Source organism: Planctopirus hydrillae (assembly GCF_001707835.1).
In the GTDB taxonomy this organism is placed as follows: Bacteria; Planctomycetota; Planctomycetia; order Planctomycetales; family Planctomycetaceae; genus Planctopirus; species Planctopirus hydrillae.
Genome location: NZ_LYDR01000123.1, coordinates 1 through 57,671, shown reverse-complemented (window position 1 = coordinate 57,671; position 57,671 = coordinate 1). Strand labels below are relative to the sequence as shown.

Here is a 57,671-nt window from a genome sequence, read left to right as displayed (position 1 = left end):
TCAATTCGTCGGGAAGTTCCAGTCTTGGCAGAGCCGGCATATCGTGAAGACGATCGACGAGATCGTGCTCTTCACCAGCGGGAACCTCCAGAGGCTGGCCAGACTTCAAGAGCTTCACCCAGGCGTAAGCACCAAAATCATTGAACAGCGAAATGCGATGATCGAGGATCACCAGCCCACCGGGTGTGAGCATCTGTGCGGTTTCCAGCCCGCGAGATTCTTCCCCGCGGCGCAAAAAACCTCGCAGCTTCCAGACATCCTGCCCCTGATCAAATTCCAGAGCCAGGCATAACTCCCAAGGTTCTCCACCATCCCAGACCAATGGCTCAGTCATCCGCTCTTCAGGATCTGTAAACCGAATTCGTCCTGTGGCACAAATCTGCGGCAAGAGGAGTTCTGTCAGATCGTGAGGAACACGGTAGCGCCATGCGGCAGCCTGCATTTCACCGATCATCCCGGTGGTGCTGGAACGATCAGGAGTGCCGCCGACCAGGTGCGCGAGGATCCTGCGGTCTTCTTCGTCTTCAATCTCTTCGAGACGACCTGGGCGGAGCTTGAGTGGTTTCAGTTTTCCCCACTGACCACTCGCCCGTCGTTGCCGCTGGGAAGTTTGCAGAATGAGACATTCGGCTTCCTCACTGGCGGCGGGGTCAACTTCGTAAACGACTTCGCGCTCTTTGCCCGGGGCAGAAACCGCATAGCTGCCGGCGCCATCCTGCATGGCGGTTCTTAATTCTTTGAGGCGCGTTTCCCATTCACGGGCCGGAGCTGAAACTGGTGTCGGGCGTTCAGCGACAGCCGTGGATTTGGAAAGCGAGAGTTTTCTCGAAGGTGTGGCCTCGAGTTCGTCATCCAGCCAGTCTTCATCCGGCAGATCAAGTGGCTCGTCTTCGGTAATGAATGCCGGGATGAAACCGGGTTTGACTCCTGAGGAGATCACTCCCTGCTTCTCGGCAAGAAGAATCGTGGCCCAGACGTGCTTGCAAGACGCCTGCCCGGTGGGATTGGGCTTACCAGCCATGCAGGTACAACTCATTTTGAGTTGACCTTCGTCCCGCATCAGTTGCGTCACGAATTCGACGCCATCTCGCACAGCACCAAAGATCTGATCTTCAGTGATGCGGTTGATGGCAACACGTTCCGCTTGAATGTAGGCCGCTCCGCGAAAACGGATATCTCCTCGAAACTTGCTTTCCAGCAAATCCGACAATGTCATAGAGGCTTCCCTGACTCCACTGGATCAATCGGATGGTGACAGTCGCCCGACTGGCAGGCCACAGACCGACTAACCCCAGCCGAATCGTCTCTGCAATTAAGTGAAAAATGGGTTCATACGCTCGCAAAAGTTTTCCACAAGTCTGGCCCCTGACCAAAACCAGCGAAAAAGTTTGCGCAGCGATCCACGGTAATCAAAAGCAGCGCAATTGACTACTGAAGATCCATGAGTCGCTGGTCTTCAGGGAAAAATGGTCTGTACGACCTGCAGATTCAAGAACACCTCAATCCGGAAAGAAGCTTGGCTCCAACAATCCTCACGCCTCGATTCGCCAAAATCACTTTCAGGGATTACACTCTGCACAATCATGCCAGTGGCTCGCGACATCACTGGCATATCAACCCAGAACGACACAAGACCATTTCTGAAGTGGATGGCATGGCTGCTGAATCACTTTCCACATTGTCTGCCGATGAAGTGCGCCAGTGGTTTCATACGCAAGTGCCGCTGGAAGACTTTCGTGATCAGAAAGTCTTGCTGATTGTCCCGGATGCCACTCGAACAGCTCCCCTGCCCCTGCTTTTTGGAGCATTATTTGATCGACTCCGGCCGGTGGTGCAGAATCTGGATGTGCTGATTGCCCTGGGAACTCATCCCCCGATGTCAGAGCAGCAGATCTGCAAGCTGCTGGGCATCGCACCCGAAGAACGTGAAAAGCTTTTTTTCCAAACTCGATTTTTTAACCATGAGTGGGATAACCCCGACCGATTAACCACCCTCGGCGTGCTGACATCACAGCAGACGGCTGAAATCACAGATGGCCGGCTCAGCCTCGATGTCCCCGTGCAAATCAATTCACGAATTGATGATTACGACGTACTGCTGGTCCTGGGCCCGGTATTTCCCCACGAAGTTGTGGGTTTTTCGGGTGGAAACAAATACTTTTTCCCGGGAATTGGTGGCCCGGACATTCTCAACTTTTTTCACTGGCTGGGGGCACTGATCACCAATGTGGGAATCATTGGTGTAAAAGATACTCCGGTTCGACGAGTGGTCGATCTATCGGCCAGTATGATCCGCCAGAAGAGGCGAGCGATTAAATTCGTGGTCGCTGCCGATGCCAGCCTCTATGGACTGTTTTATGGCACACCGGAATCTGCCTGGAGTGAGGCTTGTGCCATTTCCGGGAAAGCTCACATTAAACGATTTGATCAGCCTTTCCACACGGTCCTTTCGTGCGCTCCCCCGATGTACGACGAACTCTGGGTCGCGGGCAAATGCATGTATAAAATGGAGCCCGTCGTGGCAGATGGTGGAGAACTGATCATCTATGCCCCACACATGCATGAAGTCTCAGTGACACATGGCAAGCTGATTGAAGAAGTTGGCTACCATGTTCGCGATTATTTTGTGAAGCAGTGGGATCGATTCAAGCATTACCCGTGGGGCATCCTGGCTCACTCGACCCATGTGCGTGGGACGGGAACATTTTCTGATGGTATTGAAAAGCCACGCGTGAAAGTCACACTGGCATCAGGAATTCCGGAAGAGATCTGTCATCGGATCAATCTGGGATACCGAGATCCGGCAACCATTGACATCGAATCGTTTGCTAACCGCGAAGACGAAGGTGTGCTCCTCGTCCGCAAATCGGGCGAGCACCTGTACCGCCTCAATGAGGTCTGAGTGTTCCTCAGCGATCCAGTTTTTTCATCATCTGTTTATTGAAACTGCTTTTATGGCCTACACCAACGCAGATCTGGCTTCACGACTTGATTTCGCCCTCGCGGTTTACGAAGAAGCTCGCCAGCTGATTATGAGCTTCTACCAGCATTCTTCTTTAGAAGTGGAAGAGAAGACCGACTTTTCTCCCGTAACAGAAGCGGATCGCGGTGCCGAAAAACTGATCCGCGAACGACTCGATGTCGCCTTCCCTGAGGATGGTGTGCTGGGCGAAGAGTTCCCCGAAAAGCCAGGCCAATCGGCCTTTCGATGGATCCTCGATCCAGTCGATGGAACCAAATCTTTTGTGCATGGGGTGCCGCTCTTCGGCACTTTGATTGGTCTCGAAGTGATTGAAGGCGAACATCGCCATTGCGTCATGGGCGTCTGCGGCTTTCCCGCATTGAATGAAGTCGTCTATGCCTCGGAAGGTAACGGCACATACTGGAAAATTGGCGATCAGCCACCGCGACGGGTTCATGTTTCTCAAGTCAGCACGATCGAAGAGTGCACGTTCCTGACGACAAACATGCAGCGGTGGCAGAAGATCGGTAAGTGGGAGGCCTACACCGAGATTCTTGAACGTTGCAAACTTTCCCGCGGGTGGGGAGATTGCTACGGCCATGTACTCGTCGCCACTGGTCGAGCCGACCTAATGGTTGATCCGGCTCTGAATCCGTGGGATGCCGCCGCTCTCGTGCCGATTCTGCAGGAGGCTGGTGGTCACTTCGTGGACTGGAAAGGTGTACCCACAATCTATGGCAAGAACGGGATTTCCGTCACTGGCAAACTGAAAGACGAAGTTCTGCGGATTCTCAACAAGTCCTAAGCAATTCCGGCAACTCACCACGGTGCTGCCGAGCCGGTCTGACACGCCTCTCATTCAGCTCACCTGGCTGGTGTGCCCCACACAGTCGTCTTGCCCAGAACAACAGGTTCGGCATGACCATTGCCGTCACCAGCTTGCCAGCGGATGACTCGGGAACTGAACCAGATCTCTGTTCGAGTGACGCGATCCCCTTTACGAATACCACGCCGAATCCATCTTTTGAGATCATCAGATATTGATGTATGACCGGGCAAAAGTGAAAGTCGGCCCTCTGTCAGAAAATAAATCTCTGCTGCACAGAAAATGTAATCAGCTCACAGGTTGTATTCAGTCCTCATCGCTGTATATTCGCTGAATCCGACGAGAAGTCGTTCACGAAAGCTGTGCAAGGCCACGCGCTGCGGTTATTGCCAGCAAAAGCTATGAGACTGACAATGCCAACCTGCTTTGCCACTTCAGACTCTGAATCGTGCATTCCCCTCACCAGGGACAAGACGCCAACCCGCTTGACGAAAAGAACAATCTCTCTTCGTCAGTTTTTGCGTCTCTCGAAGGTCGTGGGGATCTTTCTGGTTGCCGCGACGAGCCTGATGTCACTGGGGTGCCAGTCGCGTGTCGCATCGACAGATGAAATCGTGATCGGCCATTTTGGCTCGATTACAGGGTCCGAAGCGACTTTCGGCATTTCCACCGATCGCGGAATTCAACTGGCGATTGAAGAGGTGAATGCCGCCGGTGGGGTGAACGGTAAGAAAGTTCGCCTCATTACTTATGATGACAAAGGCGATCCCCGCGAAGCCGGTTCCGCAGTGACCAGACTCGTAACCAGAGATCAGGTCACGGCAGTTCTGGGTGAAGTGGCTTCGGGACTTTCGCTGGCCGCTGCCCCGATCTGCCAGGAGAACGGCGTCCCCATGATCTCCCCTTCTTCGACGAATCCAAAAGTCACACAAGTGGGAGACATGATTTATCGGGTCTGCTTTATTGATCCTTTCCAGGGATCGGTCTGTGCCAAGTTCGCCAGGGAAAACGACAAGATCAAAGCCACAAAAGCTGCCATTCTTTGCGATCAGACAGCGCCCTACTCGGTCGGTTTGCAGGAAGAGTTCGAAAAAGCCTTTACTGCCGGTGGAGGGACAATTGTTTCCAAGCAGGCATATCAGGCGGGTGATCAGGATTTTTCAGCACAACTGACATCCATTCGAGCCAGTGAACCTGAAGTGATTTTTATCCCAGGTTACTACACCGATGTCGGGAATATCGCCCTGCAGGCCAGAAAGCTGGGACTCAAAGTCCCGATGCTGGGTGGAGATGGCTGGGATTCCGCCAAGCTGGGGCAGATTGCCGGGGATGCATTAAATGGTTGTTACTATTCCAACCATTATTCGCATGAAGACCCCAGTCCCCGCGTGCAGAACTTCATTAAGCTTTATCAGGGGAAGTATCAGGAGACACCAGATGGTCTGGCGGCCCTGGGTTATGATGCGGCCCGCATTCTTTTCACTGCGATGAAAACTGCTCCCTCTTTGAGTGGCAAGGATATTGCCGCTGAGTTGGCCAAGACGACTGGCTTCGAGGGTGTGACGGGTGTGATTTCGATGGATGCCAATCGTAACCCGGTGAAGCCGGCCGTCATCCTCGAAATGAAGGATGGAACTCCCCGTTATGTCGCCACAATTGCTCCCGGCGAGTAACTCAAAAGCGACAGCCCACCCTGTGAATTCCGCTCTGTGAGACTTCAGTTCTATCAATGCCAGGGCTCACACAATAACCTGAGTTCACAAAATGCCCTGGGTTCACAGATTCTTGAAATGGCTGAGTGGTGAAAGCATGGGGATGCTCACCATGAGAGATGATCAATACTCTCGAATTCTTCTGACTTCCTCGTAACAGAGTTCCATGGCAGACTTTCTACAGACATTAATGACAGCCCTCGCGATTGGCAGCTTGTATGCCCTGATCGCACTGGGCTACACCATGGTTTATGGTGTGCTTAAATTCATCAATTTTGCACACAGCGATATTGTGGTACTGGGTGCCTGGCTGAGCTATTCGTTTGCCATCCGGGCACTCCCTCTGGTGGGGTTGGATGCACATAATCCTGCGACACCTCCGCCCATCTGGATGACCGCTGGAATTTTTGTGGCAGTTCTACTGCTCTGCAGCCTGGCTGGTTTTCTCATTGAACGACTGGCCTATCGACCCTTACGCCGAGCCCCCCGGTTGAATGTGCTGATCACAGCCATCGGCGTCTCTCTCCTGCTGCAGAACGTCGGGCAGCTCGACTTTGTGTTTGGGGCCAGCCCTCAGAAGATGCCCGCTTTGCTGCCCAACTGGGAACTTCCAATCCAATTTGGACAAGGTGAATCGATTCGATATGTGGTCTTGCCACTGATTGACTGCATCATCTTCGCCGTCTCTGGCCTTTTGATGCTGGCTTTGGAACTCCTGATCTTTCGGACCAAGTTTGGCACGGCACTGCGAGCCGTCTCGTTCAATACCGATTTTGCCGCGCTGATGGGGATTCCTGTCGATCGTGCCATCTCGCTGACTTTCATGCTGGGATCAGCTCTCGCTGGAGCGGCTGGATTTCTGTATGTGCTGAAGTTCCCCAGTATGAACCAGCCGGCTCATAGCGTCTGGGTACTGCTCGGGCTGAAGGCGTTTGTGGCGGCAGTGGTCGGCGGGATTGGGAATATTCGAGGAGCGGTCCTCGGTGGCTTTATCATTGCCTTCGTCGAACAGTTCGGGGCGTATTACATCTCGTCAAACTATCGCGATGTCTATGTCTTCTCGTTGTTGATTTTGATTCTGCTCATCAAGCCCACGGGGCTCCTGGGATCACCCGTGCGGGAAAAAGTTTAACATGTCTGCATCCGATGTCTTAATCGAACCCACTTCGCATGGTGTGAATATCCTCAAGAGTGCCGCTCCCATTCTTGTCGGGATCGCCCTTGCGGTTGGGATTCAGTTTTTGCTTCCCTCGACAGTCGGCCCCTACTATTCCCGGCTCGTGATCGATGCAGGGATTGCTATGATTCTGGCAGTCTCACTGAATATCGTAAACGGCATGACCGGACAGTTTTCGATTGGTCATGCAGGCTTCATGACGATCGGAGCTTACACGGCAGGATCCATCACCTTCTACAGTTCACTCCTGATCTGGGGGACAGCCGCCAAGCATGGTTCTTTTTTGGGAAGTGGCGAATGGATGTTCGTCATTGCCTGCCTGTGCGGCGGAATCACAGCTTCGATTGCCGGGTTCGTGGTGGGGCTTCCTTCGCTGCGACTTCGGGGAGATTACCTCGCAATTGTGACGCTCGGTTTCGGTGAGATTCTGCGTGTTTTGCTGCAACAGACAGGCAAAGTGGTGGATAATGCAGAAATCGTTCGTAATGCCCCACTGACGACCTTTGCCACAGTTCCTGTGGGTGGCGCGATCGGGTTTGATGGTATTCCCAAATACACCACACTCTTCTGGGTCTATGCATTTCTGGCAATCACAGTGATCTTTGCCTATCGCCTCAAGCGGTCAAGCTTTGGCCGTGCCATGCTTTCTGTCCGTGAAGATGAAATTGCGGCACAAGCCATGGGAATCAATACGTCGAGACAGAAGTTACTGGCGTTTATTACGGCTGCTTTTTTTGCAGGTGTCGGCGGCGGGCTACTGGCTCATGAAAGTGGCGTGATCATTTCGCCCAAGGATGCCGGTTTTCAGCGATCCTTTGATTATGTGATCATGACGGTGCTGGGTGGGCGAGGATCGATCACGGGTGTGATGCTCGCGGCGATTCTCCTTTCCGGGTTACCCGAAGTTCTGCGAGACTTCGAGCGATACCGGATCATCATCTATGCCGCCCTGCTGATTTTCATGATGCTGAGCCGCCCGCAGGGATTGTTTGGAATTCACGAGATCTGGGATTTCTTTCCCCGCTCGTGGAAAACTCTGCCGTGGAAGAAAAGTCCACGGGAGGAGGCCCAATGAACCAGGTTCTCGAACATCGATCCGCCGGTGCTGCTCAACAGACTTTGCTCGAAGTCAAAGATCTGGGGATTTCTTTTGGTGGTCTGAAGGCTGTTCAAAATTTCAATCTGACGTTACCCAGCGCAGGGCTCTATGGCCTCATTGGCCCTAACGGTGCTGGCAAGACAACTGTGTTCAATCTGCTCACAGGGATCTATCAACCCCAGACAGGCTCATTATCGCTGAACGGGAAAAATCTGCTCGGTTGCAAACCCCATGAGGTCACTGCCGCCGGGATTGCACGAACTTTCCAGAATATTCGCCTGTTCCCGAACCTGAGCATTCTCGACAACGTGCGGCTGGCCGGCCAGATTCGTATTCGCCCCAAGCTGGTCTCAACATTTTTGCGAACGAACGGCTATCGAGAGCAGGAAGCGGCTTTGAAAGCACAGGCCATGGATCTGCTGGAGATCTTCGATCTTCAGGATCGTGCGGAAGATCTGGCACAGAACCTCAGTTATGGACATCAGCGTCGGCTGGAAATCATTCGCGCATTAGCCACAAAACCCTCAGTACTCTTACTGGATGAACCTGCAGCCGGGCTGAATCCTCAGGAAAAGCTGGCCCTGGCGCAGTCCATCCGGCAGATTCGCGATCGATTTGAAGTGGCGATTTTATTGATCGAACACGACATGCAACTCGTGATGGATATCTGCGAGAGAATTGTAGTGCTCGATCATGGTGTCACGATCTGCGAAGGCACACCACAGACAGTGCAAAACGATGAAAAGGTGATTGCGGCCTACCTGGGGGCTATTGCTGACGACGCTTAAGCTCGCTCCTGCCGGGAACTCGAATTCGATCTATCGCGGAAATGACCTTATGGCTTTGCTGGACATCGAAAATCTGTCGGTCTCGTATGGTTCGATACGGGCACTTCGCGGAATTTCACTCAAAGTCGAGCCCGGCGAGATCGTCACGTTGATTGGCGGGAATGGCGCCGGCAAATCCACCACATTGCGGACAATCTCCGGGCTTTTATCTCCACAGGAAGGCCAGATCCTGTTTGAAGGAAAACCCATTGCCTCCAAGTCGCCTCATGCGATTGCCGCGAATCGATTGATTCATGTGCCGGAGGGTCGCGGGATCTTTGCCAACTTGACAGTCGAAGAAAATCTGCGGCTGGGTGCGTATTGCCGAAAAGATACGCATGAGATTCGCCAGGATTACGAGCATGCCCTCGAATTGTTCCCACGCGTCAAAGAGCGCTTGTGGCAACTGGCGGGAACATTATCTGGTGGCGAACAGCAGATGGTGGCCATTGCCAGAGCCCTCCTCGCTCGGCCCAAACTGCTCATGCTCGATGAACCATCACTGGGCCTGGCACCGCAGATCGTACAACTGATTTTCCAGGTGATTCGTAAAATCAATGCGGGAGGGACGACCATCCTGCTGGTCGAGCAGAACGCCAACCTGGCACTGCAGGTGGCTCATCGAGCCTATGTGCTCGAGGTAGGAAAAATTGAAATGTCCGGGCCTGCCGCAGAGCTGGCAAACAGCGACGACATTCGCAAAGCCTACCTGGGCGGCCATTAGTTTGTCTTCTCCCGGCGAATTCGAGCGAAGTACAAGACTGAGCGACTTCGTTTTCATGCCCATCTGTGGGAATAATTGTTAGGCTTGCCATGAAGAAGATTCCCTCAGGAGTTTAACCATGACTGCCAGTTCGGTTGTTTCTGATTCGTTTGTCGAAGGAAAAGCATTTCCTCGAATCGAACTGGCCATTGTGCAGATGGATGTGTCGATTGCCGAACCGGCTCACAACTGCGAGCGAATGCTCGGTTATCTCCGGGAAGCAGCGAGCCACGGAGCCAGACTGATTGTTTTTCCCGAGTGTGCGCTTTCGGGGTACTGCACGAGTTCGCTGGAAGAGACGCGAAAACTGGCGGAACCGATCGTCAATCCCTGGTATCAGAAGCTCCAGGCGGCTTGTGCAGAACTTCGCGTCTATGCAATCTACGGTCAACTCGAAATCGAATCGCAGACTGCCGGGATCGATGAACTCCCTGTCTACAACACCGCTGTCGCTATCGGGCCACATGGAGTCATTCACACGTATCGCAAGACTCATCTCCCTTTTATTGGTGCAGATCGTTTCACCTCGTATGGTGCCGGACCACTAAGCGTTTTTGAGATCGAAGGAGTGCGGATCGGACTATTGATCTGCTACGACGGCGGATTCCCGGAACCATCCCGCGTCCTGGCCATCGAGGGAGCTGATCTGATTCTTTTGCCAACCAACTGGCCGACAACGGCTCAGGTTTTTGCCGCCCACGCCTGCCAGATGCGTTCCATGGAGAGCACCGTCTTCTTTGCCTCGAGCAGTCGCGTAGGAATCGAGCGGGATGTCCGCTTCATTGGACAAAGTCGCATTTGTTCTCCTTTGGGGCATGAAATGACAGCGGCCGACGATCAATCGGAAGTCATTCTGTACGCCACCATCGATACGAAGCTCTCTCGAACCAAACATCTCATTCGGACTGCGGGCGAAAGCGAAGTGAATCGAGTGGCAGACCGTCGCCCGGAGCTTTATGCCGCTTTGGCTATACCGCACAATCTGCCCCGAGCCGGCGGTCGGCCAGCCCCGGTAAACAAGATCGATTGAGCAAAGCAGGCGAATTACTATTCACCATCGGAAGTCAATTCGAGATCTCTACTCGTATCCCGCAACGAGCTTACGTACACTGTTCAGGACGAGTTCTGTCTCGGGCGTTGAATAGTGGACAGCACTTTTTAGAAAATATGGTCGAAGTGAGAATCCGTGGTCGGCTGAGAATGACTGACTGAAAGTGACTGCCCCGAGAAGATGGTGCAATCCGTAGGAACTTCTTGCACCCTACAGTCGAACAAGAGATGCTGGGTCAGAATTGTAAGTATGCGATATGAAACCCTCATCGGAAGTGGTCATTTTGTGAATTGTGCTTTGGTGATTGAACGCCATCGTGATGTTGTCATAGATCGTGGCCTCTGGCTCGTGAAGAATGGGATCTTCGCTGGAAGGACAGCCGCCTGATGACATTTCTGCATCCATTGATTCTGGCGGGGTTGGCGCTGGTCGTGTTACCAGTCGTAATTCATCTGCTGATGAGGCAGAAGCCCAAGCGAACCCCCTTCCCGGCTTTAAGACTGCTCCAGCAATCTCAGGCCAAGGTTTCACGGCGATTGAATCTGCAGCATTGGCTGTTGATGCTGCTGCGCATGCTCGTCATCGGTGCCATCGTCATCGCCATTGCCCGCCCGACTTTACCGGCAGCCAATTATCAATTGACCAGCGGTGAATGGCTCCGGCTACTGGCGATTGTGCTGGTTGGCGGTGGAATCTACACGGCCTTTGAAATCTTTCTGTACCGCCAACGCCAGCAACTTCCGAAGACCGATCGTTTCTCGAACAACTTCACCTCAGGAGGGCCGGCTGCTGCCATTCAACAGCAGACCTCGAAACTTCGGTCGCTGCTGATTCCACTGGTCTCTATCGCTGCAGGTTTCGCGCTGGTGCTGTTTCTCATCTGGCCTTATCAAACACGAATCATGGCCGACTGGTCGAAGCCATCGTCTCGGGCGAATCTCGAACTTCCGGTGGCTGCGGTCTTCATCTTCGACACATCACCCAGCATGCAATACAGAAATCAGGGCAAAACCCGGCTGGAAGTTGCACAAAGCATGGCAACAAGCCAATGGGGCAAACTTCCAGCCGGAAGTCGTCTGGCGCTGATCGATGGGATGCAACCTGCCAAACCTACTTTTCTTGCGGATCGAAATACGGCTCACCAGCGAATTCAGCAATTCACCACCCGTTACGAAGAACGTCCACTCGAAGACTCCATTCGACTGGCACTTTCGTTGCAGGAGAATGATCGTACAAAACTGCTCGAAGCTGAAGGTGGAGCAACCGATCGATTTGTGCGTGAAGTCTATCTGTTCACAGACCTTGCCAGACATCAATGGCATGGGGCAGCCGACGCGGGATTACTGAGCGAACTGGAAAAGCTCAAGGATGTCAGCATCTACATTATTGATGTAGGCGAATTGAAGCCTTCAAACAACCGGATCTACGGCCTCAAGCTCAGCCAGGAAACGATTGCAGAAAATGGCGAGGTCGTCATTGAAGCCACCGTTGAATCGGATCTGGCCCTGGCACCCAAACCTTTAGAAAGTTCTGCCCCACGGGCTCAGAACACGGCAGAACCTGGAAATGCAGCACCCATCACCACGAATGATGACGTTTCGATCGAACTGGTGCTGGGTGACCCCCGTGTGGGCAATACCAAACGGGTCGGTTTGGAAACGGTGCCCAGAGGTGGACGACATACAGTACAGTTCACTGCCAGTAACTTACCCTCCGGCCCTTCGAGCGGTTATTTACGGCTGATTGGTGACGATCCCCTGGCATTCGATAACAGCCTTCCCATCGCACTGACAACTGCAAAACCGCCTAAAGTGCTCGTGGTCTCAGCGAATCGGGCGGATAGCCGACTCCTCATGGAAGCGTTGGCTCCCGCTGAACTGACTCGTGTAGGAAAAGCGACGACAGTCCCCACCTGGATACCGGCATCCAGCCTGGCTGCTACAGACCTGAAGTCTTATGACGTCGTATTTCTGATGAACCTGCCAAGACCAACAGCAGAAGACTGGAAGTTGCTTCGCGGGTTCGTCGAAGGAGGCGGCGGCCTGGTACTGACCAATGGCCACCCATCCAAGGGAGTGGTGAATTCACCAACTTCAATCGATCCGCTGACCTACGAGAATCCTGATGCTCTGGCCATTCTTCCAGCCAGACTCAAGGCTTCACTCTCCTTCCGACCAGGCCAGGTGTGGGAGTTTCCCAATCGATCTCATGGCTTCATGGCTCCATTGGTTGAATTCGGGGCACTCGAAGAGTGGGAGTCACAGGTCGTGAACCGATACTGGACAGTCAACCCGGTCGACGATGCCATTGTGCTGGCACGCTTTCTTGACGAACGAAAATCCCCTGCACTTTTAGAACGACGTGTGGGAAAAGGGATCGTTCAGCAGTGGATGACATCCTGGAGCCTTCCCGACTGGAACGACCTGCCCAGAAGCTGGGCGTTTGTGGCTCTCGCAGATGCTTCTGTCGATTACCTGTCACAGCGACAGGCACGCCGATTCAACTTTGTGCTGGGTGATCCCATTCAACTGATCTTTCCCTCAGATCAGGTGTTACCGCCCCAGTGGCTGGTGCGCACTCCGGATGAACGTCAGCAAGCCCTCGATGCCGAATCTTCGACCCGGCTGAGCATTCCCGCGACCATTGCCAATCAACCGGGAATTTATCTCGTTCAGCCCAAAGCCGACCCGGCAGCGATGATTCCTCTCGGGGTTCGTGTTCGCGATGCTGAATCCAATCTTGAGCGTATGAGCCAAGAGAATATTGAACAGGTTTTTGGAACAGATCGTGTTCTGGTGCATCGCGAGCTGGAGACCTTAGAGCGAGCTGTCCTTTCGGGCAGGATCGGACAGGAAGTTTACGCTCTTGTTCTCTTGCTGCTTGTGATCGGATTTGTGACAGAACATCTTCTGGCCAACTGGTTCTATGCTCCACAGGCCGCGGCACTCACCAGAAACACGATCCCCACTGCTCCCCGTCCGGAAGGAGCAGTTCATGCCAACTGACTTTTGCGCAATTTCGTTCGCTTCAAATCGGCATGCCAATGCCCTGATGCCCCTGTGTGCCTTTGACGGGGGGCATCCATGACGATTGAAGAGATGAAATTTCAGGAGATCACCTTCCAGCCAGTGGGTGGATATTTCTTTGCGATCACTTTATCGCTGGCGTTACTGTGGATGGTCTGGAAGGCTTATCCGCATCATTTCTTTCAGCAACTCCCCTCTCGAATTCGCACGACAAGAGGATTGCGACTTTTAGCGGCCCTGGTGTTGATTGCAGGCCTGTTTCGTCCCGAACTGGTCTGGGAATCGTCTGCCGCTCCCGATGAGCAGGTGCTGATTCTGCGTGATGTCAGCCGCAGTATGACTACACAGGATCTGCCTGCCGCACGCAGCCGACTCGAAGGGGCGTTGTCAGACTCGCAGGCCATTCAGAAGGCATTTGAAAAGACAAAATCAAAACCGTCTCAGGTTCGAATCTTCGATTTCTCGGACAAGCTGAGTCCTCCAACGACTGAAAATCCTGTGGCAGATGGTCAGCAGACACTCTTTGGCGAGGCCCTTCAGGGTGCCCTTCGAGAATCGCGGAATCGTTCGACCTCGGCTGTCTTTCTCCTTTCCGATGGTGCCCAGCGCAGCTTGTCTCCCAAACCTCTCGACCCCTTATCGATTGCACAGGCATTTGGTGAAGAAGGGATTCCGATTTACGGAATTGCTTATGGAGCGAGCAGTATTACTGGCCAGGGATTGGACTGGACACTGGCTGATCTGCGAGTGGACCCGATCGTCTTTGAAAAGAATCGCGTTCCGGTCACCGTCCGTGTGCGGGCCATTGGAGCGCGTGGGCGCACCACGACTGTTCGTCTATTGCTCGAGAATCGAAGTGATGTCCCACTGGGAAAATCCGGGCCGTTAGAACCTGTGCTGGCCACAGGTGGCGTTGTTCCTCAAGCAACCATCACGCCTACGGAAGATGATCAGATCATTCCTGTTGAATTGTCCTTTCTGCCCAATCAGGCAGGAGAATTCAAACTCGCGGCTGAAGTTCAAACCTCCGAAGGAGAACTGCTGACTCGAAACAATCGCCTCGAAACGATCATCACTATCAAAGCAGGCGGCCTGCGGGTGGCTGTGATTGATCGTTTACGCTGGGAACCGAAGTTTCTCAAAATGGCGAGCGGTGCGTCGCAATTACAGATGGACTTTGCCGAAATTCGTCAAAGTCGCGGTCAATCGCCCGTCGTGCTCGATGCCTCGTGGTTCGAACCTGACCGCTACAATGTCTATATCCTTGGCGATGTCACCATTGATGAACTGGGGGAATCGAACATCAAGGCTCTCGCGGAACGAGTTCAGGCGGGGGCCGGCCTCATGACCATTGGCGGCAACCGAAATTACTCGGCGGGGCGATGGGAAGAATCGGATCTGACAGATCTCGTGCCTGTCATGTCGGCCTCTGCCAATCCGGGTGGTAATTCGAAAGACTCATCCAGTTTAGAAGGGCCAACGCCATTCATTCCCACTGAAACTGGGCTTCGTCGCTATGTGCTGCAACTGGATGGCACCGGGCCGCTCATCGATCGCTGGAAAGCTCTGGCTCCTTTGGAAGGAGCCAATCGGCTGGTTCCAAGGAATCCTCTGGTTGAAGTCTGGGCTGCTGCACCTAATGGCGAAGGTCTGCTGTTTGCCAGCGAGATTGGCAAAGCCCGTGTGCTTTCGTTTGCAGGAGATTCATCCTACTTGTGGGTGCTGGGTGGAGCTGCCAAAGCCCATCAGCAATTCTGGCGACAGGCGATACTGTGGCTGGCTCGTCGAGAAGACGATACCGAAGCTCCGTTGTGGGTGAAGGTGGAACCTCGGAACGCACCTCTCGGGGCAGCCGTTGGCATTGAATATGGTGCGCGAGCCCCTGGAGGACAACCACGAACGGACGTCAGCTTTGAGATGGAGATTATCGATCCTGCGGGTACGAAAGTTCCTGCATTGGTTTCGACAGATGCTGCCGCGAGTTCAAAGAACACAGGCAGCGGCGGCAGGCTCGACTGGACGAAAACTGAAGAGTCTGGCGATTACTGGGTACGGCTTTCGGGCAAAGCCAACGGTGAGAGTATCGGGTTGGATGCCGTGACCCGATTTCTGGTTTCACCGCGTGATATTGAACTCGACCGTCCGGGCGCCGATCCTGATTATCTCAAACAAATCGCAGAAGCGGGAAGTGGTCAACTGCTTTCGACTGAAAAGCTGTCTGGGTTTCTGGATCAGTTGATTGCCCGAGAAAATCCACTGGCCAAAGAGACCGTTCAAGTCAGGCTGTGGGATCACTGGCTGATGATCGCCCTCTTTGTGATCGCTATGGGAATCGAATGGGTGATCCGTAAGGCCAACGGCTGGGCCTGATAAAAATGTCCCGAGAAAATACTCCTGAGAAAAAGAGTTCAGATTGAGAATTTCCCGAGGTCTGAGGGAACTTTTCAGGCCAGCATTTCGTCACCACAAGAGTTGATTTGGGGAAAAGTCCGCAATCGCAACCGTTTCCGGTCGATAGTTCTCGTTGAGAAACCACGAATTCAGAATGCAAACTGCCATTCTGTCGCACTTTATGTCAAAATATGTGCGTAGAATTCTGCAGAGAGGTCGCTCAGTATGGCCACAATTCAACCATCCGAAGAATCACCCGCCTTCGTCGACTTTGACGAATTTGTCGCCTATCAGTTGGGCGAGGTGAAATCGGCGGTGCGGTCGACGGACCTCACCACGGCGATCGTGGGGAGCTTTGCATGGGTCAGTGCCCTGTGTGCCCTATTCGTGATTTCTGACCAGTGGTTGTTTGCCGATGGCTGGAGCATGGTGGCCCGGTGGATCTGGCTGGCAATTCTCGTGAGTGGCCTGGGCTGGTGGTTAACTCGCGCGTTGCTGCATCCCCTGCTGCGTAAGGTGAGTCCACTTTATGCCGCCAAAGAGCTGGAGACAGCCGTCCCGGCTCTCAGGCGGAATCTGGTCAATCTGGTGGATCTACAGTCTGCGGGACGACCAGTCGCGCCGGCAGTCTTGAAGGCCTTGCAAAAGCGAGCGGCAGTTTCTCTGGAAGAAGTGCAGCCCAGGCAAGCCATCGACCACACTCACCTGCTCTGGGTCTCTTGTGCACTGCTGGCGACGGTCGTTCTGCTGGCGGTCTATGCCGTCATGTCGCCCAAGCCAATCTGGCCGTCCTTATGGCGCATGATTCCCTTCACGTCGATTGATGCTCCCACCGAAACATTGATTCGAGAAGTGACCCCTGGCTCAACAGTCCGCCTTGCGGGGTCAATGCTCGATGTCGAAGCCCAATTGGCAGGGCGTATCCCTGAACTCGTTGAGTTGAAGTTCACGACCGCTGATCAGCAGTTTGTGGACGAAACAGTCCGTATGACTCCCGTGGGTCAGGGAGGTGCGCGGTTTGAAGCTAGACTGCTTGGTGAACGGGGAGAAGGATTCACCCAGTCATTCTCGTACTACATTCAAGCCGGCGATGCCCGCTCAGCCACTTACCAAGTGAGCATTGTTACCCCTCCCCATGCCAACGTGGAAGAAGTCGAGATCCAGGCACCGGCTTATACAGGTATCGAGAAGCAGGTCAGCCGAGGTGGTGCCATTCATGCGTGGGTCGGTTCGGAGGTGAAAGTCCGGGCACTGGCGAATCAACCCGTCACTTCAGCCACCATGATCTTCTTTGACGACGACGGTATGACGCCTACGGGTGAGGAACTTCCGGTGCGGTTGTCTCAAAATCGCGAACTGACTGCCGACTATCGTCCACAACTTCGAGAAGACGGGACATACGCGAGGTACTACTCGATCATCGTTCGCACAGCAGGGGGAGAAACCGACCCTGCACCAACCATCTATCCGATTGCCCTGCAGATTGATCAGCCCCCGGAGATCCGGATGGTGCTTCCAGAAAATGATGTGGCTGCAGCGGCCAATGCGACGGTGGGATTTGTGTTCACGGCCCGCGATGTTGATTTTCTTCTGGGCCCAATGACCCTCATTGCCGAAAAACAGGGGCAGATCATTGCCCGGGAAGAACTGGCTGCCGGTGGTGTTTCACAACAGACAGCGAAGACCACATTACGTCTGGATCGTTTTGCACTGCAGGAGAATGATGAACTCAAGGTCTATGCCACCGTCCAGGATAATCGCCAGCCGACACCGAATACGGCACGCTCCGACGCACGGCTGATTCGAATTCAAGGAGTCTTGCCTCCGCAGAAACAGCAGGAACAGCGGCAGCAGGCCGAAAAGCAGGCCCAACAGGTCGAAGAACAGGCCCGGCAAAAGGCGGCCCAGAACCAGGCAGGAAATGAACAGCCAGCAGATCCTGCACAGCAGGATCCGGGTCAGGCTCCCGAGGCGATGTCCGATCGCCCACAGGAAGGCGAAGGAAATCCTGGGCAAAATGCCAATGATCCAACACGAGCCAAAGACAAGCGTGCGGACGAAGGGATGAATCCGAATGATTCACAATCTCGTGACGACAATCCCCCCTCAGATCGTTCCGGCAATGCGAATGGGAAACCTGGTGAGGAACGTGGGGATTCTGCAGAAAACAACCGGACTGAAGGAAAATCAGCTTCCGATCGGAAGGGCGAAAATCAGGATTCGTCTCGCCGGCAGAATAATGACTCAGGCTCGAAGACTTCTCCTGAAAATGCTTCAGCAGATTCGAAAAGCGGGTCTGGTTCGTCAGGTCAGCCGAAGTCCAACCAGCAGGAGAGTGGCCCGCAGAATATGGGCCAACAGAACAGGGGCCAGCAGGGCTCCAACAAATCTGACCAGGGATTATCACCCAACGGAGAGGATGATTCGGAAGCCTTGAAACGATTGTTGGAAAAAGCGCGTCAGGAATCCCGTCAGCCCAATTCTAAAGGACAGGAATCCGGGAACGAATCCCGTCAGGAACAGAAGGCTCAACCCGACAATGAGCCCGGCAAGTCGTCATCGGGTGGTCAATCCGATGATCGCAAACGAGGAGATGAAGGCTCCAGCAAGGAGTCGATGACCGAAGACGCCACAAACTCTTCGAAGGGAAGTTCTGCGGAAAATCAGCCGCCCGGAAATGATTCTCAGCAAGGAGTGTCGTCCCAGAAATCTCCTGGCGAAATGAATGCTCCTCAAGCATCAAAAGAACCAGCAAGCCCCAAAGAGAGAATGGCTGACGGCCAATCTCCACCTCCGGGGGATTCAAGTCCTGAAAGCGCGGAGACAGGAGATACTGGCAAACCTTCATCTCCTCAGAGCAAAAACTCTTCACAGCCCATGTCTGGTAATGAAAAAAAATCTCAGTCCACGGCCAATGGAGAGAAATCGGACTCTGGTGGTGATGAAAACTCATCGGCAAATAATCCCGGCGCATCAGGAAGTGAATCTGCCAAAAATGGCAAAGGATCTCGTCCTGATGATTCATCTTTGAAACCCAATTCTGACAAGCCTGCCAGTGCGGGTGACCCTGCTGGCAATCCCTCGGGAACAGATCCATCCCCACCTGGTGGACAGAAAAACAAAGCTTCAGATCCATCGATGGGCCAGCCCAGCGAAAAGCTCCAGGGCAAGTCTCAAGAGGGAGGCAAGGATGACGAGATGCAGGCTCAAAGGCGTCCCGGTGAAGATGGATCGACGGGAGACCTGAAGGCCGATAACGAACGTCCTCAGAATTCACCTGCTGGCAAGGCAGATCCTGGTGCCTCCAGCCCGAAGAATGCACCCAAGAGCCCTGCTGCACCATCTTCTGATGAAATGCCTCCGTCCGATCAACAGCCTCAAGATGCGTCGGCAGGTGAACGAAGTATGGATCGACAGGCACAAAAGGCAAACACTCCCGGGGAACCTTTGGAGCAATCTCCCAATCAACAACCGGCTGCACGGCCGAATCCCGATCCTCGGGATGTTCCTGCCGGAAGTGGTGAGAAAATGCGCGGCGAACCAAGCAAACCGCCCAAGGCCAATCAGAAATCGCAGCAGGCCGAAAGTGGTGAGGCTGGTCAATCATCTGCTAATCCGGATGGTGCGGATGGCATGGCAGAAGGAAGCGGCAACGATACGTCTTCCGAGCGGGCCAAGCCCGGAGAAGCGGGAAGACCGGGAACTGGCACTGCAAAAGAGAAGGGAGCACCAGGCGCTGGAAACCAGCAGAAGTCGGGAGGCAACAACCATCCAGAAGGTGGTGAGCCAGCGGGGATGAACTCACCGGCAGATGGCAACAATGGGAGTCAACCACCTGCCAACCCGGCCGATGCAAAAGGGGGGGCTTCAAAGACAGGGAACGCTCCAGAGAATTCACCGCCAGGCAACAGTCGGGAAAAGACATCCGGAGAAGGCAATTCGTCGTCCAAGCCCTCTGGCAACAAAACTCCGGACAACAAGCCTCCAGGCGAGGAAGCTGCTGGTGGCCAGGACGATCAAGGCAATCAGAGTGGTGAAAAAGGTGGCCAGGGCGACAAGGGTCAGGGCGGCAAGGGCCAGGGCGGTGAAGGGAGCGAGGCTGGCCAGAGCAGTGGAAAAGGTGGTGGGAAAGGTGGTTCTTCGCCAGCCTCTGGCATGCCTTCCAGTTCCGGAGCATCATCTGGCGAGCCTGCTGGTCAGTCATCGTCAGCCACTGGCGGTGGAGCCGGGGGTGAGATGACACCGCGAGGTTCCGCTGACAATTCCTCCAATCCCAACGGGGCAGCGGGTGGTCAAGAAGGCCACGAGAATCAGGCGGCGAGTGGCCCTGCTGCGAATGCACCGGCCGATCAAAATCAGGCCAATCCTGAATTTGAAAAAGAGGCCGCAGAATTAGTGCTCGATCAATTAGAGCGGCAACTCGAACGTGGCCAGGTCGATCAAAAACTATTGGATGACCTGGGCTGGAATGAGCAGCAGATGCGATCGTTTGCGAAGCGGATGCGCGAGCAGATTAATGCCGCCAAATCGACAGATCCCACACCAGAAGATCTGCTAAGAAAACGGCAGTTTGAAGAGATGCTCGAATCGGCCAGGATTTCTCGGCAGAGAGTCGAAGCGCAAGGGAAAGCTGTTCCACAGCGCGATATTGACCAGGCCGGAAGTCGCCGTTCACAGGTTCCGGAACAATATCGCCAGCGATTTGAGGCCTACACGCGTGGCGTTCAGAAAAAATCTGCCACACCCGCACCTCCAGCGCCAACCCCTGCGCCGAAGCCATGATCACTTCTACGTATCTTCTACATATCCCACGAAATCAGAGTGAATTGATGGTTACAGAGCCTGCTTGCCCAGAGCTGCAAGCATGGCACACAGCCCTGTATGTCAGGGGATCGGCTGGAAGGTTTGTAAAGGTGGTGGCCGAACGTTGCTCGCAGGATTAAAGGCACTCAGAAACTGTTTCAAGGCATCATCCAGTTCTGGCACTGGTTTCATGCGGGAAACGGGGCTGCCGACATTTCCTCGAACTTCGACCCCGACCCAGCCACGACTGAGTGCACCGACCACTTCATGAATCACAGGAATGCGTACCTGATTTCTCGCCAGCATCGAATAAAAATCGAGGACGATTCCACCATCGAAACGGATCGAGCCACGCCCCCTGAGACTGATCGCACTCCCTACCAGGTCGATACTGCTGAAATTGAATCGTTCATCGGAAACGCGGAAGTTCAAATCGACATAATCAAAGGCCGCTTTCGACGCATTACCATCCAGTTGCAGTGAACGGAAAATCTGCACAAAGATTGGTAACTCGTAGATCGCTGCCGGGCTGATCTGTAATTGACCGGCACCAATAATCGTCTGTGTATCGCCCGCCCTGCCCTTCAAATCCATCCAGCCATTCATCGTTCCCCGCAGATTCGACTGGCCGTTCAAATACATCTGCGCGTATCGTTCCAGACTGGCCCGCGAGATCGTCGATTTGAGTTGCCATGCAGGAACTGCCTGATCCAGCCAGACAATCGCATCGAGTGTGACAATCCCGTCGCATGTTTTCCCACTGAGTCTTTCTTCCAGCGGGATGCGTCTGGGTGGCAACTCACCTTGATTCCCCGTGATCATCTCCCGGGCCCCAATCGAGAGTTCACCATTCGACAACCGAAAGGGGCCGCGAACCACGCCAACCTGGTAACCCATCACGCGGACGAGATCAAAATCGATCGAGCCTTTGAGTTCAGTCCCTTTCGCAGATGTTGAACCATCGCACTGCACTTTCCCGGAAACTTTCTCCAGCTTCAGGCCGGCAGTCAATTCGTTCCCTGGCAATACGAATTCCAACCGCCAGGCCACATCCAGAGCCGCCTGATCCTGGCGTTCCTGCAAAAATTCGATCTGTCCATTGACCGAGAAAGCCCCCGCAGGATTCAGTGCATCTAAGGTGGGTTTCAATGAAGCGGGAACAGCACGACGAAACGCTGTCGTGACCAGCACATCGTCTGCAAAAAACTCCTCGAAAACGACCCGCGATCTCCCTGCATGAAACTCACCAAAGCCCTTCAGCCGGATGGTGGTGTCATCATGCCGACCACTCAAGCGGAGAATATTGAGATCCCCCTGCTGATAGTTCAGCTCTCCCTGCACATCAGTAATTGCATAAGGAAACTGCTTCAATGCGAGATCACAACCTGTCAGGCGCAGGCTGGGGATCACGACATCGACTTCCATTCCCGGTGACCACGCCAGTTCGATGTTCGAATCGAAACTTCCTCGCGGATTAATCTCCAGCCATGTCTTTTGCAGATGGGCTGGCAAGGCATCGAACAGTGATTGATCAAAACTTCCCTGATGGACATTAACAAACAGATCGAGACGATCCTGCTCGGGTTGCCGCTGAAAAACACCTCGTCCTTCAAGTGCGGTCTGCCCATGAGTCGCCCGCACATCTTTCATTTCGAGCCGATTATTCAGCCAGGTCACGACACCGCTGACATTCTGCATTTCATAAGGGAATGGCTTACATTTCAGGCGTCCGTCAAACACCTTGGCCGCCAGTTGAGTCTCCCATTTACTTCCTAGGCCTGGTGGCCGGATGATTCGTGCGACAATGTCCGACTTTCCTTCCATCTGCAGCAATCGCAGCGTGTCGGCAATCGCAGGCGGGCAACTGCTTTTGAGTGTTTCATCGATGATCACGCCTCGAGTACGAATTTCGATGGCGGCATCGGCCATGGGTCCAGGATTGATCGCAATCCCCCGGAAAATTACGGGAACTCCACCCGCCATCCCACGAGCATCGACTTCCAGTTGCCGCCCTTGAACCTGGATCTGCCCACTCACTTCAGTCACAGGGTAAGGAAACTTCGCATATCGAAAGGCACATTCCCGGCCATGAATAATCATCCTCGGCAGCCACGGGCTCCCCGCCTCATGCTCGATATGGCATTCCGCCCGGAACAATCCTGTCAGCCGCAATTCTTCCGCCCATTTGCGGACAGCCGGAGGCAGTCTCTGGCGTAAACCGTCGGAAAGTTCGAGTTCTTCAACGGCTGAATAAATGCTCGTGCGGCCGCTTTTCCACTGATGGTCACCTCGCGCCATCCATTGGGTAAAGCCTGTCGCGGCTGTTAAGTTTTCGAGTCTGGCCTCTTCATGAGTAACGACACAGTTGCCCTTGAGACCGGTCAACGCCATGGGGAACGCCGCATGAGCAACTCCACCATTCACAATCTGAGCCTGGACTTCATACTCAGGAAGAACATCTGCAGATTTTTGCAGAGCCTTGAATGCTAAATTGGCATGCAATTGGACTGGTGGGATCTCTGGTAACTCAGAAAATGCCTCGGGAGCATCCAGTCCCTGAATGAGCTGACTCCAGATTCGCTTCCATTGCTGATCGATCGCCGAATCAAAATGTGACGCAAAACTCCAGATCGAATTCGTGAATCTCAGTCCCTGCCAGGTGCCATGCACTGACCAGAAACGTTCCTCTGTTGAGATGGTGGCATTATCGATGTTCAATCGTCCGATGTCGCCAACCCTGGCTTCACCTCGAATTGAAACCTGCTTGGCCGATACCGGGAAGCATGACCACGCCATGTCATCGATGGTGAGTGATATCGCCTTCGAATTCGCCTCCCCCACCACCGAATGAAGTTCATGGGCAACTTGCGCAGAAGCTGGGTGTATCTGTGACTCAAGTTCAATCTGGCAACGTCCGCTCTCAATAAAGATTTCGGGCATCGCCATGGCCGATTGCCGGGCCAAGGCCAGGCTTTCGACATTCCAGTGGCCATCTGCACCACGTTTAAGGTGGATATGAGGCTGGATGAGCCGCAACTGCTCAATGACAATCAGTTGGTGTTGAGAAAGCTGCTCACGATCTAAAGAAACGATCAATTCCGGAATCACGACGAGCGGTAATTCCTGACCTTCAGGCGTAATCTGAAGATTAAACAGACGAATTCGTCCGCTGAAATCAAATCGGGCACCATCCAGAGTAATGATCGAATCAGGGCATGCCCTGGCAAATTGACGCAAAGCCTCTTCTCGCAGCATGGCATCACTGCGAAAGTAAAGAGCCCCCGCCCCTCCAGCTCCGGCGATTCCCAAAAGAACGACAATCCCGAATATCCAGCGAAACGTTCTCAGCATGGAGTTTCCTCCTGCCAGCTCTTCGCTAATGGAGCACAATCGGGTTGATTGTCTGGTTTGTTACCAAAGTAATGATTCCAGACCGCGATCCACCCACTGGCTGCGATAACGGCCAGCGGAAATTCGGCGGGCAGGCGGTAACGCATCGAGCCCACAAACAGAAGATGAATCCCGGCAAAGACAAGCACTGGCATGCCACAAAACAAGAGCGCCCGCCAATGCCTGGGAGTTCGCATCAACTCAAAACAGATCCCTGCATAAAGCCAGGCAGTCGAGAGACCCACAGGAATCAGGATCCACCAACGCCGAAATTCCGGGTAATTCGGCACGAGATTCCAGTAGCGAATCTGCTTGATAATCGCGAGTTCAACCGTTCGCCAGGGATGTTGAGCAACAAATGCCCATGCCCGACGACGATACTCTTCGTCAACTTCGCGTTCTTGAAGTCGATTGGCCACTCCATCAGTCTCGAAGAACGTCATGTCACTGTCACCCGTAGCCCCTGCATGCAAGCCATCGTAAAGACTGGCACCCACCCAGAGTGTGGTGAAGGTGAACTTTCCCGAAACGGATTGATTTCGCAGGGCCCAGGGCAAGAGCAGGAGCAGAATTGTCCCCCCCATCACGACGGCTGAAAGTCCACTTTTCAGTAGCAATTGCCGGCGGTGTTCACGAGCCGAAATGATCGCACAGACCACAAGAGCGGCTGGGATCAAGCCGGCACAGGCCAACCATGTCGGTCGCATCAGAATTGCTGCTGTCGAAAAAAGACCCGAGATCATGGCCCCCATGAAAATGGCCCCGCTCCAGCCGGGAAGCTCCAGGGCTTTCAACCAACAGGCCATTGCAACCAGCGCCCACACCAAAGCCGTGGCAAAGACCCCTTCACTGAGAATCAATACGCCAAATCCCGCGAGAATGGGTGATATCGCCACAAACGTGGCTGCCAAAATTCCCACAGCGTGGCTGTAGAGCACGCGTCCCAGTTGATAAACGCCGCCAATACCAGCCAGTGACACGGCAATCAGCACCAGTCGCACGACCAGGCGCTGATCATGTCCCAACCATCTGGCCACAGCCAAAATTGCGGGAAAACCCGGCATCCGCAGCACATACCGCCCATAAACTTCGTAGTCGGCACCAGTCAGCAGATCTCCGGCCAGATCCCAATATCCCTCGGCATCTCCAGGCACTAGAAAAAAGCGATCGGGCTGGCTGCTTAACACCCATTCGACACCCAGAGCCAGACCAAGACGGATCACTCCGCCGACCAGCAACACCAGCAGCAGTTGCTTCCATTCTGCCCGATTCAAGTCATTCGTCCTTGAAATGCATTCTCAAAGGACGCTATCTCAAATCGTCACTTTCGGTCAATTCACAACAGGCAACATAGGAATACTGCGAGACATAAGTAAGCAGGCTTCTGGCGATTTCTGCGCGTTGATCAACAGCTTTGCCAAATTACGACATCAATATCGCAGCGAAGTCTGGATATAAAACTGGGTGCAGTCACCTCGGGGAATTGTCCGCTCGACATATTTGCCGAACCAGTACCACGAGTAGCCCGCCTGCAGATCCCACCATGGCTTGAAGTTGTACACACCGTAGATATCAAGAGCCGATCCAAGGCCAGTACCATTCCCTGCCGTACCGAAGGGAACCTGATTGACCTGATAACCAGTATCCTGTCCGCTGGCGAGTTGCATCCAGTGAACGGCCGTGGCTGCCGTCATTTTGGTCGTGGGTTTCACATCCAGTTGGAGAGAATAGTCAATCAGGTTCTGACCGGAGACGTTGTCCGAGAGTGCCCAGTAGGCATGTCCTAAAGGAAAGTACGTGTAGAACGTATTGTCAAAGCCGTCATTGGGATCGATGTCGCCCGAACTCCAGTAGAACAATCCCGATAGGCGCGGCTGCCACGGTCGACGTTTCCAGGTGTGACCGATCACAGTGGTGGCAAATCCTGCCGAAACCCGATCTCCGATGTCTGTCCCAAACTGATAACCCCCTTCGATTTCGAGATCCCAGATTCGATCATCGTAGGCGATCCCATCCGAGATCGGGATGAGATGGGCTGCCCGTGTTCCCACCAGATGACGACTGCCATCGGCGTAACCCACACGAGGTTCACTGTTATGCATCCACATCCAGTAAGCTTCAAAAACCGTGTTTTCGATCCCTGTGTACGTTGCGTAAGCTCCGCTGAAATAGACATTGTAGTTCGGCTGATCGAAGTTCGTCCCGGCAATATCAGGATCATTAAAGCCTGAGGACGCACTGACTGGATTCACTGTGAACAAATCGAGTTTCCAGTCGCCTTCCTTGTGCAGATATCGAAACCCTTGAAATGTCCTGCGGGAGTTCGACCAATCGAGAGGCGAGACAAGCCGTTGCCTTCCGAACAACATCTCCTGTCGGCCATACCTGAAGACCGAGGATGTTTCGTCATCAGCAAAAAGTACGAAATCGACAAACGCGTTCGTCAGATCCCAGCGATTTTCATCAATTCCCTGGCGGGCAGCCTGATCGCCATATACCGAACCGTCCAGTATTTCAGCATAAACTCGAACCCAATCGCTGTAATGGACATCAACATAGTTTCGCCAGCGGATCAATGTGTAATCCTCGGCTGTGGCTGGCCCGCGCCGAATGCGGTTTTTTTCCTGCAGATAACGAAAGCGAATTTCACCACCGGCTGAAACTCGCCAATCTTCCCCAAGGAAACTTCCCTCTCGATTCTTTAAATGCTCACCTGGCAACCATGCGTGTTCTGGCTGCTGGAGGATGGAAAAATCATTCTCGTAGAACAATGTCTTCCAGGGCCCAGGTTCGTTTACCACCTGAGGTGGAGGAAAAGCCAATGGTTTTTTCTGGGCAGGGATGATAGCAGAGACTGGAGGTGCCACTGGAGTTGGCATTTGTGTTGAACGGGCTGCCGGGAAGATCTCTGAACTCTGCAGAGAGAACTCACCACTTGATGACGGTTCAAAAACTTCCGTCACGAAACGAGATTCTTCATCCTGCGGAGTGTCATCCAGATCTGGTGAGGCTGTTTGTTTCGCCACATTCTGACAAGGCGCAGCGTCACAAGATCCCGACCCACAGCACGCCACGACAGTGATCAAAACTGTCGCTACTAAGTCTGCCGCAGACGGGAACCGGAATGCCCAGAAGAACCTTGATGGCAGCGACACGACGGCTCACATTCACTTGGGAATTCAAAAGATTCCACTCATTGAATGTTTCGACGGGCTCATTTCCCGGGCAAGAGTCGTTTATGTCTCTCAATACCAGATTCGGCACGCGACATAGGATGGTCTGAGAGTTCTCGCTGGATCAACCCGCAGTTTTGACCGATTCTTCCCGAATGACCTTCTGATACGCAGCCACGGTCGTGGCATATCCCAATTCGAGAGCATCCGCAATCAATGCATGCCCGATCGAGACTTCCAGCACAGCAGGAACCTCTCTGAGAAACTTTCCAAGATTCTCCAGATTCAAGTCGTGCCCCGCATTCACCCCTAATCCATGTTCCATAGCCATTTTCGCTGTCGCCACATACTGCGCAAGAATCTCGGCCGCGTTTTCTTTTCCGTAACTGGAAGCGTAAGGCTCTGTGTATAACTCGATGCGATCAACGCCGACCTCTTTGGCCGCCGCGACTTGAGTCACATCCGGATCCAGAAACAGACTCGAACGAATCCCGGCTGTCCTGAGCTTTTCCAACACAGGGACCAGCTTTTCACGTTCAGCGAGCACATTCCAACCATGGTCACTCGTCGATTGTTCCGGCGAATCAGGAACCATCGTGCATTGATCTGGCACCACTTCGAACACCAGATCGAGAAAACCGTCCGCCAGAGGATTCCCTTCGATATTCAATTCAATGTGCGGGTGGTGCTGTCGAATCAAAGCCGAAAGCTCACGAACATCGCTCCGGCGAATATGCCGCTCATCTGGCCTGGGATGCACAGTAATCCCTTCGGCTCCAGCAGCAATACAGAGCGAAGCGGCCCGTAATACGGAAGGAATCCCCAGATGTCGAGAGTTTCTGAGCAAAGCCACCTTGTTGACATTCACGCTCAGTTTTGTCTTTTCAACCATGGAAATTCCTCAGACTTGATTGAAGTCTCTGTGGTAAAAATCTGACAGCAGGAACTCTGCGGCAGTGACTGGCAGCCTGCCTGAATTATTCTCGACGATCACCTTCGGCACTCAATGCGGGAGGATTTTCCAGCGTATATACCGTCTGTTCATGATCGATGGCCTGCCGGACATACCGCGGTGTCTGCAAAGCCGCCACAAAGGCCGATCCATCGAACATCCGCAACGAACCTTGTACATGCTCCTGCACCAGTTCATCGATTTTGGCAGGTGACAATCCTGTTTCAATCGGCTTTGTTCGGGCGATCGTCAATCCCCACAAAGATCCATAGGTTGGCACCGGAGCAGCAGCAGCCACCGCATACCCAAAAGCCGATTCCATCGTTTTAGTGACTCTGGCCAGCAATTTGACCCACGGAGGAGCCATTGAACCCGCCTGATTGATCAAGACCCCATCGGGTGTGAGTGCTGCCCGACATGCCTCAAAAAACTCGCGGGTGAATAGCGGATAAGCAGGGCCTTCTTCGATGGGATCGGTTAAGTCAGCGATGATGACATCATACTCACTCGAACTCGCTTCGATCAGATCGAAGGCATCGGCGACCTGAATCTTCACACGGGCATCATTCAGCGATCCCTGATGAATCTCTGGCAACATCTCCCGGCAGGCATCAATCACTTCGCCATCCAGATCGGCAATGACCACCTCTTCGACTGTCTTCCACTTGAGAACTTCCCGCGCAGCACCTCCATCAGCTCCACCGGCAATCAGCACTTTTCTGGGTGCTCCATGAAGAACACACGGGAGATGCGCAATCAGTTCATGATAAATGAACTCATCCCCCGTACAGGTCTGCCACTTCCCATCCAGTACCAGAGCTTTGCCGTAACTCTCACTGATGACGATCGACATTTCCTGGAAGGCCGTCTGCTTGTGCATCAGCATTTGTGAAACTCCATGCTGATAAATATCAACCGGAGACAAACGTTCGGCAATCCAGACACTGGTATCCATAAACCAATCCCAACTCACACAGGGCCGGCGTGCCCACCCCTGGGCCTCAGATCTGTCACAACGGGCAGACATCTCACATCAGGCTTGAGCAGCAGCCTTCACGATGGGGTTGGTTAACGTCCCGATACCTTCAATCTCGATCGAGACTTCATCTCCCTGTTCGAGAGAGAAGTTATTGTCGGGAACAATCCCGGTCCCTGTCAGCAGAAACGCCCCCTGCGGAACGTCGTTCTCAAATGTCAGCCAGTGAATCAGTTCGCTGAAAGATCGCTTGAGCATCCCCAGATGAGTTTCATCCTGACTGACAACCTGCCCACCGCGGCGGATCTTGAGTCGAACTGCGTTCCCCTCGAGTGTTATAGGGCTGCTCGCCAGTCGTACCCACGGGCCCAGCCCGCAGCATTGGTTGTAGACTTTTGCCTGTGGCAGATAGAGAGGATTTTCACCTTCGATATCCCGTGCCGACATATCATTGCCCACGGTGTAGCCCACCAGTTTGCCTTCGGGTGAAATCACCAGAGCCAGTTCGGGTTCAGGAACTGACCATTGGCTATCTGAACGAACTCTTAAGGCCTGGCCAGGCCCCGAAACTCGAGCGGGTGTGGCTTTAAAGAAAATCTCAGGTCGGGGGGCTGTGTAGACTTTGTCGTAATGCGAAGCACCCGCCTCGGACTCTTCCATACGGGCGACCTGACTGCGCCGGTAGGTCACACCCGCTGCCCAGACTTCCTGCCTGTCAACGGGGGCCAGGAATTTGAGTTCTTCCACTGGGACAGGGCTTAATGACCCATCCACCAGATATCGCGCCAACCCCAACGGATCGGGAGCATGCAGGATATCTGCCAAACTGCGGACATGATCGACCTGCAACAAATCCAACAGTTTCCAGGTTCCCTCTTCCCCCAGAGCGACACGAACTTCCCCATCGACCAGTTGAACTTTGCCGAGATACATAGTGAGCACTTTCTATTGAGTTCTACAGGCTGCCCGATTGGGCTCATACATTTTTTCATTCAAGGACTATCGCGGGAAAATGCAGGCAGTCCTGACAGAGATCCGCTTCAAGAGATTCCGTTTCCCCTGGGATTTTTCACTCTTCACTGCACCCGGACAGAGAACTGCACCCGGGTGGAGAACCGAAGTGAGTGGATTTCGTTTTGATTGCGATCAGAAGTCTGCATCCGGATCGGCTAGCCATTTAATGAAACTCCATAGTTCGATGGGCATCACTCTCCGTCAAAACGGGAACAGATTCCGACACGCTTTCAACCTTGCGAAAGGCAAAGAGCAGAAACACGATCGCCATCAATCCATAACCGATCGCCACGTCTGTGGCATGATAAAGCATGGATCCTTCCGGTGCGCGACTTCCTGCAAACAAAAAATCGACCAGATTCCCTGAAAGCTGGTAGCTGTGCGTTAAACCTGCTCCCGCAAAAATCGCCCCAATTGACGACCAGCAGGCCGCCCGCAGAAACCTTCGCTCAATCAGTTCTACCGCAATGGTTGCGAGAATGACGCAGGTAAAAATGTACCCCCGCTCCATGGAGATCAGACCATGCAGCAGAAAACCATTGACCTGTTGCGAGAAATCTTTACTGAGCAGCGACTGCATTGTGACTCCGCCAGCCACGAGAAATGCCCCCTGAACGACTGTCATTCCCCACGCTGCAATCGCGGGAAACAGCCCGATAGCCACGGCTGGTGCATGTGCGGGCGGACAAGCCACAAAGGCCTGCGCAGTAATGACCACGCCAATCCAGAGCACAATCGGCACACCCGCTTCAATGGGTACTAACGATTGAATGAGAGCCACAGTCCCTGTTACACAGAGGATCGTGATCACCACTCCATTGATGATCGAGTATCCGGCCCTGGCGCCTAGGCCTTTCCAGCCGGGATGACCAATGTAAATGGTTGTCGGAAAACAACTGCCAAATGCTGCCGCAGCCAAAGTCCCCAGCCCATTCATCGACAGAGACGATTTTGTGTCGTATGCATCGCCCGCAGCCTCTGCCGATTCAATGTTCTGCAAGCTTCCTAACAGATTAAATAACCCCATCGGGACAATCACAGAGAGCAGTCCCAGCCACTGCCCCGGATCAGCCACCACCTGCCACAAATCACCAAGCCACAACTGTGGTGGCGCAAATCCTATCACTTGCCACGATTCACCAACGGCACTCGAATTCAAGGCATGACGCGCTATCCAGACTGGTCCATCAGCCCAGACCTGATGCAAAAATGTCAGTCCCCACGCCAGCAACACCCCGGCCAGTAACGAAACAAAACCGCCCGGAAGCCGCCACGGAAACGAGACTCGCGAAAAGTAGGTCACCAGCACAATGGCCAGAGGCAGCATCGCGATCAGTGGTTTCTGTATGAGTTGCAGCGTGAAGCTCATGGAGATGAAGCCAATCGCGATCCCCGCAAGCGTGGATAACAATGCTGCCCGGGGCGTTCTTCTCCGCACAGATTCCGCCACAAATGCCCCGCAAAACTCAATCAGGCCAGAGCCCAGGCAAGCCACCAATCCCACTCGCCACGCCTGTTCGGCCGCGGCGACAGAACTGGCGCCTTTTGCTGTGGCTGCCTCATACGCGGGCAACATCACAAAGAAGACATAAACCAGCAATGAAGGAGTGTTGATTCCATAGGGTAAAGCCGTCACATCATGGCGGCCGGTTCGTCTGGCCAGTTGCCGGGCTTGCCACGCATAAAACAGATTTCCGACCAGCAAACTGACTGCCACCCCGGGCAGAATTCTCTGGTAGAGCAGAAAAGCCGCTTCACCGCTCATGCCGCACATGGCGCCGCATAACGTCACAATCAGAATCAACTGGACGAGATTATCGACGAACAATCCAAAAAAACCGTCCAGATCGCGTGGTACAAACCAGCGAAATGGTTCTGCTGAAAGGACCGAGCCACCACTTGGGGAAGGTGCCAGATCACGCTGTTGTTGCATGGATCACCTGATGATTGCACGACGAATGAACTTTCATGGCTGGTCAGAGCCTGTCGCCGACCTTCTCGTGATGAGCGAAGAGTGGCAACAGATTTTCCATCGTTCTATAACGGAATGCTTCGCAGTTCCATCGAGAAGTCACCGGGCCAAAACAAGCAACACTCGACTCTCGATGGGTTCAACCGGCCCTTCACTCCTTTTTAATCCACATGAATAAAGAATTCTTTCAGATGCACCTTGCTGAACCTGTCGTTCTGAGCAGCCGTAATCGCAAGAAAATCGGCGAAGTCATGGAACTGCTCGCCCCGTGGGGGATTCAGGTTCAAGGTGTTTCTGAATTTGAATCGATCCAGGATGTCGAAGAGACAGGCAGCACTTTTGCCGAGAATGCCGATCTCAAAGCGACAACGGTCGCCAGACAACTCCATCGTTGGACAATTGCTGAAGACAGTGGACTGTGCGTACCGGCCCTGGGCCATGCCCCGGGTATTTATTCAGCACGCTATGCCGGTGAGCCCTCGAATGATCAGCAAAACAACACGAAGCTGCTCGCTGAAATGTCATCTCTCCAAGGAGATGATCGAGCCGCTTACTACGTCTGCCATGCTGTTTTGAGTGATCCCCAGGGCCAGATTCGTGTCCGGGTGGAAGGACGCTGCTGGGGAAAAATTCTGATTCAGCCCAGCGGCAACCATGGTTTTGGCTACGATCCACTCTTTCTTGTCCCTGAGTATCACCTGACATTCGGGCAACTCGCCCCGGCTGTCAAAAGACACATCAGCCACAGAGCGCGAGCCTTTGAACAGTTCATTCCACTGATGATCGCTGTGCTACAAACCCCCTGAGCAGTGTTACAACCCAAGCGATCCGTGTGTCCCCTCTTCAAGAACAGCGCCCGGCACACTGGCCATCTCAACAGCCGGATGAGAGTCCAGATGCGGATCAGTCCACCGACGCACCAGTTCCGTCACAACTTGAATATGCTTTTCCATTTCACTCGCCAGTTCAGCTTCCCGGTCGTGATAACCCAGCCGCCTGGCCAGAAACTCGAACTCCTCGCTGCTGGCAGGCGGCACTGTCAAATCGCGCGCATCGCCTCGCACCATGCGCAAAGCATCGATTAATGCCCGATGAAAGCGATAAGCGGCTTTAAGTTTTTCAGCATCATCAAATGGTAAAAGCTCCAGATCCCGCATCATTCTGAGAGCTTCGCGGGTGTTCGTCGTCCGCAATTCGGGATGGGTCGAGCCCCACGTCAATTGCAGGGCCTGAACGAGGTATTCACAGTCCACAAGACCACCGGGGCTCAGCTTGGCATTAAAGCCATCACTGTTCGAAAGCTGCCTCACCTGCCTTTCCCGTAACGCCCGCATGGCCGCAAAGTCAAATTTCTGACCCGAGTACAACACCTGATCACGAAATGCTTCCAGCGTTTTCCCGAGTTCCTGGTCTCCTGCCACATGACGCAGCTTCACCAGCGCCTGACGTTCATAAGGCCAGGCGGGGCCACCGAACCCGAAGTAGCTGATGAATGCCTCTTTCGAGACCGCCAGATTGCCAGCCTTGCCATAAGGCCTTAATCGCAAATCAATCCGAAAGATCCCTTCCTGCCGGGCGAAGATCGATTGAGAAAACAGTTCCACGAGGCGATGAAAGAATTCACTCGTGGCAATCGGGCGAGGCCCATCCGTTTTTCCCTCACCTTCATACACCAGCATGAGCTCAATATCTGAGGCAAAGCCCATCTCTTTGCCCCCACATTTCCCTAACGCCAGCACTGTCCAGCGACACGGGGTTCCTGCATGCAAAAGTGGCGAGCCATGCCGCCATGTCAGTTCCCGCAATGACATTTCAAACGCACGCGAAACGACCACTTCCGCAAGATCTGTCAACTCATTCGAAAAGTGACCGAACGGGCCGATGTGCCCGAGAATATGCCGCATATCGATGCGGAACATTTCGCGATCCTTGAAGGAATTCAACCGCAATTGCCAGCGGGAAAGATCGGCTCCCTGAAAGATCTCCTGCCTCAATTCCTCTGCCAGTTGCTCTTTCGTTTTGGCAACCTGTAGCCCCTCGACATCTGCCAGGACAGGGAACAGATTCGAATGCTGCAAACGGAGAAAGTCCTGCCATAGAAAATCACTGATACCCAGGAGTTTGGCCAGTGCATCGAGCACTTCCGGCCGTTCCAGCGACGAAAGCTGTTCCCACCACGCCTCCTGCAGAAAAAGTTCCTGCAAGAACTGGCGAAAATGCACCAGCGCCGCCTCTGGATTCGGAGCCTTCGGCAACAGGTGCGTGAATTGCTGAATGAGCGCTATGGCCGCTTTCAGTTCTTCCACATGCCGATCATCCTGAATCCGGCCACCTCGCCTGGCATCGGTAATTAGAAGCGTATCCTGAACACGATGTCCTTCATTGCGGATCGACATCTGTTCGATTGCGACACCACAGATCGCCAGAGCATTCGTGAATTCGTACAGAAAGCCAATCGAGTCATCGGCTTTCAGGCACAGAAGTGTCGCCTGCCGCTCACGGGCATCCTGGACAGAAATTTCTACTGGTAACAGCCGGGAACCTGACGATTCATTCCCTCGCAGAGCCGCCGCGACTCGCTTCGCCAGTAAACCTTGAGCCTCCGCATGGCCTTTGGTTCTCGCGACATGTTTGAGAGTCCGCAGATCATCTTCATAGCGCTGCCACAATTCCGGAACGACCGCGTCAATCAAAGGTTTGGCGTGAAAGACATCGACAAAATCCCGGAGCTGTTGTTGATGAGCTTCCCTGGTGACTCGCTTATTCGTTCGCAGAGACTGGGCATAACGCGAGAGGATTTCGGAGGGATGACAATCGGTGAATACGTCACCACTGCAGATGTCAAAGCCGTACACAAATAACAGCCCGCAGATCATGGACAGGTCACCGGGCTCATCCACTCCCAGAACTGTCACCCGGTAAGCACCATCTGGCATCGAGTTGGCATCGACCCGCACCGATTGCTCGATTGTCAGCTCCTGCAGCCAATCCCGATGCTTCTGACGCTCTTCTTTCGAGAAAGCCTTTTCGTAACTGACAAGACCAAATGTCTCGACACTTGAGGTCCGCAAGGGCTGAATCTCAATCGGCTCAACAGACTCTGTCAGCAGATATTTCTCATAGATTCGTCGAATCTCGCGGCTATGATCCTCATAGTGACGGATAAACGTCGCCGCATCAGGAAAATCGAGCCTTCGCGCCAGATAAGACAGCTCCCGCTCGTTCTCTGGAAGTGCGTGGTCTTGCTTATTGTGCATTAACTGAATGGCATGCTCGATGGTTCTCAGGAAGACATACCCCACTGTCAACTGCCGATATTCATCAGCCTGCAGAAACCCCTGATCGGCCAGCCTGACCAGTGAATCGAGTGTATTCCTCGAACGAATATGCGGATGGGTCAATCCACGAGTCATCTGCAGGTACTGCACAATGAACTCAATATCTCGAATCGAGCCCATACCCGATTTCACTTCTCCCCATTGCCGACCGCGCCGAACCAGGCCCTGCTCGATCTTCTGTTTTGATTCTCGAATGCTGGCTCGCACTGCCGATTCGGGAGCACCATGAATGACATTTTCTATCAATCCCAGAAACTCTTCACCGAGGGCAAAGTCACCCGCAATGACTCGGGCCTTGATCAATGCCTGCTTTTCCCAGATGGCAGCATGGCGGGACAGATACGTCAGATAAGCTTCTGGAGTCGAAACCAGATTCCCCGAACGCCCCCAGGGTCTTAAACGCGTATCGACTCGATACAAAAAGCCTTCATCGCTCGCATCGTTCAGAAATCGCACCAGGCGCTGAGCCACCAGCAAGTCATCCGTATTTCCACGATGCAGAAAGACCAGGTCGATATCCGAACTGTAGTTCAGTTCTTCACCACCCAGCTTTCCGAGCGCAAGGACTGTAAAACCACTGACCGAAGCATAAAGATTTCCGGCAGCCAAGCGCAAACCACACTCGACGACAGCATCCGCCAGCAGTGAAAGCTGATTGACAACTCCGCGAAAGTCCATCAATCCAAACGTATCGCAAGCGCCGATGCGCAACATTTCACTATGTCGAAATCGCCGCACGGCATTCGCCGGATCAGCCCCCGGCTGCAAAGCACTTACTGCCTCGACAGCACCTTCAAAAAACTCCTGCCGACTTCGCAGATCGGCCAGTCGATGATGATGTGTCAGTTGCTCCAGCAGTGCAGGCCGCCTTAATAGAATCCCAGTCAGATACTGGCTGCCGACGAACAGCTTCAACAGGATCTCGACAGCTCTGGGGTGCGCCGCCAGATAGGAATAGAGATGATCCGGATCCGGGTATTTTTGAATGTACCGCTCGAAGTTCAGTATCGACTGATCGGGGTGTGGTAATGAAGAAACAATGGCAATCAACTGCTCCAGCGTCGCCATCCGCACGATCTCGCTGGTCTGGCGATTCCGCCCCAGATGGATCAACTGCGACCGTTCCATGACCTGATCTGGAGTCACAGAGCCCGGCTGGGAACCAGCCCTGCCTGCATCGGCCCGGGCTTTACTTGCTCCAGCCGCAGGAATGGTTCCAGCGGCGGGATTGGCTCCAGACGCCGTGGAACGCTCAGCTCCCTGATAGAGAGAACGACTTCCCCCCAGCAGCAATTGAGTAAGCCTTTGCCTCGCTTGAGACGGATTTTCAAACTCCAGCCTGGCCAGGAATTCTTCAATTCGTGCAGACTGATCAGGATCTCGCAGAGATTCAATCAGTTCCCGCCATGTGGGTTGCATGTCGATCTCTTTCCAGAAAGCCTCTGCGGATCTCAGCGGGCCATCTTGCGGGCAACCTGTTGACGCATTCAAAACCGATCTTTTCTCACGCAGGGAGATTAACCCTCAAGTGGCCATTACAGCTCGACAGGGCTGACGAAATCCGTCGGCTTGAGTGCTAAAACTGATGATTTTAAATGTGGCAATAGACTTTGGGCTGTACTGCCCATAATGAATTGTTTGAATCCAGTCCGCCCATGTGTCGTGAAGACAGTCAGGTCGATACCGTGCTCTTCAACAAACCTTGGAATCGTGGCCAAAGGGCTCCCCTCCAACAGCTCCACGCGCACACCATGGTTTAAAGTTCGCCAATCCGTCTGATGCAGATGCGCATGAATCGTATTGTGGGAAGCCGTTCTCACCTGCTGGTGATAAGCATCCACGGCGGCTTCATCGCTCCCTGCACTGCGAAGATAAGTGGCCAGAGGAAATTCGATGGAGTGCAGGATGAACAACCGCGCATCGAGATGATGGGCAAAAGCGATGGCCGCATGCAAAGCCCGCAAAGAATCCTCAGAGAGATCAGTACACACGGCAATCTCGCGGATTTCGCGCAGTTCTTCGGGCTTGACGACCCACACCGGGCACGGGCAGATCTGCAGAAGTTTGGTCGAAGTACTGCCAAACAATGTATGCGACAGGACGGATCGATTGCGGGCACCGACCACCAGCAGATCGGCCTTCACTTCCTGAACCAGCAGTGTCAACTCACGCGATGACCCTCCCATACGCAACTGGTATTGAGCCTTCACACCTCGAGCCGTGGCTGCTTCAACCAGCCGAGTGAGAGCCTGATTGGCGAAATCTTCCACAGTGGTATAAATGTTGGTGACGTCTGCATGGATTAATTCTTCAGCCTGTGGCGAGAGATCGAGGCAGGCACAATAAATGAGTTCTGCACCTCGATTGGCTGCAAATTCCAGACTTTGCGAAATTGCGGCCTGGGTGGGTGCAGGAAGTTCATCACCAACCAGACGATCTCCTTCATGCAGATCAACACCAACGACAATTCGGGAGATGGTGTGCATTGTTTGCTACTTTCTGCTGTGTGGTGCAACCAGTCGATCAACTCAGATGATTTCACCAGGAATGCTGAACTTCGCGGATCGGCCTGCTCAATCGACAGGACGAATCGGAATCGGATTACCTCTCATTCAGTCTAACTTCCTGAGCATGAGTATTACCACGACGGACTGCAACAGAGTGGCCTTTGTCCACAATCAAGTTGCTGTTAGGATTAAACTGAACTCTTGGTATTAACAGCTCCTGAAGCTTCAAAAAATCATCGCTACAAAACGGTCTTGTCCTTGGGAACGGATCTCCCCTGATGAAAACTCGATCATCCCGTTTGAAAATGATCGCCGCACCAATTCCACGGCAGCTTCTCAGGCGATGCATGCTCCAGAGCAGTTTGACTCCTTTTCGCAGCCTGAGTCCTTTTCGCAGCCTAAGTTTTTTTCGCAGCCTGAGTTTTTTTATCTGGGTGCTCTTTCCGACTTTGCTGCTCGCTCAGGAGGAATCAGCTCTCCTGAAGTACAAGTTTCAACCGGGACAGTCTTTGAACTATTTGGTCGCATCGCAGATGGTGGCGACCACCAAGGTGCAGAATGCCGAACAGGATTCGACGAATCAGTCGAGTTCGATCAAGGAACTGAAAATCGTCTCGGTCGATCCGCAAGGCCTCGCCACGATCGAGTCCAGCGTCAAGCGAATTCTCATCAAGGCGACTCTTCCCGGCGGTGGCCAACTCGATTACGACAGCAGCCAGACCGATCCGGTCCCGCTCCCCTTCCGCATGGCTGCTGAGAGCATCGGAAAGACGACTTCTCGCATCACACTGGCACCTGATGGTCGAATCATTAAAGCCGTCGCTCTACAGCCCGACGGGACGCCCGTTGCCAATCCTGCCGGCGGGCCCACTCCCCGGCATGATGTCCTGCCCTCGTTTCCGGCAAGTCCCGTCCAGAGAGGGAGTACCTGGCAGGAAACATTTCAAGTCGAAGTTCCAGGTGCGGATAACCAGCCGCGAACCGTTCTACTCGCCCGTAAATTCCAGGTCACTTCGATTTCAGTGACTCCCAACAATCAGAAACTGGTGCAGATTGGCTTTGTCGTCGAGCCGGCAGTTCCACCCTCTGAGCCAGAAATCGTTTCCCGGCTCACGCCCTTCCTTGTGACTGGAGAACTGACGTTTGACGCGTCGGCGGGGGCAGTCGTGGCGTATCAATCGGAGTTAAATCGAGAAGCGGTGGATGCTCTAGGCCCCGGTACCTTGCTGAGAATGTCAGGAAAGACACTCGAAAAGCTGGTTCCACCCCAGACTCCTCCAGAACTTCTCAAGCTGGAAGAGTAGTGCTTACGATTCCTCAGTTTTCTGGTTCTCACAATCAGCCTTCTGGTTCTCACTCAAAGAGACCTTCGCCTATCGCTGGGCTCGACTTTGGGGATGAAACTTTTGTGAGAGATGCTGCGACAATCCAGCCGCCACGGCATCTAACTGAGCACATTCTTTGCGAATCGCTTCCAAAGCTTCGTTTCTCGCAATCCGAGTTTCCAGTACTCCAGCCGCCTGCTGCAATTTCTCGCAGCCAATATTACTCCCGGTATTTCGCAACGTATGCGCAATTCGCTTAATCGCGCGTAAATCCATTGCTTCGACAGCGAGACAAAGATCCCGCCGCCATCCCGGAAGATTCTCCAGCGTCAGCACCAGCAACTCATCCAGAAGTTCTTCATCGTAAGCGACTCTTTCAAGGCCAGCTTCACGATCCAGCCAAAGGTCATTCCTCGAAGTGGGAGCTTGAACTTCCGGCTGAACAGAATCTCGTTTGTTTCCTGATGAATGTGATGTTTCCGGACTTGTCAAATCGGCTGGCAGAGTAACTCCGGAAACTGCAACCGACGAACTTTGCGTCGCTTTCAGATTCTGCATCAAAGCCTGTTCGATCTGGCTGAAAAGTTGCTCGCGATGTATCGGCTTTGTGGCAAAATCAGTACAACCCGCAGTCAGTGCCTGCTGACGATCACTGGCCATGACATTTGCCGTCAACGCAATGATCGGCCCTGACCAACCTCGCTTTCGTAATTCACGCGTCGCCTCTAAACCATCCAGTTCCGGCATCTGCATATCCATTAAAATCAAGTCAAATGGCCGGTTGACCTGCAAACTTCCCTGCACAGCTTCAATGGCCTCTCGGCCATTGCTCACCATCTGTAAATCCACGCCCAATCGCCCCAGCCAGGAACTCAGTAGCAATCGATTATCGGGCCCATCTTCTGCCAGCAGGATCCGGCAACGTGGCAATTGACGTTCTTTGGGCGCTGGATATCGACCGGAAAGTTGATGCGATTTTTCCAACTGCTCCAGCGGCAGCCAATTCTCTTCGTTGGATCCAACGAGCGGGAGTTCCAGCGTAAAGACACTTCCTTTGCCGAACTCACTGCGTACCGTGAGATCCCCTTCCAGCAATCGGGCCAATTGCCGACTGATTGACAACCCGAGCCCAGTCCCTCCAAACCGGCGCACCGTCGATGTCTCTGCCTGCGTAAACGGCGTAAACAGTCTTTCCAATTGTGCCTCTGTCATCCCAATCCCGCTGTCTTGAACCTCCAGTACCAGTCGAGAAGGCAATTTTTCATGTCCATGATTCGCCGATTTCTCTGAGCCACTTTTCACAGGAAGTGACGGTGGCTTGCGCACTCTGGCGACGATGCGAACCATCCCGGATTCTGTGAATTTCACGGCATTTCCGACCAGATTCATCAGGATCTGCCGCAGCCGTGTGGGATCACTCACGATCACTTCCGGGAGTTGTCCCTCGCCTTTCAATTCCAGTTGCACACGCTGGGATTTCAAGCGACTGCGAAACAACTGCAGGACTTCCGCTGCAATCAACAGCGGACGACATTCCAGTTGTTCGATCGTCAGTCTCCCGGCCTCGATTTTTGAAAGATCGAGCGTGTCGTTGATCAAACTCAACAGGTGCTCGCCATTGCGTAAAATCGTATCGACAGCACTGCGATGTTCCGCCGCTGAAACCTCTTCTTTCTGGATGGACTCAGCAAATCCCAGAATCGCCGTCAGCGGTGTGCGGATTTCATGACTCATATGGGCCAGAAAATCACTTTTGGCACGATTCGCACGATCGGCCACTTCCATTTGTCGCCGGACTTCGTTGTTGGCCAGTTCGAGTAGCCGCGATTGAGCGAGCAGTAACGTATGAAAATCGAGTAATCGATACTGACTGGGTGAAATCTGTATGACCAACGGTTCGTAGCTGTGCGGCCAGGGACGGTTCAAAGCGATTTGAGCGGCCTGCGGAATCGGCAGGTTGCCAGGATGCACAGCCTGCACCACATCGATGGAATCAATCATCTGACGGACTGGTCGTTTCAAGTACAAATCGAGCCCGAAAGGTCGGCTCAGTAACGTGAGCAACTGACTTCGAGAAATAACTCCCACCAGTTCCTGGTCTTCAATCACCATGATGCCAATACATTCAGGTGTCTTCTCGAAGAGTTCGACCACTTCGCTGGTCAGCGTCTGCGAAGTGACTTGCCAGTCGTCCAGTGGCAGTGAAGAAACCTGGGCACCCGGCTTGAGATTCAATAGACATTCATGCAGTCGCCCAAAGACCGAAGGATTGCTCTCCAGTGCCCACAAGGGAAGCCGAACACTGGAAATCGATGGAGAACTCATGGCGTGCTCCCGGCGATGAATGCAGGCTGATTGCCACGGGTTAAGGAAAATTCGAGGCCAGTTTCAGTCATTTTCAATCGCATCATTCTGATCGGTCAGCCTGAATAGTTATTGTGAAATTCGAGTGAAGTTGCCACCTTTCTGGAGTTCTTCCCATAGGCTGCCCCGACTAAGTTCCCCGTTTTCATGACGAAACTCGCTGGCGTTTCGCAGATTGGCCGGAACTCTGCTATTCTTCCCTGAGGTGCAACTTCAGCGAATTGCACGTTGACTCAAAGAATGATGACTTTCGCCAGGTCAGTTGAAAGTAGATTGATGATCGAAGTCCAGCAGGTCACCAAGATTCATGTTCGAGGACAAACGCAGGTCTACGCACTTCGCGAAGTGACCTGCCAGATTCCCGCCGGTGCCTTCAGTTTCATTCTGGGACCTTCTGGCAGTGGCAAAAGCACATTGCTGTACCTCATCGGTTGCCTGGATGAACCGACGACGGGAGAAATTTTCGTCAATGGTCAGTCGCTGAAAAAGATGACAGCTACCGAAAAAGACGCCTACCGACGAAATGACGTCGGTTTTATCTTTCAAAGCTTCAATCTGCTGGCCAATCTCAATGCGGTGGATAACGTTCTTGTCCCTTACTTAGCCCGCGGTGCCTCGACCCAGCAGCGTCAGGAAGCCATCGAACTGCTGGAAAGAGTCGGTTTGAAGGATCGACTTGATCATCGCCCCAGTCAACTTTCCGGCGGCGAGCAGCAACGTGTCGCCATTGCCCGGGCTTTGCTCAAAAAGCCAAAACTGATTCTGGCCGACGAACCCACTGGCGAACTCGATTCGGTGAACAGTCAGCAGATTCTGGCATTACTGCGCAACTGCAGCCAGGAGTTGAAAACCACAGTGGTGGTCGTCACGCACGAGCAGGAATATGTCCACGAGGATGATTTCATTGTCCGCATACGGGATGGGAAACTGGGGACACCCGCAGGGACTTTGTCATGATGAATTCTTCATGCAAACAAACTGTCTCTTGAAAGTCGCAGGAGACTCTCGCCAGACTGTGTGCAGAACATCCGGCCTTAACTGACGCAGCCGACAATTCATTGTGCGAATTCGACAACTGCCTATTTAACAGACACGCGAGAGACGACCATGACAACGCTCCTCGTGATCGATGATTCTCCCATTGATCGGCGACTGGCTGGCAAGCTTCTGGCCGGGCGATCGGACTGGACTGTCCTGTATGCTGCGGATGGTGAAGAAGGTCTCCAGAAGGTGAGGCACTTCCATCCACAACTGGTTTTGACTGACATGCAAATGCCAGACAAAACCGGGCTCGACGTGGTGACAGAGGTTCGCAAAGAATTCCCGCAGATTCCTGTCATCCTGATGACCGCCCAGGGAAGCGAAGAGTTGGCTGTTAAAGCTCTTCAGCAAGGGGCCGCCAGCTACGTTCCTAAAAGGCTCCTCGCTCAGGAACTGACGGGTGTCGTCACCCGTGTGCTCGCTGCCACTGATGAAGATCGGTCACGAGTCGCGCTGTTCAGCAGACTCACCGAACAGATCGAGCAGTTTGTACTGCCCAACGATCTGCCTCTCATCATGTCCCTTTCTCATCACCTCCAGAGATCGCTGGCCAATATCTGGGAATGCGATACGACCGAGCGGGTACGGATTGGCACAGCCCTTGAAGAAGCCCTGCTCAATGCCTATTACCATGGAAATCTGGAAGTCAGTTCGACTCTCAAAGAGCAGGATCACAATGCCTTCCATGAAATGTCAGAAATGCGCCGCAAAGAATCCCCCTGGCGCGATCGAGTCATTCACATTTCATCGAGAATTCAGCCGACAATGGCGCAATTTGTGATTCATGATGAAGGCCCGGGATTTAACCCTGCAGGACTTCCTGACCCGACAGACCCCGAGTACCTCGAAAGACCCAGCGGTCGAGGGGTGCTCCTCATGCGGGCCTTTATGGATGAAGTGACTTACAGCAAAAAAGGGAACGAAGTCACGCTGACCAAACATCGTTACCCCCGGGAGACGCCTCTGGCTTAGCTGCAGAGTTCCCTTGTGGCGAGATGTCAGAAGTGGCGGATCGTAAGAAGTGGCGGGTTGTCAGAAGAGACAGGTTTCCCGAATTTCGGTAACCAACACAGAACCTCCCTTTGCGAAATGGTGTCGTCTCCACTGTGTTGTCTCCGCCGTATTCATTCGTTCGTGTCATCTCGAGCAGCCGATCGATCTTTGACATGAAGGGGCATCAATTTTGCCCGCATCATTCGCCCCGATCAGCGCCGCCAGTTATCATGAATATTAGATTCTGCATGAATTTGCGTGGCAGAAGTTGGTCTTTTAAATACTGTGCCTGATGCGAGTGCACTCGATCGACCGCTTCACTGATTGCCAGGCCGAAATCACCAGAAGCACTGAAAATGTGTTGTCAATCGACTGATTGGGAGAAGAGCGTTCAGCATGGGGAGCACCGGTAATCCAAATGGCCCGGATTTTGAAAAACATCCGCTCATTCCTGTCATCGCTCAGGATCACGCCACGGGCGATGTCCTGATGCTGGCTTACATGAATGCCGAGGCCTATCAGGAAACTTTATCCACAGGCAGAGTCGTCTATTTCAGCCGGAGTCGCTCTAAACTCTGGCGGAAAGGCGAAGAGAGCGGCAACGTGCAGCTTCTCAAAGCGTTGTACTTCGACTGTGACTCCGACACACTGCTGGTCAAAGTCGAACAGATTGGTGGGGCGGCTTGCCACGAAGGTTACCGCAGTTGTTTCTTCCGCCAGATTCAACCTGAGACCGGTGCTGTCACCGTCATCGGCGAACGTGTTTTTGACCCGAAAGTTGTCTATCACAAGTAATCGGGTATTCCAGACCTTCAAATCGTCACCAGACGTTCCAAAACGTTATCAGACAGTGATTTTAGGAACATTTGAGCTTCATGGTCTCCCTTTGAAGCCAGTGATCTGTTCCAATACATCAACTTTTCAGTGATCAACTTACAGCCGAGTGAATTGCGATGTCACAAGTCATCAAGTTAGGGATTCCCGCAGGCAGCCTTCAGGAGGCGACAGCCGAGCTGTTCCGGAAGGCAGGCTATACCATCAAGTTTTCATCGAGATCGTACTTCCCTGAAATTGATGATCCTGAGATTGAGTGCATGCTCATTCGTGCTCAGGAAATGGCGCGCTATGTCGAACAGGGCATTCTCGACGCGGGTATGACTGGTCACGACTGGGTGCTCGAAACTCAGGCCAATGTTCATGAAATCTGTGAGCTCGTCTTCTCAAAGGTCAGCCGCCGACCTGTCCGCTGGGTTCTCTGTGTACCCAACGATTCGGAAATCAAGACGGTGCAGGATCTTCAAGGGAAACGCATCGCGACGGAAGCCGTCGGCTTAACGAAAGCCTATCTGGCTCGACATAACGTCACTGCTGACGTTGAGTTTTCGTGGGGAGCGACAGAAGTCAAACCCCCGCGTCTGGCAGATGCAATTGTCGAAGTGACAGAGACCGGCAGTTCGCTCAGGGCCAATAATCTGCGGATTCTGGATGAAGTCCTCCAGAGTACGACACGGTTTATTGCCAACAAAGTCGCTTTTGCCAACGACTGGAAGCGTGGCAAGCTCGAAAACATTGCACTCATGCTGCAATCCTGTCTCGCTGCCGAGGGGAAAGTCGGCCTGATGATGAATGTCCGCCGGGGAGATCTGCCGACAGTCCTCGGCCAGCTTCCCGCGCTGCAGAAGCCCACCATCTCGTCGCTTTCCGATCCCGATTGGGTCGCCGTGAATACGATCGTCGACGAATCTTATGTCCGGATTGTCATTCCCAGGTTGAAACAGGCCGGGGCTCGCGGGCTGGTTGAGTATCCGATCAATAAAATCATCGACTAGCGATCCCTCGATCAATTGATGGGATGCTGTTGGAGTATCGGTCCAAAATGCTGGTAGTCATCAAGGTCGGTGGCAGCCTTTATGATTATGAACATCTCCGGGAAGTGCTGGCTTCCATTCGAAGCTGGTTTCAACCGGGAAAAGCTTATTCAGATGGCAGCCCGCTGCTGATTCCTGGAGGCGGTGCCACCGCTGATGTTATCCGTGACTGGCAGAAGCAGCATCACATTGAGGAGGAAGCCGCTCACTGGCTGGCTTGTGAGTCTCTCGAATTGAATGCCCGCCTGATCCAATCCCTGCTGCCTGAGTCATGCCTGGTGGATCAACTCGAACAGTCACTCGAGGCCTGGAGAGAGGGGCTTTTCCCTGTCCTGCGAACCAGCAGAGCTCTGCAGCTCGCCGAGAGTTCTTTAAAGGATGGGCTTCAACCGGAACCCCTTCCTCATCATTGGGATGTGACCAGCGACTCGATTGCCGCCTGGTTTGCCTGCCGCTGGCAAGCCCGATATCTCCTCCTCTGCAAATCGATTCCTGTGCCAGACAAAGTGCCAGTTCTCGAAGCCTCTCGATCAGGGATTGTCGATCCTTATTTTCCAGGGCTGGCGGGATACATCCCGCAAATTGACTGGTGCTATGCCCGCCAGCTCCCTTGTCACAGCACACCATGGCTGCAACAGGGTTACCCGGTTTCATGAATGGTTGAACAACTCATGCGAGGATCCGGGATGCCGGCGTGTCAGTTCGTGTCTATTGAGGGGGCGCCAACTCTTCAAACTTGTCTCCACGAACGGCGTCTGATTTTCATCGCTGCAACCTGACGGATTGCGTATGATATTGTTCTTGAAGAACCCCTCTGCAGCAGACATCCTTTCATGAAGTGAACATCCATGGCTGGACACCACGCCGTCGGCATCGACCTGGGAACAACTTATTCAACCATTGCGTATCTCAATGAACATGGTGAACCTGTCACCATTCCCAATGTTGATGGTGAGATGACCACCCCTTCGGTCGTGCTGTTTGAAAAGAGTAAGGTGATTGTCGGGACAGAAGCTCTTCGCAACTCGATCCGTGCCCCGCAGCGGGTGATTTCTGCTGCCAAAAGATACATGGGCGACCCGACCAAAACGTGGGAGATTGATGGCCGACAGATCACCCCCGTCGATGTTTCCGCCTATATTCTGGAATCTCTGCTGAAGCAGGCTCGCCAGGTGATTGGCGAAATTGAACACGCCGTAATTACCGTTCCCGCCCAGTTCACAGATCTTTCGCGTTCGCGAACTGCTGAGGCCGGCCTCAAGGCGGGACTGAAGCAGGTGGATATCATCAACGAGCCAGTGGCTGCCGCATTATGTTATGTGATTGGCAGCGAAGGGATGTGGTTTACCGAGCTCGCTGAAGACCAGCGGATTTTAGTCGTCGATCTGGGGGGCGGAACTTACGATCTCTCGCTGGTTTCTTATCGCAAAAACGAAGTCCGCGTGATCGCGTCATCGGGCGATCTCAATCTCGGTGGTCTTGATTTTAACCAGGTGCTGCTCAATGGTCTGGCCCGTCAGTTCCAGAAAGAATTTGGACTCGATCCACGCAATGATCGCGAAAGCCTGCAGGCCTTGGCGCTTGAAGTCGAACAGACCAAACGCAGTCTTTCCGTACGCCCCAAGGCTGCCTTGAACGTGGCCCATAAAGGTTATCGCAAGACTTATCTTGTCGAGCAGGGACAGTTCGAAAAACTCTCTGCCAAGCTGCTGGAGCGGATCGAATCGATCACTCAAGGGCTTCTACGCGACAATAAACTGGGATGGGCCCACGTCGATGTGGTCCTCGCGACTGGCGGTGCCTCGCGCATGCCCATGGTCCAGCAGTTGCTGAAGAAAATGGCGGGCTACAAGACTTTGAACTCGACACTTTCCCCCGATCTGTCGATTGCCCACGGCGCAACCTACTTTGCGGGCATGCTGATGTCCGATCAGGATTTTGCCCGCTCGGTTCTGAATTCTCAGGCCATTTCCAAACTTTCGAAATTCAAACAGATTGATGTCAACTCAAGATCGCTCGGGATCCTGGTGCGTAATGAAACTTCGGGCCAGCGTGAACCCAACTGGCTCATTCCCGCCAATACCCCTCTGCCGGCCAGTTGTACGCAAACTTACGGAACCGTCATTGCCAATCAGAGCAAAGTCACCCTGCGGCTTGTCGAAAGCGGTAATGCCGTCGATCGCGATTTTGTGCCCGTAGGTGAATGCGAAATCAGTTCGCTCCCACCCGGCCTTCCAGAAGGTTCGGTAATCGATGTCAAGCTCGAATACGGGGCCGATGCCCGCGTGAAGGTCTCTGCAAAAGTCCGCAAGACGGGTCATTCAGCCCATACCGAAGTCATCCGTCAGGAAAGCATCCGAAAGACAGCACTTCCCGGCGAGCGGGCCGCTCAGGAAGAAGAAATCATTCTCCTGGAAGACGCTGATGTTTCCGAGATTCAGGAACCGAAGGTACAAGCCAGAGTGGTGAATTCTACCTCTCAGCCAGGGACTTCTATGAAAGCCCAGAAATCCAGCCTGGCTGACGACGACCCCTTCTGGAAACTCATCAACGAAGATCAGTAATCACGTCGATTGTCATTCACATTAAAGCCTCAATAAAGTGCTCATCGCATGGGCATCTCTTGAGGCGATCCAGGAATCCCGGGTTATGTCGGCATCCGAAAGCAGCGTGGTCAATCAGGTTGAAATCGTAGGAACTGGCCTCGTTGTGGCCGACTACCGCATGATTGTCCCAGACTTTCCTCAGGAAGATACGAAAATCTCGGGACAGGCTTTACCTCGTCAGGTGGGTGGGCCTGTCCCGACAGGGCTCACGATGCTCAGACGCCTTGGGCATTCCTGCCGCATGATTGGTAGCTGGGGTGAGGATGAGGCCGGAGCATTTATTTCCCAGCAGCTCACATCCGAAGGAATCGATCTGCAGTACTCTCTGGTGGGAGCGGAACGCGAGACGGGTTTAGCCCACATCTGGATCAATGAGCAGACTGGCCGACGGACAGTGGTCAGTCACCGACCCCGGCAGTATCTCGAACCAGCAGATTTTCAGCGTCCGATGTTTGCGGGAGCCAGGTGTCTGTATCTCGACGGCTGGCCTGTGAATACTTCCATCGCGGCTGCCAAACTTGCTAGAGAATGTGGATTACGAGTCTTTCTGGATGCGGGAAGTTATCGCCCGGGGATGGAGGATCTGCTGCCCTATGTCGATGTGCTGAATGCTTCCCGACGAATGATCCAGGAGTTTTTGAGAACAGATTCTCTGGAAGATGCCGCTGCGCGATTACAGGCGCTGGGGCCGCGCTGGGTCATCACCACCTTTGGGGAAGCGGGGGCGGTCTTACATACCCGGAGCCATGTTGTTGAGCAGGAAGCGTTCCATGTTGTGACACGGGATACGAATGGCGCAGGGGATGTCTTCTGTGGCAGTTTTGTGCATGGCTGGCTTGAAAATTGGCCTGCCGACTACATTCTTCGATTTGCTTGTGCTGCTGGAGCAATCAAATGCAGCCACCACGGAAATCGCGATGCCCTCCCTACCCTGGGAGCGATTTTTCGCATGGCCGGGCCCATCCCTCTCGATGAAGACGAGGTTTAGTCCGACTTACCGGCTCGATAGCAAATGGTCATGGCCAATCAGGCGCATGGCACGGTTTCTTGTTGTTATGTCGACGCACAACAAGCCGGCCACAAGTTGGCCGGGCCACCCGTATCTAATTCTCGCCTCTCACAACCTATCAACCACCAACCATCAACTTACCTAAAGCTCGCGACCTCCCATCCTGCATAAGCACCCACATTCTGCCCGAAAAATCCGCTCAACGAGCGAGCATCGTGCCCAGCAGTCTGGCAGTCAGCATCGTCAAACGATCTTCACAATCGATCCACAATAGTCGCTCACCGACATGAACCTCCCGAACCGCCATACCAAGGACTCATAACTGAGGCAAAACGCTGAAAAAACTACAATTTTCTGGCTTTCAGCCCGTTTGTGGTACCGGAATTGTTAATTCGGTCGAAGTAACGTTGACGACAGTTCGCCACATTATGAAAATACAATGAACGAATAATAAATTATCGACGAACGGCAAGACGCCGCCCGCCGAATCTGTCTGTGTGGTAGGAGTGGCAAGATGCTCACGAGACCCTGGATGATTTGGAGTGTTCCAGCCCTCGCTTGGGGCTGCTTTATGTGTTGGGCCGCCGGTTATCAGGCAGGCTTCGATGAGGGCCAGGATGCGGCCTGGGCCACAGCCCGAAAATCACTCAACGCGGTGGCATCGGCCGATGCACCTCATCCCTCTTTGATCGAAGATCGTTTCTCTTTGCGATGATTCATTCATCATGTGAGACGAAACCATCCCTTCACTCGATCGACTGGCGTAGAGCTTGTTCGACCAGAGAGGAGATTGTTGTCTTCACTGGAAGTATCAGTGAGGCCAGAGAGTGTCTGGTTGACTGCTGACTGGTCAACACTTTCCGGCCAAACACACTTCCGCCCGACACCGTGCAGCATGGAGGGGGATGGGCTAAACTTCTGGCATGGTGAACAAGCCGCCCAAACCCAGTGAATTTTCCCGCCAGCGTGAGAGTGCGAACCCACACACTCAACGAGCGATGAAAGATGATTCGCTTCCACAGAAACTTGCCAGGTCATTACTTCTCCCCGGCTGCGCAATCTTTTTGACATGGTTGGCCCTCTGGTATTTCCGCTGGCCATTAGGAATTCCCGGTGAATGGATCTGGTGGCGAACTCCCTGGAATGAACCCGATCGATGGATCAATCTGCTGTTGGGTTTAATCGCTGGTCTGGCCTATCTGGCCTTCGTGCTGGCCGGCGCACGCCGAATCGATCACCTATCATCCACCACAAAAAAACTCTGGATCGGCGGCCTGCTGATCGCTGCTCTCGTCTGGAATTTCCTCGTCATTGAACTGGCCCCCTCTGCTGCCCGGTTCGGCAAAGCCCCTTTCGTGCTCTATTATCCGGCTTCATCCGGGTACTTCACCATTGCCAGGCACGAGAGTCCTCAAGTCGATCAGTTTCTGCAAACTTATCCTGAGCGCGTGCAGCAAGGTGATGTCCTGCATGTCGGCACTCATCCCCCGGGTTTGTTTCTGGTCTTTCATGCGATTTCGTCCATGGTGGATCACTTACCTCTCATGCGGAATCTCGCACTCGCCACCATGCCAGTTTCATTCCATGACGCCTGTGGAATCATTGAAGAGAACGGGAAAAACACGCCTCACCCCATGACCTCAAATGATGCGGCGATTCTCTGGCTGGCCACCATGCTCGTCCTCATGATGGCTGCGGGGACGACCCTCCCTCTGTATCTGCTCTGTGTACAATTTTCATCGTCACGCGGTGCCTGGCTGACGGCTGCTATTTGGCCACTGGTTCCGGCCAGTTTGATCTTTATCCCCAAGTCTGATGCCGCATTTCCCTGGCTTTCGACCACGCTTCTCATGGGGATCGGCTGGCTCTGTCAGGTCAGATCCACAAGACCTGTCTGGCAATTCATGATTGTCGGATTCCTCTGGGGGATTCTGGCCATGATCTCAATGCTGCAATCGCTGGCCTTCGCTCCAGTTTTATTGATGTGCTTCCTCTATGGTCTGGCCACCACTGCGACCTGTTACATCCACCGGGGAGATCACGATGGGTGGTCACATATCGTGAGGAATCTCGTTGCAGGTCTGGCTGTACTTGGTGGATTCCTGGGATCGACGATTCTCTTTTCAGTCCTCACAGGTGCCAACCTATGGTTCATCTGGTGGCAGAATTCGATCAATCACAGCCGCTTTTATGAAGTCTCCCCGAGAACGACATGGCTATGGTTCGTTGTTTCGCCAGTGGAACTGGCTTTTGCGGTGGGCTGGCCTGCCTTTTTGCGATTTCTCTTTTCTATGCGTTTTCCGGAATCATCTGGCAACGAACAAACCCTCAAAAGTCGCTGGCAGCGGCTTGGGCAATCCTTCGCTCAGCCCACCCGCATTGCCGATGGATGGCGTCTGGCCGCCTGTTGCCTGAGTGTCTGGTTGTGGCTCTGGTGCTCCGGGAAAAACAGTGGCGAAGCCGCTCGGCTGTGGATTTTTCTCATGCCGATTCTGCTCTGGGTGCCCACACTGACCAGAGCAGACCTGTGGACGGGAACAGCACCTGCATTGCCAAAACCAGAGTCTGCGTGGTGGGAACCTACCCTGCCCGCCATCTGGCTGAGCACACAGATCATGATCTGCCTGTTGACCGTCTGGCGCATCTCGGGGTTCGACTTTGGTGGCGGTTTGTTGAGTTAAGGATTTCGAAGGTCCCTTCCTGCCCATCAACATGTCGACATTTCGCAACAGATGTGGCTTGACTGACCGCCCTTGTATTCGAACTTTTCGGCAAATCTGGCAGAGTGCAGGGCCATCATCGCTCACTCTTGCCGAAAGTAGCCAGCCCATCGCCGCACATGAGGGCAAGCTGAAGCATACACTGGAGGAGTCTGTATGTTTCGCTGCACTTGCCCCAAGTTATTCATCCCGCTTACCTGGGCAGCCATGAAGTTTCTGGTGCTCTTCCTTTCCATTGGTACGATCACCGCCCTGGGTTGCGAATCTGCACCACCTGGGCCGGTTGTGATTATTCGCCCGGACGAACCGCTGGCCCCGGAAGATTGGTCGACCTTCGAGCGGATTGTTAAGTCCTTGCCGGGCGAAAAACTCCCGGCATTTGGCCCGCTCTTCGCACCGCCTCCTCAATGGAAAGATCAGCGGACGATTTCGATCTCTGATCTGCTCAAGGAGGAAACGGGCCTGCTGGCCAAAAAATGGAACCCGACAGAGTTGGGAGCTCAATGGAATCGATCCACAGCACTTCAGCGGGCACTACGGATCGAACAGGTGACTCCCGAACAGTTTGCCGCCTGGACACAGGCCCTCGCTTTAGCGGCTATGAGAAATGTCGCGAGCCCTCGCAATCTCTCGGATCATCTCCGCAAAGAGGCACTGTTGTCACTGCGTAAGCTGGAAACTGACGAACGGATGTTCTCCACGCTCACGCCTGAAGAGCGGTATCGAATTCTCCGTGATGCCCGTGCGCTGGCCAGAGTTCATCGTCACGAATGGCTCATGAAGGCTCCCGAAGAAAATCAGCAGTTGGCTAAACAGCATGAAGCCTGGCTTAAAAAGGTGTTGCCAGGACATGTCTGGGCTGATCCAATTCTCGAAGTCACCGACCACGAATTATCACTCGGCGTTCCTTTTGGTGAACACAAAACCGATGGCGATGCCCTGCTGCGCTACAATTCGCTCGAAGGAGATATTTTCTATGCTCGCCCCAATGATCCTTCAGCACAGTAACTCACGAATTCAATAACTCACGAACTCAAGAACTCACGAATTCAAGCAGCCTGAGATGAGCTGCAGAGTCATTTTCCGGCCGCTCATCCATCCACACGTCCGGCAGCGAAACGCGCGAACCTGATCAGGGCGGTCATTCCTGCGATGCACAGGACCATTTTCCAACCCCACGACCATCCACTCACAACGGGACTCGAATTCTCTTCGGAGGTTCGAACACCTTTGGCTGGCTGTGCCTTGAATAGATTTGTGGGCACCAGAGCCGTTTCCAGCGGTACGAAGATTCCCTTCGCGGCCTCGCTGATGATCAGAGGCTCATCCTCTTCGGCCGAATAGAACAAAGCCGCCAATTGATATTGATTCGCCAGCCGCAACCCTTTTTCTCGACCAGCAACCATGAGTGATGTCGCCCAGCCATCTGCCAGAATCGGGTTCTCATGATAGACACTCACCAGCGAGGCTGAGGCTTTCAGTGGCTGCCCAGTCTGTGGTGCGATCAGATGTGAAACCTGATCACGTGATTCGACATCGGGCCATGTTTGTCGATATGTCCCTGATGTGCTGACGCAGCCCTTGATAGAGCGAATAACTGCTACGCTTTTCGTCGCATCAGCGGGCGATTCGACAAAGATCTTCACTCCGGCCTGATTCCGGGCCTGTGAGAATAATCGCTCGCAATCGATGAGATACTCTCCACCCAGAGAGACCAGGCAAGCCAATACGCCTGCCCTCTGGCAACAGCCCGTCATCGTCTCCAGCGCGAGACCTTCGACCAGAGCATTCAAATCGAGTTGGATCTCCGGATGTTTTTTTCGAACTTGTGGTGGTTCAGTCGTCACCTCCACAGCCTCCCAATCAATCGTGGGAATGACCTCTGGATTCTGTCGACGAGGCTGAGGATTCTTCGAACTGGAAGTGGGCCAGATCGAGCGGAACTTTCGGGCTTCCATGACGCCGGCAATCGTTGGGTCAAAGGCTCCTTCGCTTTGTCTGGCCTGTCGCAACGCTTCCTGAACGAGTCGTGCAAAATCCAGCGAGACGACCTGCCAATCGGTCGCTCTATGGTGATTCCACCGACTGATTTCTGATTGGCTCTGATACAGCGAAAAGATGGATTCCAGCCTCTCCAGTTCCGCCTGTAACTGCTGCTTCAGAGCCAGTCGATCGAGGACGACATCATCCCGACACCAGACGTGAACCTTCCACCCCATCCCCATGGCCATTCCGGATAGCTCATAAGAAGCGATCGTCGCCCCTGTCTCTGCAAAACCAGCCACGGGAACTTGAGACGAGTTCTTTTCTGATGGAGAAGGCTTTGTGCCAACCCTGCTATCTGGAGATGGCTTTGATTCCCGTTGATCAGCAGTCACCCCTACCAGGTGATTCGCATGATCAGGTTCTGACGAACGACAGATAACAGCCAGAGACCACCAGACCAGCACCACGAGCAGTCTATTCAAAGATGGTCTGCCCATGCGTGTCTGCATTTGACCATCCATCGCCCGCACTGTCTGAAATGGTGTCCCTGTCATGGTCCAACCACATCCCATAGCATCAGGCCACCCGCAATGATCAGGCAGGCCAACGCCAGAAAATCTCCCGGCTGAATCTGGCCACTCCGGGCATTCCGACGCAAATACTCAAGCAAACTTCCTGTCGGGCAGCCAAACCGGCAATATCCCATCGGAATGAACCACGAGATCACCAGACTTCCGACCGCCAGCACTGTCGTGATCCAGCCAGCGGCTCGCCACGAGTAAGCATCGAATGGTTCCAGATCGACCAGACTGATCGAGAGCACTCCCATCGATCCACACAACGCTACCAGCAGCAAAGCCGGTATCACCAGCCTCAGTACAGAGACCACCCTCGCTGGCAACCTGGGGCGCCAATGTCGATGACCGGCCATCCACTGCTGGAGCACACCATGTGGACAGATATGCGAGCAATAGACATTCGTCCGAGCCACCAGCGGCAATGCCACAGCAGCCATCGACATGGCAATCAATCCGCCCGCACTATTCCAAGGGATCCCACTCTGAGCCCAACCGCTGAACATGGCTAACGACAGGAGTTCTCCGTTCATGACTCCCAGATATCCCAGTACCAGGAGCTGCAATCCCCGCCGCACCCATAAGTTTCCCCGCAGATGGGTTAATCCCACCAGACAAGCCAGAAGGACGACAAGTCCCGTCAATGTTTGTTGCCAGAGTCGAGGCGACGACCAGTTGATGGTTCTCATCAAGCCAAAAAAGCCCGAAGTCTGATGTTTCGAGTCGATCGACGGCTGTTTCTGCTGAGCTTCAATTTCTTTGGATAACTCGATTGCGGCAGCCAGCAAACCCCGGGCAATCGTCTGACTGGTCATTGTGGCACCAGAGACTCCTTCGACACCCCACTCTTCAAAAGTCGTTTCGGCAAGTCCCTTGACCGTCTTGCCCTTAACGAGTTCGGCAAACCAGGCGTCGTCGCGAACATATCCCACATAGGGCTCGTTATCAAAACTGCGACCGACCAGCAGTGGGCCCAGATGTCCATCGGGGAGCAGACTGACCAGCACTTCCGTCGGCCCCTGATAACCAATCAATTGATCGGCTGCTGGTACCGTTCGAAAAATCTGGCCTAACCTCAGGCCATCAGCAGCAAAAACATCCAGAAGCAATGATGTCTCGGAATGAGGTTCAAAACGTGAAGCTTGCGGAAACAGCTTCTGCACATCCTCAATCGTCACAGCCAAAGGAAAACGCGTCGAATCCGCTGGTCTGGCAGCCACCAACTCTTGTGAATTCAGCCGAGCTTCCAACCCCTGGAGGATGGCCAGACATGTGAGAGTTGCCCCGGCCACATGCCGCATGGCTGATTGATCAACGATGTCTTCACTGACCGTTTGAAAGCCCTGCCCATTCCATTGGGCCAGGAATCTTCCATCCCTCACAATCAGTTCCACATGGTCACGAGTATCTCGACTGGCTGCGATCTCTGCCCACGCCACCTTGCCTTCGATATCCCAACCCATCAATAAGTTTGTGGGCCCGGAAAATCCTAGAAAGCGATCACTGGCCGGTGTGGTCTGTGTGACATATCCCACGGGAACTGACTGTGCATCCAGCACGACAAAATCGACAAGCTGGTCGAACTTCCGGGAATTGCTGCGGGGCAATCCGCCGTCCGATATCTCAGCCTGCCTGCGCGATACCAATCTTTGGGCTTCCGGCCAGAACTTCTGCACCACTGGCAGATAGCGTGCGGTCAGATCCTTCGCTTGCGCCCGGGATTTAGTCTGCTCAGCCTGCCAGCGAATCATGAGGATCAGCAGCACCAGCAGCAGAACCCGGCCTGAATGGATGACTGTATTCCAAAAAAATCGACCGGGCCCTCTCAATGGCTTTGAAAGGGCTTCCCGGTCGACAATGGGCAGCAGGTCGTGGCGAACGCCACTCATGGGGCAGAAGTCTTCACTGGCGGAACGATCTTCACCAATTGTAGTGCATCGGCATGGACCACACCTCCAGCATTCTCGGTTCCAATCTCGACAAAGACCTCTTCACCTTTTTTGACCTCGAAGCGACCAAGCTCATGCGAGCCATCTTTCCCGGCAGGAGCTTTGTTCATATCGACCAGTACCTGCCTGGTCGAATCGCCAATCTGGATGGTGACCGGGACGGCCTTCCCCCGATTCTCATGAGCCCCATAGATCAACCGAAATGAAATCAGCCCTTCTTCAGCCGTCTTCCACGAGTACTTGACCTTAGCGCCCGAGTTAGCAGATGCGTAAAGGTATTCATAACCCACATACCCATTGAGACCACTGCCACTCGTCCAGTTGCCAGTAATTTTGGCATCGCGGTTATCAATGACTACACCTTCCATCCGGGCTGGATCGAGACCCGGTGGCCCGGGTAATGACATCGCATCTGCCGGAATGACAACATCGCTTGAAAGTGATTCACGGCGGGCTTTGCCAGGCAATTGGAGGAGTGTATCCATCTCCTTCCAATAGCTTTCATAAACATCACGCGGCTGACAGTCATGTAATGCGCACAGATATGCGGCTTTGCCGACAACTTCGCCCATCATGCCGCAGGTCTTCATCACGCGGGTCGTCCCTAAGGCTTCATGCGTGACACTGATGTTCCGCCCTGCCATAAAGAGGTTGTTGATATCTTTCGAATAGAAGCAGCGGTAAGGAACGGGATAGCCGTAAGCCCGATCGATCCGCTGATCATGCACAGCGATCGAAATGAAAGGATTGTCGGCAAACTTCTCGGCAAACTGTTTCTTGGGATAGTGCAGATCAATACTCCAGGTACTCGGCACGCAACCATCCGGGAACTCTCGCTTACTGACAATATCCTCCTGAGTCAGCACCACATCACCCGTTAAACGGCGTGATTCTCGGGGCCCGCCGATAAATGCCACCCAGGTCAGAATGGCATTTCGATGCTTCTCAGCTCCGTCGCCATTCTTCATGGCGTTAAACGCTCCAAAGACGGCTCTCAGGTTCCAGTCGCGAATCCCTTCAGCATCCTGCAGAGGATCTTTGTCGTAACCACTCTCCCAGAACCACTGGCCGTGATGATCCACGGGGTAGGGAAAATCCTTCATGGTCAGTGGTAACGCCCACGGAGTCTCCGGAAATGTCGTGGGTGAACGGACTTCATCCCATGTCCACATATTGCTCATGCCCATGCGGCCCTTGTCGGTCATCTCCGTGCAGTGATCAACAGTGGTGCCAATGAAGTGGTGATCCCGTTCTTTGATGTCGCACTTCCCATTGA

37 protein-coding genes (1 of these 37 running past the window's edge) are annotated in these 57,671 nt (G+C 53.6%); 23 read left to right on the top strand and 14 right to left on the bottom strand.

Annotated features, from left to right (window positions below; translation table 11 throughout):
- The coding region annotated (locus tag A6X21_RS14980) for an SNF2-related protein (RefSeq protein WP_240490278.1) crosses the window boundary (this coding region is incomplete at its 3' end): on the bottom strand, positions 1 to 1,216 show 1,216 of its 2,169 nt. Its footprint begins 953 nt before the window's first position.
- Positions 1,217 to 1,654: 438 nt separating this feature from the next.
- Here A6X21_RS14980 and A6X21_RS14975 point away from each other — a divergent pair.
- From A6X21_RS14975 to A6X21_RS14920, 11 genes are all read left to right on the top strand, one after another.
- Entirely contained in the window at positions 1,655 to 2,902 is a 1,248-nt protein-coding gene (locus A6X21_RS14975) for a lactate racemase domain-containing protein (RefSeq protein WP_068849253.1), read from the top strand.
- 52 nt (positions 2,903 to 2,954) lie between these two features.
- Positions 2,955 to 3,767 carry an inositol monophosphatase family protein gene (locus tag A6X21_RS14970; protein WP_068849251.1) on the top strand — a complete coding sequence of 271 codons (813 nt, stop codon included), beginning with the start codon at positions 2,955 to 2,957 and terminating at the stop codon, positions 3,765 to 3,767.
- Between the two features lie 506 nt (positions 3,768 to 4,273).
- Entirely contained in the window at positions 4,274 to 5,461 is a 1,188-nt protein-coding gene (locus tag A6X21_RS14960) for an ABC transporter substrate-binding protein (RefSeq protein WP_240490277.1), read from the top strand.
- Positions 5,462 to 5,666: 205 nt separating this feature from the next.
- Positions 5,667 to 6,632 (top strand): branched-chain amino acid ABC transporter permease, encoded by a 966-nt coding sequence (locus tag A6X21_RS14955; protein ID WP_068849239.1) that lies wholly within the window; start codon positions 5,667 to 5,669, stop codon positions 6,630 to 6,632.
- Between the two features lies 1 nt (position 6,633).
- Positions 6,634 to 7,752 (top strand): branched-chain amino acid ABC transporter permease, encoded by a 1,119-nt coding sequence (locus A6X21_RS14950; RefSeq protein WP_068849237.1) that lies wholly within the window; start codon positions 6,634 to 6,636, stop codon positions 7,750 to 7,752.
- Positions 7,749 to 8,564, top strand: a complete 816-nt coding sequence (locus A6X21_RS14945) for an ABC transporter ATP-binding protein (RefSeq protein ID WP_083233633.1) — start codon at positions 7,749 to 7,751, stop codon at positions 8,562 to 8,564. The genes A6X21_RS14950 and A6X21_RS14945 overlap by 4 nt, the downstream gene beginning before the upstream one ends.
- 55 nt (positions 8,565 to 8,619) lie before the next feature.
- Complete coding sequence (locus tag A6X21_RS14940) at positions 8,620 to 9,327, top strand: ABC transporter ATP-binding protein (RefSeq protein ID WP_068849247.1); 708 nt, start codon at positions 8,620 to 8,622, stop codon at positions 9,325 to 9,327.
- 118 nt (positions 9,328 to 9,445) lie between these two features.
- Positions 9,446 to 10,396 carry a carbon-nitrogen hydrolase family protein gene (locus A6X21_RS14935; RefSeq protein ID WP_068849235.1) on the top strand — a complete coding sequence of 317 codons (951 nt, stop codon included), beginning with the start codon at positions 9,446 to 9,448 and terminating at the stop codon, positions 10,394 to 10,396.
- Between the two features lie 407 nt (positions 10,397 to 10,803).
- Entirely contained in the window at positions 10,804 to 13,422 is a 2,619-nt protein-coding gene (locus A6X21_RS14930) for a BatA domain-containing protein (RefSeq protein WP_068849233.1), read from the top strand.
- A gap of 78 nt (positions 13,423 to 13,500) precedes the next feature.
- The gene (locus tag A6X21_RS14925) at positions 13,501 to 15,813 is read left to right on the top strand and encodes a hypothetical protein (RefSeq protein ID WP_068849231.1); all 2,313 of its coding nucleotides are present in this window, start codon (positions 13,501 to 13,503) and stop codon (positions 15,811 to 15,813) included.
- Between the two features lie 246 nt (positions 15,814 to 16,059).
- Positions 16,060 to 20,616: a hypothetical protein gene (locus A6X21_RS14920; protein ID WP_068849229.1), complete on the top strand. Its 4,557-nt coding sequence runs from the start codon at positions 16,060 to 16,062 to the stop codon at positions 20,614 to 20,616.
- Between the two features lie 102 nt (positions 20,617 to 20,718).
- Here A6X21_RS14920 and A6X21_RS14915 read toward each other — a convergent pair whose 3' ends face one another.
- From A6X21_RS14915 to A6X21_RS14885, 7 genes are all read right to left on the bottom strand, one after another.
- Positions 20,719 to 23,988, bottom strand: coding sequence for a translocation/assembly module TamB domain-containing protein (locus A6X21_RS14915; protein ID WP_068849226.1), 3,270 nt, complete (start codon positions 23,986 to 23,988; stop codon positions 20,719 to 20,721).
- Entirely contained in the window at positions 23,982 to 25,301 is a 1,320-nt protein-coding gene (locus A6X21_RS14910; RefSeq protein ID WP_068849224.1) for an ArnT family glycosyltransferase, read from the bottom strand. Before A6X21_RS14910 ends, A6X21_RS14915 begins: the two co-directional genes overlap by 7 nt.
- A 156-nt stretch (positions 25,302 to 25,457) precedes the next feature.
- Entirely contained in the window at positions 25,458 to 26,990 is a 1,533-nt protein-coding gene (locus A6X21_RS14905; RefSeq protein WP_131818355.1) for an alginate export family protein, read from the bottom strand.
- Positions 26,991 to 27,324: 334 nt separating this feature from the next.
- On the bottom strand, positions 27,325 to 28,092 hold the full coding sequence (locus tag A6X21_RS14900; RefSeq protein ID WP_083233632.1) for a pyridoxine 5'-phosphate synthase: 768 nt from the start codon (positions 28,090 to 28,092) through the stop codon (positions 27,325 to 27,327).
- 85 nt (positions 28,093 to 28,177) lie between these two features.
- Complete coding sequence (speE, locus tag A6X21_RS14895) at positions 28,178 to 29,107, bottom strand: polyamine aminopropyltransferase (RefSeq protein WP_068849217.1); 930 nt, start codon at positions 29,105 to 29,107, stop codon at positions 28,178 to 28,180.
- Positions 29,108 to 29,185: 78 nt separating this feature from the next.
- Positions 29,186 to 30,061: a fumarylacetoacetate hydrolase family protein gene (locus A6X21_RS14890; RefSeq protein ID WP_068849216.1), complete on the bottom strand. Its 876-nt coding sequence runs from the start codon at positions 30,059 to 30,061 to the stop codon at positions 29,186 to 29,188.
- Between the two features lie 244 nt (positions 30,062 to 30,305).
- Complete coding sequence (locus A6X21_RS14885) at positions 30,306 to 32,075, bottom strand: permease (protein ID WP_068849213.1); 1,770 nt, start codon at positions 32,073 to 32,075, stop codon at positions 30,306 to 30,308.
- Positions 32,076 to 32,305: 230 nt separating this feature from the next.
- On the opposite strand from A6X21_RS14885, the gene rdgB reads away from it, so the two are divergent.
- Complete coding sequence (gene rdgB, locus A6X21_RS14875; protein WP_068849245.1) at positions 32,306 to 32,920, top strand: RdgB/HAM1 family non-canonical purine NTP pyrophosphatase; 615 nt, start codon at positions 32,306 to 32,308, stop codon at positions 32,918 to 32,920.
- Positions 32,921 to 32,926: 6 nt separating this feature from the next.
- Here the strand turns inward: rdgB and A6X21_RS14870 are convergent, their stop codons facing one another.
- Both A6X21_RS14870 and A6X21_RS14865 read right to left on the bottom strand, forming a co-directional pair.
- Positions 32,927 to 36,871, bottom strand: coding sequence for a [protein-PII] uridylyltransferase family protein (locus A6X21_RS14870; protein WP_068849210.1), 3,945 nt, complete (start codon positions 36,869 to 36,871; stop codon positions 32,927 to 32,929).
- A gap of 116 nt (positions 36,872 to 36,987) precedes the next feature.
- A complete protein-coding gene (locus A6X21_RS14865) occupies positions 36,988 to 37,938 on the bottom strand; it encodes a universal stress protein (protein WP_068849208.1) in 951 nt (316 codons plus the stop codon).
- Positions 37,939 to 38,237: 299 nt separating this feature from the next.
- On the opposite strand from A6X21_RS14865, the gene A6X21_RS14860 reads away from it, so the two are divergent.
- A complete protein-coding gene (locus A6X21_RS14860; RefSeq protein ID WP_131818354.1) occupies positions 38,238 to 39,263 on the top strand; it encodes a hypothetical protein in 1,026 nt (341 codons plus the stop codon).
- A 69-nt stretch (positions 39,264 to 39,332) separates the two neighbouring features.
- On the opposite strand, the gene A6X21_RS14855 is transcribed toward A6X21_RS14860, so the two are convergent.
- On the bottom strand, positions 39,333 to 41,609 hold the full coding sequence (locus A6X21_RS14855) for an ATP-binding protein (protein ID WP_068849202.1): 2,277 nt from the start codon (positions 41,607 to 41,609) through the stop codon (positions 39,333 to 39,335).
- Between the two features lie 315 nt (positions 41,610 to 41,924).
- Here A6X21_RS14855 and A6X21_RS14850 point away from each other — a divergent pair, with 315 nt between their 5' ends.
- From A6X21_RS14850 to A6X21_RS14805, 10 genes are all read left to right on the top strand, one after another.
- On the top strand, positions 41,925 to 42,605 hold the full coding sequence (locus tag A6X21_RS14850) for an ABC transporter ATP-binding protein (RefSeq protein ID WP_013110585.1): 681 nt from the start codon (positions 41,925 to 41,927) through the stop codon (positions 42,603 to 42,605).
- A gap of 150 nt (positions 42,606 to 42,755) precedes the next feature.
- Positions 42,756 to 43,661, top strand: coding sequence for an ATP-binding response regulator (locus A6X21_RS14845; protein WP_068849200.1), 906 nt, complete (start codon positions 42,756 to 42,758; stop codon positions 43,659 to 43,661).
- Positions 43,662 to 44,078: 417 nt separating this feature from the next.
- Positions 44,079 to 44,477, top strand: a complete 399-nt coding sequence (gene hisI, locus A6X21_RS14840) for a phosphoribosyl-AMP cyclohydrolase (RefSeq protein ID WP_013110587.1) — start codon at positions 44,079 to 44,081, stop codon at positions 44,475 to 44,477.
- Between the two features lie 158 nt (positions 44,478 to 44,635).
- Complete coding sequence (hisG, locus tag A6X21_RS14835; protein WP_068849198.1) at positions 44,636 to 45,511, top strand: ATP phosphoribosyltransferase; 876 nt, start codon at positions 44,636 to 44,638, stop codon at positions 45,509 to 45,511.
- Between the two features lie 47 nt (positions 45,512 to 45,558).
- Positions 45,559 to 46,206 (top strand): amino acid kinase family protein, encoded by a 648-nt coding sequence (locus A6X21_RS14830; protein ID WP_165603813.1) that lies wholly within the window; start codon positions 45,559 to 45,561, stop codon positions 46,204 to 46,206.
- A 192-nt stretch (positions 46,207 to 46,398) separates the two neighbouring features.
- Entirely contained in the window at positions 46,399 to 48,114 is a 1,716-nt protein-coding gene (locus A6X21_RS14825; protein ID WP_068849194.1) for an Hsp70 family protein, read from the top strand.
- An 85-nt stretch (positions 48,115 to 48,199) separates the two neighbouring features.
- Positions 48,200 to 49,144 carry a carbohydrate kinase family protein gene (locus A6X21_RS14820; protein WP_068849192.1) on the top strand — a complete coding sequence of 315 codons (945 nt, stop codon included), beginning with the start codon at positions 48,200 to 48,202 and terminating at the stop codon, positions 49,142 to 49,144.
- A gap of 535 nt (positions 49,145 to 49,679) precedes the next feature.
- A complete protein-coding gene (locus A6X21_RS14815) occupies positions 49,680 to 49,880 on the top strand; it encodes a hypothetical protein (RefSeq protein WP_068849190.1) in 201 nt (66 codons plus the stop codon).
- A gap of 208 nt (positions 49,881 to 50,088) precedes the next feature.
- Positions 50,089 to 51,846, top strand: a complete 1,758-nt coding sequence (locus A6X21_RS14810) for a hypothetical protein (RefSeq protein WP_068849188.1) — start codon at positions 50,089 to 50,091, stop codon at positions 51,844 to 51,846.
- Positions 51,847 to 52,041: 195 nt separating this feature from the next.
- Complete coding sequence (locus tag A6X21_RS14805; protein WP_068849186.1) at positions 52,042 to 52,893, top strand: hypothetical protein; 852 nt, start codon at positions 52,042 to 52,044, stop codon at positions 52,891 to 52,893.
- Positions 52,894 to 52,976: 83 nt separating this feature from the next.
- Here the strand turns inward: A6X21_RS14805 and A6X21_RS14800 are convergent, their stop codons facing one another.
- The 3 genes from A6X21_RS14800 to A6X21_RS14790 form a co-directional block, all read right to left on the bottom strand.
- Positions 52,977 to 54,425, bottom strand: coding sequence for an FAD:protein FMN transferase (locus A6X21_RS14800; RefSeq protein ID WP_068849184.1), 1,449 nt, complete (start codon positions 54,423 to 54,425; stop codon positions 52,977 to 52,979).
- The gene (locus A6X21_RS14795) at positions 54,422 to 56,335 is read right to left on the bottom strand and encodes an FMN-binding protein (RefSeq protein ID WP_068849182.1); all 1,914 of its coding nucleotides are present in this window, start codon (positions 56,333 to 56,335) and stop codon (positions 54,422 to 54,424) included. The genes A6X21_RS14800 and A6X21_RS14795 overlap by 4 nt, the downstream gene beginning before the upstream one ends.
- Positions 56,332 to 57,671, bottom strand: a 1,340-nt coding sequence (locus A6X21_RS14790) for an FAD-dependent oxidoreductase (RefSeq protein WP_240490275.1), incomplete at its 5' end; no start/stop codon positions are given. The genes A6X21_RS14795 and A6X21_RS14790, both read right to left, overlap by 4 nt.

What these genes read in the sequence shown, in the direction of transcription:
- A6X21_RS14975 (WP_068849253.1), top strand. Translation starts at nt 1,655, where the DNA reads ATGGCTGCTGAATCACTTTCCACATTGTCTGCCGATGAAGTGCGCCAG.
- A6X21_RS14970 (WP_068849251.1), top strand. Translation starts at nt 2,955, where the DNA reads ATGGCCTACACCAACGCAGATCTGGCTTCACGACTTGATTTCGCCCTC.
- A6X21_RS14955 (WP_068849239.1), top strand. Translation starts at nt 5,667, where the DNA reads ATGGCAGACTTTCTACAGACATTAATGACAGCCCTCGCGATTGGCAGC.
- A6X21_RS14950 (WP_068849237.1), top strand. Translation starts at nt 6,634, where the DNA reads ATGTCTGCATCCGATGTCTTAATCGAACCCACTTCGCATGGTGTGAAT.
- A6X21_RS14945 (WP_083233633.1), top strand. Translation starts at nt 7,749, where the DNA reads ATGAACCAGGTTCTCGAACATCGATCCGCCGGTGCTGCTCAACAGACT.
- A6X21_RS14935 (WP_068849235.1), top strand. Translation starts at nt 9,446, where the DNA reads ATGACTGCCAGTTCGGTTGTTTCTGATTCGTTTGTCGAAGGAAAAGCA.
- A6X21_RS14930 (WP_068849233.1), top strand. Translation starts at nt 10,804, where the DNA reads ATGACATTTCTGCATCCATTGATTCTGGCGGGGTTGGCGCTGGTCGTG.
- A6X21_RS14925 (WP_068849231.1), top strand. Translation starts at nt 13,501, where the DNA reads ATGACGATTGAAGAGATGAAATTTCAGGAGATCACCTTCCAGCCAGTG.
- A6X21_RS14920 (WP_068849229.1), top strand. Translation starts at nt 16,060, where the DNA reads ATGGCCACAATTCAACCATCCGAAGAATCACCCGCCTTCGTCGACTTT.
- A6X21_RS14915 (WP_068849226.1), bottom strand. Translation starts at nt 23,988, where the DNA reads ATGCTGAGAACGTTTCGCTGGATATTCGGGATTGTCGTTCTTTTGGGA.
- A6X21_RS14900 (WP_083233632.1), bottom strand. Translation starts at nt 28,092, where the DNA reads ATGGTTGAAAAGACAAAACTGAGCGTGAATGTCAACAAGGTGGCTTTG.
- speE (WP_068849217.1), bottom strand. Translation starts at nt 29,107, where the DNA reads ATGGATACCAGTGTCTGGATTGCCGAACGTTTGTCTCCGGTTGATATT.
- A6X21_RS14890 (WP_068849216.1), bottom strand. Translation starts at nt 30,061, where the DNA reads ATGTATCTCGGCAAAGTTCAACTGGTCGATGGGGAAGTTCGTGTCGCT.
- A6X21_RS14885 (WP_068849213.1), bottom strand. Translation starts at nt 32,075, where the DNA reads ATGCAACAACAGCGTGATCTGGCACCTTCCCCAAGTGGTGGCTCGGTC.
- rdgB (WP_068849245.1), top strand. Translation starts at nt 32,306, where the DNA reads ATGCACCTTGCTGAACCTGTCGTTCTGAGCAGCCGTAATCGCAAGAAA.
- A6X21_RS14870 (WP_068849210.1), bottom strand. Translation starts at nt 36,871, where the DNA reads ATGCAACCCACATGGCGGGAACTGATTGAATCTCTGCGAGATCCTGAT.
- A6X21_RS14865 (WP_068849208.1), bottom strand. Translation starts at nt 37,938, where the DNA reads ATGCACACCATCTCCCGAATTGTCGTTGGTGTTGATCTGCATGAAGGA.
- A6X21_RS14860 (WP_131818354.1), top strand. Translation starts at nt 38,238, where the DNA reads ATGAAAACTCGATCATCCCGTTTGAAAATGATCGCCGCACCAATTCCA.
- A6X21_RS14855 (WP_068849202.1), bottom strand. Translation starts at nt 41,609, where the DNA reads ATGAGTTCTCCATCGATTTCCAGTGTTCGGCTTCCCTTGTGGGCACTG.
- A6X21_RS14850 (WP_013110585.1), top strand. Translation starts at nt 41,925, where the DNA reads ATGATCGAAGTCCAGCAGGTCACCAAGATTCATGTTCGAGGACAAACG.
- A6X21_RS14845 (WP_068849200.1), top strand. Translation starts at nt 42,756, where the DNA reads ATGACAACGCTCCTCGTGATCGATGATTCTCCCATTGATCGGCGACTG.
- hisI (WP_013110587.1), top strand. Translation starts at nt 44,079, where the DNA reads ATGGGGAGCACCGGTAATCCAAATGGCCCGGATTTTGAAAAACATCCG.
- hisG (WP_068849198.1), top strand. Translation starts at nt 44,636, where the DNA reads ATGTCACAAGTCATCAAGTTAGGGATTCCCGCAGGCAGCCTTCAGGAG.
- A6X21_RS14830 (WP_165603813.1), top strand. Translation starts at nt 45,559, where the DNA reads ATGCTGGTAGTCATCAAGGTCGGTGGCAGCCTTTATGATTATGAACAT.
- A6X21_RS14825 (WP_068849194.1), top strand. Translation starts at nt 46,399, where the DNA reads ATGGCTGGACACCACGCCGTCGGCATCGACCTGGGAACAACTTATTCA.
- A6X21_RS14820 (WP_068849192.1), top strand. Translation starts at nt 48,200, where the DNA reads ATGTCGGCATCCGAAAGCAGCGTGGTCAATCAGGTTGAAATCGTAGGA.
- A6X21_RS14815 (WP_068849190.1), top strand. Translation starts at nt 49,680, where the DNA reads ATGCTCACGAGACCCTGGATGATTTGGAGTGTTCCAGCCCTCGCTTGG.
- A6X21_RS14810 (WP_068849188.1), top strand. Translation starts at nt 50,089, where the DNA reads ATGGTGAACAAGCCGCCCAAACCCAGTGAATTTTCCCGCCAGCGTGAG.
- A6X21_RS14805 (WP_068849186.1), top strand. Translation starts at nt 52,042, where the DNA reads ATGTTTCGCTGCACTTGCCCCAAGTTATTCATCCCGCTTACCTGGGCA.
- A6X21_RS14800 (WP_068849184.1), bottom strand. Translation starts at nt 54,425, where the DNA reads ATGACAGGGACACCATTTCAGACAGTGCGGGCGATGGATGGTCAAATG.
- A6X21_RS14795 (WP_068849182.1), bottom strand. Translation starts at nt 56,335, where the DNA reads ATGAGTGGCGTTCGCCACGACCTGCTGCCCATTGTCGACCGGGAAGCC.